Source organism: Pseudomonas sp. S35, assembly GCF_009866765.1.
Lineage (GTDB): Bacteria > Pseudomonadota > Gammaproteobacteria > Pseudomonadales > Pseudomonadaceae > Aquipseudomonas.
This window is the reverse complement of the sequence record NZ_CP019431.1, coordinates 2,290,957-2,348,627: the sequence shown is the minus strand read 5'-3', so window position 1 is coordinate 2,348,627 and position 57,671 is coordinate 2,290,957. Positions and strand designations below refer to the sequence as shown.

General features: G+C 60.5%; 43 protein-coding genes, 2 tRNA genes, 3 rRNA genes and 1 pseudogene (2 of these 49 only partly in view). 26 read left to right on the top strand and 23 right to left on the bottom strand.

What is annotated here, in order from left to right:
• From PspS35_RS10715 to PspS35_RS30265, 10 genes are all read right to left on the bottom strand, one after another.
• Positions 1 to 841: the 5' portion of a FecR family protein gene (locus tag PspS35_RS10715; protein ID WP_159934235.1), read on the bottom strand. The gene continues 113 nt to the left of window position 1, outside the view; only the first 841 of its 954 coding nucleotides appear in the window; it begins with the start codon at positions 839 to 841; the stop codon falls past the left edge of the window.
• Between the two features lie 29 nt (positions 842 to 870).
• Entirely contained in the window at positions 871 to 1,371 is a 501-nt protein-coding gene (locus PspS35_RS10710; protein WP_159934233.1) for a sigma-70 family RNA polymerase sigma factor, read from the bottom strand.
• 92 nt (positions 1,372 to 1,463) lie between these two features.
• The gene (locus PspS35_RS10705) at positions 1,464 to 2,099 is read right to left on the bottom strand and encodes a CGNR zinc finger domain-containing protein (RefSeq protein WP_159934231.1); all 636 of its coding nucleotides are present in this window, start codon (positions 2,097 to 2,099) and stop codon (positions 1,464 to 1,466) included.
• A 97-nt stretch (positions 2,100 to 2,196) separates the two neighbouring features.
• Positions 2,197 to 2,811 (bottom strand): adenylyl-sulfate kinase, encoded by a 615-nt coding sequence (gene cysC, locus PspS35_RS10700; protein ID WP_159934229.1) that lies wholly within the window; start codon positions 2,809 to 2,811, stop codon positions 2,197 to 2,199.
• Positions 2,808 to 4,037, bottom strand: coding sequence for an MFS transporter (locus tag PspS35_RS10695; RefSeq protein WP_159934227.1), 1,230 nt, complete (start codon positions 4,035 to 4,037; stop codon positions 2,808 to 2,810). Before PspS35_RS10695 ends, cysC begins: the two co-directional genes overlap by 4 nt.
• On the bottom strand, positions 4,034 to 4,819 hold the full coding sequence (locus PspS35_RS10690; protein ID WP_159934225.1) for a class I SAM-dependent methyltransferase: 786 nt from the start codon (positions 4,817 to 4,819) through the stop codon (positions 4,034 to 4,036). Before PspS35_RS10690 ends, PspS35_RS10695 begins: the two co-directional genes overlap by 4 nt.
• A gap of 7 nt (positions 4,820 to 4,826) precedes the next feature.
• Positions 4,827 to 5,963: a hypothetical protein gene (locus tag PspS35_RS10685; RefSeq protein ID WP_159934223.1), complete on the bottom strand. Its 1,137-nt coding sequence runs from the start codon at positions 5,961 to 5,963 to the stop codon at positions 4,827 to 4,829.
• A complete protein-coding gene (locus PspS35_RS10680) occupies positions 5,960 to 6,685 on the bottom strand; it encodes an SDR family oxidoreductase (protein WP_159934221.1) in 726 nt (241 codons plus the stop codon). The genes PspS35_RS10685 and PspS35_RS10680 overlap by 4 nt, the downstream gene beginning before the upstream one ends.
• A 10-nt stretch (positions 6,686 to 6,695) precedes the next feature.
• A complete protein-coding gene (locus tag PspS35_RS10675; protein ID WP_159934219.1) occupies positions 6,696 to 7,418 on the bottom strand; it encodes a sulfotransferase family protein in 723 nt (240 codons plus the stop codon).
• Positions 7,415 to 9,448, bottom strand: a complete 2,034-nt coding sequence (locus PspS35_RS30265; RefSeq protein WP_238786030.1) for an HAD-IA family hydrolase — start codon at positions 9,446 to 9,448, stop codon at positions 7,415 to 7,417. The genes PspS35_RS10675 and PspS35_RS30265 overlap by 4 nt, the downstream gene beginning before the upstream one ends.
• Before the next feature lie 159 nt (positions 9,449 to 9,607).
• Between PspS35_RS30265 and PspS35_RS10660 the strand changes: the two genes are divergently transcribed.
• From PspS35_RS10660 to PspS35_RS10650, 3 genes are all read left to right on the top strand, one after another.
• The gene (locus PspS35_RS10660) at positions 9,608 to 10,408 is read left to right on the top strand and encodes a glucose 1-dehydrogenase (RefSeq protein WP_159934217.1); all 801 of its coding nucleotides are present in this window, start codon (positions 9,608 to 9,610) and stop codon (positions 10,406 to 10,408) included.
• Positions 10,401 to 12,227 carry a glycoside hydrolase family 15 protein gene (locus PspS35_RS10655; protein ID WP_159934215.1) on the top strand — a complete coding sequence of 609 codons (1,827 nt, stop codon included), beginning with the start codon at positions 10,401 to 10,403 and terminating at the stop codon, positions 12,225 to 12,227. Before PspS35_RS10660 ends, PspS35_RS10655 begins: the two co-directional genes overlap by 8 nt.
• Before the next feature lie 115 nt (positions 12,228 to 12,342).
• Complete coding sequence (locus tag PspS35_RS10650) at positions 12,343 to 13,248, top strand: alpha/beta hydrolase (protein WP_159934213.1); 906 nt, start codon at positions 12,343 to 12,345, stop codon at positions 13,246 to 13,248.
• A 167-nt stretch (positions 13,249 to 13,415) separates the two neighbouring features.
• On the opposite strand, the gene PspS35_RS10645 is transcribed toward PspS35_RS10650, so the two are convergent.
• Positions 13,416 to 14,384, bottom strand: coding sequence for a GlxA family transcriptional regulator (locus PspS35_RS10645; protein WP_159934211.1), 969 nt, complete (start codon positions 14,382 to 14,384; stop codon positions 13,416 to 13,418).
• A 90-nt stretch (positions 14,385 to 14,474) separates the two neighbouring features.
• Between PspS35_RS10645 and inhA the strand changes: the two genes are divergently transcribed.
• From inhA to PspS35_RS10565, 16 genes are all read left to right on the top strand, one after another.
• Positions 14,475 to 15,155, top strand: coding sequence for an isonitrile hydratase (gene inhA / locus PspS35_RS10640; RefSeq protein WP_159934209.1), 681 nt, complete (start codon positions 14,475 to 14,477; stop codon positions 15,153 to 15,155).
• Positions 15,156 to 15,367: 212 nt separating this feature from the next.
• Complete coding sequence (locus tag PspS35_RS10635; RefSeq protein ID WP_159934207.1) at positions 15,368 to 15,883, top strand: sigma-70 family RNA polymerase sigma factor; 516 nt, start codon at positions 15,368 to 15,370, stop codon at positions 15,881 to 15,883.
• Positions 15,870 to 16,820 (top strand): FecR domain-containing protein, encoded by a 951-nt coding sequence (locus PspS35_RS10630; protein WP_159934205.1) that lies wholly within the window; start codon positions 15,870 to 15,872, stop codon positions 16,818 to 16,820. Before PspS35_RS10635 ends, PspS35_RS10630 begins: the two co-directional genes overlap by 14 nt.
• Before the next feature lie 105 nt (positions 16,821 to 16,925).
• Positions 16,926 to 19,412, top strand: a complete 2,487-nt coding sequence (locus PspS35_RS10625; protein WP_159934203.1) for a TonB-dependent siderophore receptor — start codon at positions 16,926 to 16,928, stop codon at positions 19,410 to 19,412.
• A 430-nt stretch (positions 19,413 to 19,842) separates the two neighbouring features.
• Positions 19,843 to 21,282 (top strand): undecaprenyl-phosphate glucose phosphotransferase, encoded by a 1,440-nt coding sequence (locus PspS35_RS10620; protein WP_159934201.1) that lies wholly within the window; start codon positions 19,843 to 19,845, stop codon positions 21,280 to 21,282.
• Positions 21,282 to 22,742, top strand: a complete 1,461-nt coding sequence (locus tag PspS35_RS10615) for a mannose-1-phosphate guanylyltransferase/mannose-6-phosphate isomerase (RefSeq protein WP_159934199.1) — start codon at positions 21,282 to 21,284, stop codon at positions 22,740 to 22,742. The genes PspS35_RS10620 and PspS35_RS10615 overlap by 1 nt, the downstream gene beginning before the upstream one ends.
• 1 nt (position 22,743) lies before the next feature.
• A complete protein-coding gene (locus tag PspS35_RS10610; protein ID WP_159934197.1) occupies positions 22,744 to 23,655 on the top strand; it encodes a glycosyltransferase family 2 protein in 912 nt (303 codons plus the stop codon).
• A 29-nt stretch (positions 23,656 to 23,684) separates the two neighbouring features.
• Entirely contained in the window at positions 23,685 to 24,461 is a 777-nt protein-coding gene (locus PspS35_RS10605) for a polysaccharide biosynthesis/export family protein (RefSeq protein WP_159934195.1), read from the top strand.
• A gap of 14 nt (positions 24,462 to 24,475) precedes the next feature.
• Positions 24,476 to 26,467 carry an exopolysaccharide transport family protein gene (locus tag PspS35_RS10600; protein WP_159934193.1) on the top strand — a complete coding sequence of 664 codons (1,992 nt, stop codon included), beginning with the start codon at positions 24,476 to 24,478 and terminating at the stop codon, positions 26,465 to 26,467.
• Positions 26,467 to 27,657, top strand: coding sequence for a glycosyltransferase (locus tag PspS35_RS10595; protein WP_159934191.1), 1,191 nt, complete (start codon positions 26,467 to 26,469; stop codon positions 27,655 to 27,657). The genes PspS35_RS10600 and PspS35_RS10595 overlap by 1 nt, the downstream gene beginning before the upstream one ends.
• Positions 27,647 to 28,975: a beta-galactosidase gene (locus tag PspS35_RS10590; protein ID WP_159934189.1), complete on the top strand. Its 1,329-nt coding sequence runs from the start codon at positions 27,647 to 27,649 to the stop codon at positions 28,973 to 28,975. The genes PspS35_RS10595 and PspS35_RS10590 overlap by 11 nt, the downstream gene beginning before the upstream one ends.
• 8 nt (positions 28,976 to 28,983) lie before the next feature.
• Positions 28,984 to 30,201, top strand: a complete 1,218-nt coding sequence (locus PspS35_RS10585; RefSeq protein WP_159934187.1) for a glycosyltransferase family 4 protein — start codon at positions 28,984 to 28,986, stop codon at positions 30,199 to 30,201.
• Entirely contained in the window at positions 30,192 to 31,295 is a 1,104-nt protein-coding gene (locus tag PspS35_RS10580; protein ID WP_159934185.1) for a glycosyltransferase family 1 protein, read from the top strand. Before PspS35_RS10585 ends, PspS35_RS10580 begins: the two co-directional genes overlap by 10 nt.
• 2 nt (positions 31,296 to 31,297) lie before the next feature.
• Complete coding sequence (locus tag PspS35_RS10575; RefSeq protein WP_159938021.1) at positions 31,298 to 32,725, top strand: O-antigen ligase family protein; 1,428 nt, start codon at positions 31,298 to 31,300, stop codon at positions 32,723 to 32,725.
• The gene (gene murJ / locus PspS35_RS10570) at positions 32,725 to 34,134 is read left to right on the top strand and encodes a murein biosynthesis integral membrane protein MurJ (protein WP_159934183.1); all 1,410 of its coding nucleotides are present in this window, start codon (positions 32,725 to 32,727) and stop codon (positions 34,132 to 34,134) included. The genes PspS35_RS10575 and murJ overlap by 1 nt, the downstream gene beginning before the upstream one ends.
• 22 nt (positions 34,135 to 34,156) lie before the next feature.
• Positions 34,157 to 35,200 (top strand): acyltransferase family protein, encoded by a 1,044-nt coding sequence (locus PspS35_RS10565; protein WP_159934181.1) that lies wholly within the window; start codon positions 34,157 to 34,159, stop codon positions 35,198 to 35,200.
• 40 nt (positions 35,201 to 35,240) lie between these two features.
• Here PspS35_RS10565 and PspS35_RS10560 read toward each other — a convergent pair whose 3' ends face one another.
• The 3 genes from PspS35_RS10560 to PspS35_RS10550 all read right to left on the bottom strand — a co-directional run bounded on the left by PspS35_RS10560 (position 35,241) and on the right by PspS35_RS10550 (position 39,027).
• The gene (locus tag PspS35_RS10560) at positions 35,241 to 35,813 is read right to left on the bottom strand and encodes a DUF4174 domain-containing protein (protein WP_159934179.1); all 573 of its coding nucleotides are present in this window, start codon (positions 35,811 to 35,813) and stop codon (positions 35,241 to 35,243) included.
• A gap of 164 nt (positions 35,814 to 35,977) precedes the next feature.
• Positions 35,978 to 36,610, bottom strand: a complete 633-nt coding sequence (locus PspS35_RS10555) for a glutathione S-transferase (protein WP_159934177.1) — start codon at positions 36,608 to 36,610, stop codon at positions 35,978 to 35,980.
• Positions 36,611 to 36,669: 59 nt separating this feature from the next.
• Positions 36,670 to 39,027 carry a DNA polymerase II gene (locus PspS35_RS10550; RefSeq protein WP_159934175.1) on the bottom strand — a complete coding sequence of 786 codons (2,358 nt, stop codon included), beginning with the start codon at positions 39,025 to 39,027 and terminating at the stop codon, positions 36,670 to 36,672.
• A 218-nt stretch (positions 39,028 to 39,245) separates the two neighbouring features.
• On the opposite strand from PspS35_RS10550, the pseudogene PspS35_RS10545 reads away from it, so the two are divergent.
• A pseudogene (locus tag PspS35_RS10545) lies at positions 39,246 to 41,470 on the top strand (TonB-dependent siderophore receptor).
• Positions 41,471 to 41,677: 207 nt separating this feature from the next.
• The gene (locus PspS35_RS10540; RefSeq protein ID WP_159934173.1) at positions 41,678 to 42,079 is read left to right on the top strand and encodes a GFA family protein; all 402 of its coding nucleotides are present in this window, start codon (positions 41,678 to 41,680) and stop codon (positions 42,077 to 42,079) included.
• A 1-nt stretch (position 42,080) separates the two neighbouring features.
• Here the strand turns inward: PspS35_RS10540 and mrdA are convergent, their stop codons facing one another.
• From mrdA to PspS35_RS10510, 6 genes are all read right to left on the bottom strand, one after another.
• The gene (gene mrdA, locus PspS35_RS10535) at positions 42,081 to 43,973 is read right to left on the bottom strand and encodes a penicillin-binding protein 2 (RefSeq protein WP_159934171.1); all 1,893 of its coding nucleotides are present in this window, start codon (positions 43,971 to 43,973) and stop codon (positions 42,081 to 42,083) included.
• Positions 43,974 to 44,206: 233 nt separating this feature from the next.
• Positions 44,207 to 44,322 (bottom strand): 5S ribosomal RNA (gene rrf, locus PspS35_RS10530).
• Between the two features lie 157 nt (positions 44,323 to 44,479).
• Positions 44,480 to 47,371 (bottom strand): 23S ribosomal RNA (locus PspS35_RS10525).
• 249 nt (positions 47,372 to 47,620) lie between these two features.
• Positions 47,621 to 47,696: transfer RNA gene (locus PspS35_RS10520), tRNA-Ala, on the bottom strand.
• A 30-nt stretch (positions 47,697 to 47,726) separates the two neighbouring features.
• Positions 47,727 to 47,803: transfer RNA gene (locus tag PspS35_RS10515), tRNA-Ile, on the bottom strand.
• A gap of 83 nt (positions 47,804 to 47,886) precedes the next feature.
• A 16S ribosomal RNA gene (locus PspS35_RS10510) occupies positions 47,887 to 49,423 on the bottom strand.
• Together the 16S, 23S and 5S rRNA genes with 2 tRNA genes alongside form the textbook arrangement of a ribosomal RNA operon.
• 638 nt (positions 49,424 to 50,061) lie before the next feature.
• On the opposite strand from PspS35_RS10510, the gene rhtA reads away from it, so the two are divergent.
• Both rhtA and PspS35_RS10495 read left to right on the top strand, forming a co-directional pair.
• Complete coding sequence (gene rhtA, locus PspS35_RS10500) at positions 50,062 to 50,949, top strand: threonine/homoserine exporter RhtA (RefSeq protein WP_159934169.1); 888 nt, start codon at positions 50,062 to 50,064, stop codon at positions 50,947 to 50,949.
• A 164-nt stretch (positions 50,950 to 51,113) separates the two neighbouring features.
• Positions 51,114 to 51,395: a hypothetical protein gene (locus PspS35_RS10495; protein WP_159934166.1), complete on the top strand. Its 282-nt coding sequence runs from the start codon at positions 51,114 to 51,116 to the stop codon at positions 51,393 to 51,395.
• A 169-nt stretch (positions 51,396 to 51,564) separates the two neighbouring features.
• Here the strand turns inward: PspS35_RS10495 and PspS35_RS10490 are convergent, their stop codons facing one another.
• The 3 genes from PspS35_RS10490 to PspS35_RS10480 all read right to left on the bottom strand — a co-directional run bounded on the left by PspS35_RS10490 (position 51,565) and on the right by PspS35_RS10480 (position 55,074).
• Complete coding sequence (locus tag PspS35_RS10490; RefSeq protein ID WP_159934164.1) at positions 51,565 to 53,373, bottom strand: aminopeptidase P family protein; 1,809 nt, start codon at positions 53,371 to 53,373, stop codon at positions 51,565 to 51,567.
• 38 nt (positions 53,374 to 53,411) lie between these two features.
• Positions 53,412 to 54,572 (bottom strand): aminotransferase class V-fold PLP-dependent enzyme, encoded by a 1,161-nt coding sequence (locus tag PspS35_RS10485; protein ID WP_159934162.1) that lies wholly within the window; start codon positions 54,570 to 54,572, stop codon positions 53,412 to 53,414.
• Positions 54,573 to 54,804: 232 nt separating this feature from the next.
• Positions 54,805 to 55,074 carry a hypothetical protein gene (locus PspS35_RS10480; protein ID WP_159934160.1) on the bottom strand — a complete coding sequence of 90 codons (270 nt, stop codon included), beginning with the start codon at positions 55,072 to 55,074 and terminating at the stop codon, positions 54,805 to 54,807.
• 399 nt (positions 55,075 to 55,473) lie between these two features.
• Between PspS35_RS10480 and msuE the strand changes: the two genes are divergently transcribed.
• The 3 genes in view from msuE to PspS35_RS10465 are tightly spaced (at most 55 nt apart) and all read left to right on the top strand, a layout consistent with a single transcriptional unit that may run on beyond the window.
• Positions 55,474 to 56,037 (top strand): FMN reductase, encoded by a 564-nt coding sequence (gene msuE, locus PspS35_RS10475; RefSeq protein WP_099603159.1) that lies wholly within the window; start codon positions 55,474 to 55,476, stop codon positions 56,035 to 56,037.
• 9 nt (positions 56,038 to 56,046) lie between these two features.
• Complete coding sequence (gene ssuD / locus PspS35_RS10470; protein ID WP_159934158.1) at positions 56,047 to 57,186, top strand: FMNH2-dependent alkanesulfonate monooxygenase; 1,140 nt, start codon at positions 56,047 to 56,049, stop codon at positions 57,184 to 57,186.
• Between the two features lie 55 nt (positions 57,187 to 57,241).
• Positions 57,242 to 57,671, top strand: the start of a protein-coding gene (locus tag PspS35_RS10465) for an acyl-CoA dehydrogenase family protein (protein WP_159934156.1). 758 nt of this gene lie beyond the right edge of the window; 430 of the gene's 1,188 nt are visible here — the first part of the coding sequence; the start codon lies at positions 57,242 to 57,244; its stop codon lies beyond the right edge, outside the window.

Here is a 57,671-nt window from a genome sequence, read left to right as displayed (position 1 = left end):
TCAGCCGCAGGTTGCCGACCGCAGGCGTACTGACCCGCAGCGGTTGCTCGCGATAACGCGAGACTTCCCGCGCCACTTCACCCAGCGTCGCGTTGTTGAACACGAGCTTGCCTGTACGCCAGGCCGTCAGCGCATCGGCATTCACCGCGTAGGACGCCGCCACCAGCCCCTGGCTGTCCACATGGGTGCCCAGCCCCGCCGTCAGCGTCACCACGTCACCCGGCGAACGGCCCTGCACCTGGACCGTACCGGCCTCGACCGCCACGCGGGTCTGATCGTCGTCCCGGCGCACATCAAAGCGCGTGCCAGTGACCGTCACCTGGCCTGCACCTGCCGCGACCACAAAGGGCCGACGGGTGTCATGTTCGACGCTGAACATGGCCTCGCCCTGCTTGAGTTCGACGCTGCGCCGGTGGTTTTCGTAATGCACCGCGACCACGCTGCGGCTGTTCAAATCCATCACCGAGCCGTCGGGCAATGCCACCTGACGATGCTCGCCCAGCCGCGTGCTGAACTCGGCGCTGTAGGGTTTGGGATGATCCAGACCGCTGAACAGCCCCACCCCCAAGGCGACCGCAACCACACTGGCCGCTACGGCATAACGCAACACAGCGCTACGTTTTGGGCGCTCGGCTGGCGCCGTGCACAACGCCTGCAAGCGAGCCTTGGGCACCAGGTCGGCGGCGCTCCACATGCCCTGCAACACATCGAATTCATATTGGTGTTCGGGCTTTTCTGCACGCCACGCATCGAAACACTGGCGGTCGTGGGCGTCCAACTCAGCGTCTTGCAGGCGTACAAACCATTGCGCGGCTTCGTCGCGGGCACGGCTATCCATCATGGAAGGTCCTGTTTCAGAGCGAGCTTGGGTCATGGGGCCATTGCGTCCAGGCGGTCACGCAGATGCCGCAGGGTGCGGATCATATACTTTTCCACCATGTTCTTGGACAAGCCCAGGCGTTCGGCAATTTCCTGCTGGGTGAGGCCCTCGATTTTCTGCCAGATAAAAATCTTGCGGCAGTTGAGCGGCAACTCGGCCAACGCCCGCTCGATGGAGTCCGCCAACTGGACGGCGTGCATGAAATGCTCCGGGTCGCCACTGTGGGGCGAACGCTGATCATAGGCTTGCTGCGCCATCGCTTCGCGGCGGTCTTCACGCCGGTAGGCGTCCACGGCGATATTTCGTGCGGTTTGATGCAGGTAGGCGCGCGGTTGCTCCACCTGAGTCGATGTGGACTCAAGCACCCGCACAAACGTGTCATGGGCCAGGTCTTCGGCCTGTTGACGGTTTCTCAGGCGGCGCGTCCAGGTTCCGATCAACTCTTCGTAGTGCTCGAAAAAGCCTGTTCTGCGGGGCGGCTGAGGGATCATCGCGGGGGCACGGGGGAGGCGGGGCGTGAATAGTAATGCTTCCTATTAAGTCGAGCAATTGCTACCCGTCGACTGCCCACCGCAGGCTGGAACTAAAGCGCCAGTTTGAGGCGACTCAATTTCTCGCGGCTGCCGCACACGCTCATCTGGCACCATTTGCGCAGTTTGTTCTTGGAGCTATCCAGGAATACCCAATCGCAGTCAGTCGCCGTGCAGCTCTTCAATTCGCGAAGCTCACCCGATACCAGCAACTGCGTGGCCCCGATCGCCAGGCGCCCGATGAGCATCTCAGTCAACCCCTGGACGCAGGTGCAGGTTCTCCACTCCCACGCCGGCACCCCATCGACTGAACGCAGCACCCGCCACGCGGCGCCTTGTTGGAAGCGCAGGTTGATCTGCTGCAATGCTTCATCGGCCGCGTGCTGGCGCAACGACAACGGATAAAACACCGTATACAGGCACTCCCTGAACGCAATAATGGCGTCCAGGTTCGGTTGATACGAAATAGGCGACTCCAACACCATAGGCCTGTAGGTCTCGAACTCTTGGGCAGAGATCAACCCGGCATGCCTTGCCCACTCAAAGAAAAACTGAAAACTGGTGAGCCGCTCTTCCATCACCTTGAGTGGCGACCCAGGGCGACGGCCATTGGTGGTATTGATAAAGTCCAATGCCTGGGCCCCGCCAATCAGGCGAATCGACTTTGCAGTGCCCGTAAAATGCGTCATGCCTGCTCCCGAGAAAACGCGATACTACTGCGATGGCGCAGATTACCTTGTTTTCTGGAACGGCCGACACCACCCCCCTCCGCGCAAAGACCAGCGGCTAAGTGCGCGCGTGGTTGCGTGCCACCCAATCCAGAATCGTCTGGACAGACTGTTCGACAGACAGCGCCTGGGTATCCACGCGCACCTCAGGAAAGACCGGCACGTCGTAGTTCGAGTCAATACCGGTGAAATGCTTGATCAACCCCAGGCGGGCTTTTTTATACAGGCCTTTGGGGTCACGTAGTTCCGCCGTTTCCAGCGGGGCATCGACATGCACTTCAACAAAATACTCATTGCCGATGATCGAGCGCGCGTAGTGCCGACTGGCCGACGACGGTGAGATCAGCGCCACGATCACGCTCAACCCCGCTTCCAGCATCAAGCGCGCCACTTCCGCGACCCGCCGAATGTTTTCGTCACGGTCGCTGTCGGTGAACCCAAGGTCCCGGCACAGCCCGCCGCGCACCGAGTCGCCATCAAGGATGCAGGTCAATCGACCCTGCGCCTGCAAGGCCACGTCCAGCGCATCGGCGATGGTCGACTTGCCGGATGCAGATATACCGGTCATCCAGACCACCATCGGCTGGTACGGTAGGCGCGAGTGGCCAGCGTGCGGCTGAGTGAACGCGAACGCGTGCAGGTTCTGGTTTGGACGCTGCGCGAAATAATTCATGGCTCAACCCCTTCGGCCGCCGAGACCGGCTGTTTACCCAACATGAACACCATCGCGCATTGCAGGAACAGCAACAGCGCAACCACCCAATAGATGGTCGAGAACGAACCGGTCAGGTCTTTGGAAAAGCCCCCCAGGAAGTTGCCGCACACCCCGCCCAAGCCAATCAACACATTGGCAATGCCAAATGCCTGGGTCAGGCGGCTGACCGGCACGATTTGCCCGATGTAACTGGGGACCAGTCCGAAGATCGGATAAAACGCCAGCGCGAACAGAAACGCCGCCAGGTAAAACAACGGAAGACTGTTAAAACCGAACACCAGAACGGCCGCCAGGCCCGCGCTTGAAAAGCACATCGCCAGCGACGCCCTTACCCCAATCTTGTCGGCAATCCACCCCACCAGAAAGCCCGAGGCCATGCCCACCGCGCCAATGGTCGTCCAGATAAACCCGGCATCGCGCACCGTCACACCCAACTCATCGCGCAGATAGGGCGCCAGGTACGTCTGAAACGGCAACAACGCCATGCCATTGAGAAACGCGACAGCCCAGATCAGGTAAAGCGAGTGGCTCAACCAAGGCCTGGCGCTGTCAAAAGACGCCGAATCGCGCCGTGAAATACCACCCTCCTCGGCCGCCCCCATGTTGCGCAACAGAAACCAGGCCATGCCGCACAAGACCAGCGATATCACCCCCGCCGTCAGCCAGATCGAGCGCCAACCGCCCTGCAAGGTCAGAAACGACACCAGCAAGCCGTTGATAAACACGCCGTAGCTGGTGCCACTGGAAATCAGCCCCATGACCCGCGAGCGATTACCGGGGCTGAAGCCCTTGGTGACAATCTCTGCCAGCGGGATATACACCGAAGCGGAACAGCCTCCGAGCAAGATCAACAACGCCCCGGACAACCAGATACTGTCACTGATGCTCAGGCCCAACAGCGCCAGCGACGTGATCAGCGTCGACACCAGACTGATTTTCCAACCCTCGAAATAGCGGCTGATCACACTGGTGACCGACGAGAACAGCAGGAAGCCAATCTGGGCGCCGCCGGTGATCAAGCCCACCGTGGTGTAGTCGAAGCCAATGTCGCGGCGCATGTCCACCACCAGGTTGGCGAACAGATAAACCCCAAACCCGTAGGTGCTGGCCACGAACCCCGTCAACACCACGGCCAGCACCACACTGTCCAATGGCCGGGCGCTACGCTGTACCAGTGTGGTCATCGAGGCTTCCTCGTACTGGCAAGCGCGGTGTGGATGACAAAGTCGCAGTCCATCATGTCGTAGTCACGCTGGAAATCCCCGTAACTCTCATGGGCTGAAAACCCGGACTCCAGCACCTGCGTGGTCAACTCTCCCGGCAGTAACGGGTAGACCTGCAGCCGGTACTGTTCTTCGTTGTCAAAGGAGTAGATAAACTCGCACAGGTCTTGATCGACCCGCCCCAAACTCACCGATGCGTGCTTGCCGCAGTAGTAGTAATTGCCGCTGGACTTGAAGTTGCCTGCCCGTATGGCGAAGAAATTCCGTTGATCCACAACCAACAAGCCGCCCGGCTTGAGCAAGGCGCGGAATTTTTCCAGCACGGTGAGCCGCGCCTTGGCCTCAAACACATGGCACAGCGAACTGCCCAGGCACACCACGGCATCGAAGTGCCCCAGCACCGTCGGGTCGAGGGACTGCCAATCCATGTAGTGCGATTCGATCTGCAGCCCGCGCTGGCGGAAATTCTCCCGCGCCTTGGTCAACATCGTGCTGCTGCCGTCGGTGGCGACCACATCGAAGCCCGCCTCCTTGAGCTGTACCGCATGAAAACCACTGCCCGTCGAGACGTCGATCACTGACCTCACGCCGTGCTGCTTCAGCAGCTTTTCGAAGAAGCCGTTCTCTCCCGCCTTTCGTTTGTCCCAATCGATCAAGTCATCCCAGCGTTCGACGAAACTTTTCGAATATTGCGCCGCGTAACTGGCGACCTCGTTGCGCTTGTGCCCAAACATCTGATTCATCACACACCTACCAGGTTGAATGTTTGAAAGACAGGTACTTGCTCGCCAATTCCTGGGCAAACTCGGCGGACTGCTCGATGGACATGGTTGTCTTGCAATACCCCAGCATTGCCTGCATCACAGCCATGCACTGCGGGTTGTAGGTGACCGATCCATCGCAATGGATTTCGTCGATGCCATCCTGGCTCTGGCAAATGCTATTGATGCGCACCGCTTCATCCTGTGGGCAGCCGTCAGAGAACTGCACCTGGATCCGCCCATCGTGCAACCACACCGGGTAGCCGCCCGGAAGCCCCAACGGGCCAGGCGCGTGCACCAGCACCGGCGTGGGAGAAAACAGCCCTTCGATCACAGTGACTGCCGAGCACGCCGTCAGGAACTGACCCTGCGTGCCGCCCAGGCGGCGGAACTCGGTTTTAACCGTGGAAAAAATCGCCTCGGCCGGCAACCGTGGCACCACCGGGCGGTCGCGAACCTCATACAGCAGGCGGTAGCTGGCATGCGCAGGCACACCGCCGCGCGGCACGTAGTGGCTGAAGTAGTGCTGGGCATACAGCTGCACCTGCACATCGGCGGGCGCGCACTCCAGCAGGCGGGCGAGGGAAAAACGCACGGCCGGGATCAGGTTGGCCACATTGCCCACACCGATATCCGGCGCCAGGCCGACCCTGGCCAGGATCGGGTTGACCGCATCGGGAAAGGCCGCATTGACCGTCTTGGTCACGATGCCGGAGGCTTTCACCGCCTGCATCAAGCAATGCATCAGCGTCAGGTGCATGGGCAACCAGGGGCCGAACTGCGCTTGGTCCAGTTGTTCGAACGAAAGCCTGGGCAACCCGGTGATAACCCGCCATGACTGCAACGACGCGCAATTGACCAGCACATCGGGCGCCTCTTCACGCAACAGCCGCGCCACCTTGTCGATATCGGTCAGGTCCGCGATCACCGGTTTGATCGCAATGTATTGACCCAACTGCGCGCACGACAGGGCCACCAGGTTGCACAGGCGCAGGGTCGCGTCTTCATTGCGGCCCAACACCACGAACTCGAATGCGTTTTTCGGTCCGAGGATCTTCAGGATTTGCAGGCACAGGTCGCCCGCGCCCACCAGCAAGAGCTTTTTCTTGGGGGCTGACGGGCTCATCGTGGGTAGGCTCCATTGTCCACTGGAATGACCCGACCGCTGATGTGGCGCATGGCATCGCCGACCAGCAATAAAATGACGTCGGCGACATCGCTGGGCAAAATCGGGTCTTTGAGGATTTCCTGGCGGGCATATTCGGCGCGGCGGTATTCGGGGATGGTGTCGTAGATAGCGGTGTCGTGGATCAGCGCCGGCGACACCGCGTTCACCCGTACGAACGGCGCGAAATTCCAGGCATTGGCTTTGGTCAGGCCGATCACCGCCGCCTTGGTGGCGCCATACAGGGCATCGCAACTGCCCACTTCACCGGCCACTGAGGCAATGTTGACGATACTGCGCGGGGCTTCGTGGGGCATTTCCCGTTCGGCAAAGTCCTTGGAGAGATAGACCAATGCCTTGAGGTTTACAGTGAGGATTTCGTCGATTTCATCATCGCTATAGCTGTAGACACTTTTGCCATGGTAAATACCCGCGTTATTGATTAACCCATCAACCGTAGCGTGGCGTTCGTACAGCGCGGGTATAAATCCCTTGATCACCGCCTTATCCGAAAAGTCCGCAACCTGTATCTCTAATACGTCAGGCCCATATATACGCTGCAAGGCATTCAAACCGTCGGCATCCTTGTCGGCACCAATAACGAAGTAGCCTTGTTGAATGGCTTTTTCCACCGTGGCCCGGCCAATCCCATTGGCCGCTCCGGTAATAATCAACTTTTTCATACAACAGTCCTTATTGGCAAAATTCGTTCATGCGCTCGTAAAAAGGCCGATGGTATTCGTACAGGGCTTTTAGTGTTGGCGAGAGATCAAGTTCATGACGCTGCGGTGTATCCGACAGGACGATGCGCTCACTCTTTTCTGCGGCCACATGCCAACTTCTCCAGGTTTTCCACTGCGGCGGGCATTCACGCTTCCAGGTCATGGCCTGTGGCAAAAATTCAATCTGCAAGTAATCACACAACTTGCGAATTACCCGCTCCGGTTCGGCGGCGAGATCATCGGCATTGATCACATAAGGCATGCGCCCCGAGAGTTTGGTCACCACACAAAAAATCTCATACAAGGCTTTATGCCCGATGGCCTGCAAGGGCATACCAGGATGTACCCGATGATGGGAAACAATGCTGCTGGCCGGCTCGCGAATAATAAATATATTGTGTTGTCGCGCGAGAAAATCGCTGTCAACTTTCAAGTCATCAAGGCAGTGGTAACACATGTCTTTGTGAAAGACATTGGCACGTTCCTGGGCCTTGAGAAGGTGTTGCCTTATCCCCTGATACGTTGTGGGAAAACTGTGGTCCCACTCGTCCGAAGGGATCGCCGAGTCCTCGGAAAACGCCATATGCGCAAAGGGCTCATGGAAAACCTCAAAATCTCCCCGCTCGATAAACACACGCTCCAACACCGTGGAACGGGAACGCGGATGGGCCCACAACCCGACCATCCGGTTCATGCCAACACCCCGTATTCAGCCGCCAGGATGGCGTTGAGCGACCGGCTGAACGGCTTTGCCACGGGGCACAGGCGCACGCAGTAATCGGTCAGGCGCCGGTACGCGCTGTTGGCTTCATTGCAGGCGTTTATAAACGCCTCGTGATGGCCAAAGTCGTAGGGCTCGATGCTGTCGATGAAATACGCTTCGCAAAAATACGGAATGCACATGAGCCGGGCGAACGTCTCAGGCGGCGCCTGCTGGCGTTCGCTGGCGGGCAGTACCGGTTTGCCGTGGCTTTCACGCTCGATCAGAAACTCAACCACGTCCGGGGTCAGTGTGTAGCAGGTCGCTGTGAGCCCGGTCTTTTCCAGGTGCCAGCAATGCTTGTGGCCGCGCTCGTCAACGTCGACCTTGATGCTGGAGAGCAGAAGCCTGACCGGCACGTCAGAGCCCGCGACCAGCGCCTGGATCTGCTGGTAAATCATCAGCTCCGCCCAGCGCAGCTCCTGCGGGCTCAGCGCCAGGCCACGTTCTGCGGCCTGCAATGCGAATTCGGGCTGGCAGGAAAAACGCCCAATCATGAAGGTGATCACGTACTTGCAGCGGGACGTGTCGATGCCTTTGCTGCGTGCAGTCGCGATACCCCGCTCGATGGCCTGCAGACCGGCCTGGAACTGCGAGACGGTAAAGCAAAATGTGATGTTGATCGAAACGCCTTCAGCCACCAACTGCTCGACCGTCGCGATCCCCTCCAGACTGCCCGGTACTTTCACCATCACGTTCGCGGCCAGCCGATGCAGCTCCAGCCCACGGGCCGTCATGCGGGCGGTGCAGCGCACATCCAAGGGGTCGACCTGGGCGCTGATCCAGCCCTCGCGCTGAGAGGAATGAACCCAGCGCGGCTTGAGTGCCAAGGCCCCTTCGGCGATGACTTCGTTGTAGAGCTTGTTGCGCAACTGCTCAGGCGACAGGCTGGCCAGGTTAAAGCGTGAGGACCAATACTCGCGCTTTTCAAGAATCGTCGCTGTCACCAGCCGGGGGTTGGTGGTCACGCTGCTCAAGCCCCGGAAGGGTGAAAAATCATCCGGCATCAATTGCTCGATATGCGCAACCGCCGCCGGGTATTTATCCAGCAAGTGTTTTTTATAAGGTGCATACACCACGGGCGATGAATCCCACCACACCTCTGAAGATTGATCATTGCGTTTAAGCCGCTCTATATAACCCTGTGTGCCCACAACGCCTGCTCCTTGAGTGGCCTGGTCAATAATGGTCAGTAATTCACGCATATCGGCAAACGGTAATGCCCCTGCTTCGGCCAACTGTTGATGCCGATGCGGCGGGCCAAACCCCAGCACTTTTATAGTGGCCGCGACGGCGGCTTGAATACCGGTAACACTGTCTTCAATCACCAGCGCTTCACGGGCAGCAACGTTGTAATGGGCGCAGGCAGTTAAAAACACCAACGGGTCTGGCTTCCATCGCCCCAACTCATAACAACTGAATATTCGGCCTTCAAAGTAAGGCAGCAACCCGGTCAGGCGTAAACAATGCTCTATCTTGTTACGCGGCGCACTGGAGGCAACACAATAAGGAACTGTCAGCCTGCCCAATACTTCAAGGATTCCATCGGTGGCTTTCAACTCACGCGTTAATGCTTGCAGTGCCCGCGCTCGAAACTCATCTTCGAACTGACGACCCAAGTGAATCGTTAATAATTGCTCAGCTTCACGTAAACAATCGGCAATCTTTCGCCCACGAAAGTGCTCAATATAATGTGCACGTTCAAGCGTATGACTGCCCTGTACGCGAGCGTTAAGCATGGAGATCAAAACAGACAGGGTAATCTCTTCGCTTTGCACAAGCACACCATCGCAATCGAAGATCACTAACTTAGGCAACTGCATTGCCCCCTGTTCTGGTAGTTCCCCTATAACTGCCGATGGAAACATAGGCATCTCTTTATAGGTGACTCCGCGTGACTTGCGAACTACCAGCGGAGCGAGTTGAGGTGTGCCTATAAGACACGGCAGCAAAAATCCTGTCAAACGCTTTTAAGCGGTTTTTTAGTATCTTATGGTTATTTTTTATAGTTCTTTTATTCCATTTATCACCATGGTTGTAGTCATCAAAAACACACGGCTGAACTTCCGTCGCGCGCCATCAGTCAGCTGACGTGAACTCACGAATTTAAGGTCGGGTGGGCAATGCAGATCTCGTTGGAGCAACAAGTGGCACTGGTGACGGGCGCCAGTTCCGGCATCGGCGCTGGCGCGGCGAAGGCCCTGGCGCAGGCCGGGGCCGCCGTGGTGTTGAACTACAATCGCCAGGCTGCCCCAGCCCAAGCCCTGGCGGCGCAGATCAATGCCAACGGTGGCCGGGCAGTCGCCATTGGCGCCGACGTGTCCCAAGAAGCCGATGTAGAGCGGCTGTTTGCCCAGACACTGGATGCCTTCGGGCATCTGGACATTCTGGTAGCCAACTCTGGCCTGCAAAAAGATGCCGCCGTGGTCGACATGACCCTGGACGACTGGAACCGCGTAATCGGCGTCAACCTCACCGGCCAGTTCCTCTGCGCCCGTGCTGCCGTGCGCATTTTCAAGCGCCAGGGCATTCGGCAAGGCGTGTCACGGGCCGCCGGCAAAATCATCCACATGAGCTCGGTGCATCAATTGATCCCGTGGGCCGGGCATGTGAACTACGCCGCGTCCAAGGGCGGTGTGGAGATGCTGATGCGCAGCCTCGCCCAGGAAGTCAGCGAGCAGCGCATCCGCATCAATGGGGTTGCGCCAGGGGCGATTCGCACCGCGATCAATCGCGCCGCCACCGAAGGCAGCGCGCAAAAGGAGCTGCTCAAGTTGATCCCGTATGGCCGGGTCGGTGAGGTGGAAGACGTGGCCAACGCCGTCGTCTGGCTGGCCAGCGATGCGTCCGATTATGTGGTGGGCAGCACCTTGTTCATTGATGGCGGTATGAGCCTTTACCCGGAGTTTCGTGACAATGGTTGATTTGAACAACGAACCCCAGAGTGCCATCGATGCCCACGGCATCATCGGCGATATGCGCAGCGCGGCCTTGGTGAACAACAAAGGCAGTATCGATTTTTTCTGCTGGCCGGAATTCGACAGCCCGTCGATCTTTTGCTCGCTGCTCGACACCCCCGACGCCGGCACCTTCCAACTCACCCCGGACCTGCCCAACGCCCGTCGTGAACAGATCTACCTGCCGGACACCAACGTGCTGCAAACCCGCTGGCTGAGCGATGAAGCCGTGGTGGAGATCACTGACCTGTTGTCCATCAGCGAAGACATCGACGACCTGCCGCTGTTGATTCGCCGGGTGCGCGTGGTCAGCGGTACGGCCAACCTTCAACTGCGCTGCGTGGTGCGCCATGACTATGCGCGCGCCGCCACCCACGCCACCGTCGATAACGGCACGGTGTGCTTCAACGCCGATGGCCAACCGGGGCTGCGCCTGTCCAGTAGCCGCCCGCTACAACTCGACGGCAACGCTGCCGTGGCGAGCTTTACCCTGACTCAGGACGAAGGCGCCGAATTTGTCCTCGGCGGCCAGGACGATGAACGTGTCGACAGCCGCTGTACCGACCTGGCGCTGGCCCACACCTTGAAGTTCTGGCGCGGTTGGATCGCGCAATCGAACTACCGGGGACGCTGGCGCGAAATGGTCAACCGCTCGGCCCTGGCGCTGAAGCTGTTGACCTCCCGCAAACACGGCGCAATCATCGCCGCCGCCACCTTCGGCCTGCCGGAATCGCCTGGCGGCGAGCGCAACTGGGACTACCGCTACACCTGGATCCGCGACGCCTCGTTTACCGTCTACGCCTTTATGCGCCTGGGTTTTGTCGAGGAAGCCAATGCCTATATGCGCTGGCTCAAGGGCCGGGTCAGCGACTGCTGCGGCCAGCCGACCAAAATCAACATCCTCTACGGCATCGACGGCCGCCAGAAGCTGCCCGAAACCGAACTGGACCACCTCAGCGGCCACGGTGGCGCCAGACCGGTGCGCATCGGCAATGAAGCGGTCGACCAGATCCAGCTGGATATTTACGGCGAGTTGATGGACGCGGTGTACCTGGTCAACAAGTACGGTGAAGCCATCTCCCATGAGGGCTGGAAGCACACGGTGGAAGTGGTCGATCAGGTCTGCGAAATCTGGAACCAGAAAGACGTGGGTATCTGGGAAATGCGCGGCGAACAACACCACTTCCTGCATTCGCGGCTGATGTGCTGGGTGGCCCTGGACCGCGCGATCCGCCTGGCCTCCAAGCGCTCGCTGCCGGCGCCCTTTGCGCGCTGGGACCAGACGCGCCAGGCGATCTACGCCGATATCTGGAGCAACTTCTGGAACGAAGAACGCGGGCACTTTGTGCAGCACATCGCCAGCACGGCACTGGACGGCTCGATGCTGCTGATGCCATTGGTGCGCTTCGTCGCCGCCACCGACCCGCGTTGGTTGAGCACCCTGCAAGCGATCCAGAAAAGCCTGGTGCGCGACGGGATGGTCTACCGTTACCGCAACGACGACAGCCAGATCGATGGCCTGCAAGGCACCGAAGGCGCGTTTGCCGCCTGCTCGTTCTGGTACGTCGAATGCCTGGCCCGCGCCGGGCAAGTGGAAAAAGCCCACCTGGAATTCGAACAATTGCTGCGCTACGCCAACCCACTGGGCTTGTACGCCGAGGAGTTCGACAGCCAGGCACGGCATCTGGGCAACACGCCCCAGGCGCTGAGCCATTTGGCGCTGATCAGCGCCGCGACGTTTCTGGACCGCAAGTTGAGTGGGGAAAAAACGGTGTGGCAACCATAAGAGGTGGCCGGTAAGGCGCTGTGCTCTGCACACACTTAAAGGCTGACGCATCGCTCACCACAAGGAACTTGCTGTGCTTCAAATGTGCTAACGCTGGCCAACCACCGAGTTCACCATGACCCTGACCGCCCCCTTGCTTCACGTTCAAACCTGCGTGCTCGACATCGCCTACGAAGCCCACGGCCCCGCCGGCGGCGAGCCGGTGATCCTGCTGCATGGCTTCCCTTACGACCCGCGTGCTTATGACGCGATTGCGCCCGTGCTCGCCGAGCGCGGCTACCGGGTATTGGTGCCGTACCTGCGTGGGTACGGCACGACGCGATTCATCAACGCGCAGGTCATGCGTTCCGGGCAGCAGGCGGCGCTGGCCAAGGACCTGCTGGAGTTCATGGATGCGTTGGGTATCGCGCAGGCCACGCTGGCCGGTTATGACTGGGGCGGGCGCGCCGCGTGTATCGTTGCCGCACTATGGCCGCAGCGGGTGCGCGGGTTGGTGACGGGGGATGGCTACAACATCCAGGACATTGCCAAGTCCCTCACGCCTCGGGCGCCGGTGACGGAGCACAGGTTGTGGTACCAGTATTACTTTCACACCCAGCGCGGTGTCGATGGCCTGACCGCCAACCGCCGCGAACTCTGCGCGCTGCTGTGGTCGTTGTGGTCGCCGTCCTGGGCCGAGGGGCCGGGGCTGTATGGGCAGACGGCGCCGTCGTTCGATAACCCGGATTTTGTCGAGGTGGTGATTCACTCGTATCGCCACCGCTTTATGTACGCGCCTGGGGATCCGGCGCTGGAAGCCATCGAGCAGGCGCTGGCGCTGCAGCCGGCGATCTCGGTGCCGAGCATTTCGTTGTGCGGCGTCGATGACGGCGTAGGCCCGCCGCCCGCAGAAGACGACGATGTGGAACACTTCAGCGGTTTCTACCGACGCCAGGTGTTGCCCGGCGTGGGCCACAATATTCCCCAGGAAGCACCGCAGGCGACCGTGGCCGCGATCATCGAGCTACTCGACAGGGCTTAGGACGCCGCCGCAATCGTCCCGCAGAGGGACGGCGCTGGTCGCAGGTAATGGGTTCATGAGCAACATCACGCCGGGGGGCGGAGGGAGTAGCGGTGCAGGCGAAAGAACTCACCGCGCAAGGTAGTGAGGCCAACATAGCACCTTGGTTCAACTGTGTACGTTTTCGTTCAGGCCAGCGGGCAAAAGCGTTCGCGGTAGGCCTGGGGCGTCACCGACAACGCCCGCAGGAAGCTGCGGCGCAGGGTTTCTTCACAGCCAAAACCGCATTGCACGGCAACGCGTTTGATCGAGGCATTGCTCTCTGCCAACTGCCGGCGGGCGGTTTCGACGCGAATCAACTCGACGGCACGCGCGGGAGTCTCCCCGGTTTCGGCGCGGTAGTGGCGCACGAAGCTGCGCTCGCTCATACCGACCTGGGCGGCCAGGGTCGGGATGTTCAACTCCAGGGTGAGGTTTTCGGCCATCCAGGCATGCAGCTCAGCGAAACGGTTGTCACCTTTTTGCAGGGACAGCGTAACGCTGAACTGCGACTGGCCGCCGGGGCGCTTGAGGAATACCACCAGGTGCCGCGCCACTTCCAGCGCGACCGCGCCGCCCAGATCTTCTTCGACCAAGGCCAGGCACAGGTCGATGCCAGCGGTGACACCCGCCGACGTCCACAGGGCGCCTTGCTGGATAAAGATCGGATTGGACTCCACCGTCAGCGCCGGAAACTTGCGCGCCAGTTCTTCGCAGCGCGTCCAGTGCGTGGCCACGCGGCAGCCGTCAAGCATGCCGCTGGCGGCCAGCAAAAAGGCGCCGGTACACACCGAGGTCATGCGTCGGGTGTGCCGGGCCTTTTCCCGCACCCAGTCCACCAGTGTCAGGTCTTCGGCAGCGCCATACACCCCCCAGCCACCGGCGATCACCAGGGTGTCGCACGGCGCATCGGCGGCGGGCAACGGCTCGGCCACCAGGGCCAGGCCCGCAGACGTCATCACCGGCTCGCATTGGGCGGCGATCACCGACACGGCGTATGGCAACGGCAGGCCACGCTGGCGGGCCAAGTCGTTGGCCGAGGCGAACACTTGCAGCGGCCCGGTCACGTCGAGCACCTGGGCGTTATCAAAAGCGAGGACGTGGACGATTCTAGGCATGATTGGCGTGATATGTGGGTTCAATGGCGTATTCGCCAAAGCCTAGGCCCCTAAAGTGAAGCCGTCCACCCCTTTATCGGAGCATCCTTGATGACCTTGCAGATCGGCTTTGTGTTGTTTCCCGGCATCCAGCAACTGGACCTGACCGGCCCCTATGACGTGCTGGGCTCACTGCCGGACGTGAAGTTGCACCTGGTGTGGAAAGACCTCGCGCCAGTCACTTCCAGCACCGGCCTGGTGTTCACCCCGACCACGACCTACGCCGACTGCCCCACCCTGGATGTGCTGTGCGTGCCGGGCGGCTCCGGGGTTGGCGCACTGATGGAAGACCCGGCAACGCTGGACTTCCTCAAGGCCCAGGCCCAGACCGCGCGCTACGTGACCTCGGTGTGCACCGGCTCGCTGGTCCTCGGCGCGGCGGGCTTGCTGCGCGGTCGCAAGGCCACCACCCACTGGGCCTACCACGACATGCTCGCCCCGCTCGGCGCCATCCCGGTGCAGGAGCGTGTGGTGCGTGACGGCAACTTGTTCACCGGTGGCGGTATCACCGCAGGCATCGATTTCGCGCTGGTCCTGGCGGCAGAGCTGTACAGCGAAGCCGCGGCGCAACTGGTGCAATTGCAGATCGAATACGCGCCGGCGCCGCCGTTCGAGTCCGGCAGCCCGCAGACGGCACCTGCACATGTGCTCGAAGAAGCGAAAAAACGCACCGTGGAATCGCGCCGGGTGCGCGGTGAGATCACCGTACGGGCGGCTGCGCGGTTGGGCTGAGACCCTGTGCAAAGGGGCTTGCTCGCGATGGCCTGGCATTCAGCCTTTGCGTTGACTGACACCGCGTATTCACGAGCAAGCCCGCCCCCATCTTTAACCGCGTCGCCCGGCGAAGGCGTCTCCCACTTCACGACAACGATGATTGCTCATTGCCTCGGCCAGCGTCTAGAATGCGAAACATTATCAATTAAGACTGCTGCGCCAGGATGCCCATGTCGAGCGATCACCCACTGGACCATGCCGCCATCGGCCAGCTGTACCACGCCCACCATTCCTGGCTGCGCGGCTGGTTGAGCCGGCGCACCGGTTGCCGTGAACATGCCGCCGACCTGGCTCAGGAAACCTTCGTGCGCCTGCTCAATGCGCGCAAGCAGCAAGCCTTGCAGCAGCCGCGCGCTTACCTGAGCAGCATTGCGCGCAGCCTGATGATCGACCACTACCGGCGCCGTGAACTGGAGCGCGCCTACCTCGAAAGCATGGCGCATTTCCCCCAGGCCGACGTGCCTTCGGAAGAAACCCGACGGCTGATTCTCGACAGCCTGGAACGTATCGACCGTCTGCTCGACCAGCTCAAGCCACGCGTGCGTGAAGCCTTCCTGCTGGCCCAACTGGATGGCTTGACCTGCGCGCAAATCGCCCAGCGCCTGGGCGTGTCCAAGGCTACCGTGGAGCGTGACCTGTCCAAGGCGCTGCACGCCTGTTATCGGTTGCGCTATGCCGAGGCATGACCCGCACCTGGTCGACCAGGCTATCCAGTGGATGATCACGTTGCGCTTCAACACCGCCGACGACGCCAGCACCGCGGCGTTCGAGCGCTGGCTGCACACCAGTGCCGAGCACCAGCAGGTGTGGCAACGGGTGGCGACGATGAATGATGACTTCACGCAACTGCCCCCACAGGTCGGGCGCCACGCCCTGCACGGAGCACGCCAGCGCATCAGCCGCCGTGAAGGCCTGAAACTGCTGGGCCTGGTGGCCGGTGCAGCCGGCCTGACCTGGCTCGGCCGCGACTACACCCCGCTGCCGGCCCTGGTGGCCGACTACCACACCGCAACCGGCGAACGGCGCTGGGTGGCCCTGAACGACGGCAGCCAGGTGCAACTCAACAGCGCCAGTGCCTTCGATACGGCGTTCAATCAGGAGCGGCGCCTGGTGCACCTGCGCCGGGGTGAAATACTGGTAAATACCGGCGCCGACAGCCGACCTTTCTGGGTGCAGACCCGCGACGGCTACCTGCGCGCCCTCGGTACTCGTTTCCTGGTGCGTGAGGCCCCCCAAGGCACCTTGCTCGCCGTGCAACAGGGCACTGTGGCGCTGTTTGCCGACCGCCATGACGCCAGCGCACGGCAATTGATCAAGCCAGGCGAACAGGTGCTGTTCGACCGCAGCGGCATCCGCCCTCCCCGCGCCAACGGCCTGGACCCGTGGGCCTGGAGCGACGGCGTGATCAGCGCCCACAACATGCGCCTGGATGACTTCCTTGCCGAGTTGGGCCGCTATCGAAACGGCTTGCTACGTTGCAGCGAAGCGGTGGCCAGCTTGCGCGTGTCGGGCACCTATCAGTTAAGCGACACCGATCAAGTGCTGACCTTGGTCGCGCAATCCCTGAAGGTCGATGTGACCTACCGCAGCCGTTATTGGGTGACCGTGTCATCGCGTGCATAAACTTTCAAAAATAAATGAGGTGAATTCGCATTGCCGCTCGACCTGTAAGGAAAGGCCGATCAACAGGCCGGTTCTGTTCACTTCCCTCAGGAGCATCCCGCGGTCATGCAAGCGTTCCCCTCCCAACGTTCTCCCCTAAAGCGCGCGGTGCAGGCCGTCCTGTTCGGCGCCTGCCTGAGCGGCGCGGCCGTGCCATTGGCGGTGATGGCTCAAACCCCAGCCAGTGACACCCAGGCCCGCGATTGGAACATTGCCGCCGGTTCCCTGGCCACTGCGCTGGACCAGTTCGCCCGCCAGGCCGGCATCAGCCTGTCCTACGACGCCACCAGCCTCACCGGCAAGACCAGCCCAGGCCTGAGCGGCCGCTTCGACCCTGAGCAGGCCCTCGGCCAGTTGCTGCGCGGCCAAGGCCTGCAAGCTCAGCGCCAGGGCGACAGTACCTGGCTGCTGCTGCCGCAAGTGGCCGATACCGGCGCGCTCAATCTGGGCGCCACGATGGTCACCGGCGAACGCTTGGGTGCCCTCACCGACGGCACCGGTTCCTACACCACCGGCGCTGTCACCATCGGCAAAGGCGAGCACAGCCTGCGGGAAACACCGCAGTCGGTCAGCGTGCTGACCCGCCAACTGATGGATGACCAGAACCTCACCACCATCGATGACGTGATGGAACGTACGCCGGGGATCACCACCTACGAATCGCCCATGGGCGGCAAGTATTTCTATTCCCGTGGCTTCAAGATGCTCGGCCAGTACCAGTACGACGGCGTGCCGCTGGACATGGGCAAGGACTACGTCCAAGCCGACAGTTTCAGCGCCAACATGGCGATCTACGACCGGGTGGAAGTGCTCAAGGGCGCTGCCGGGATGCTCAAGGGCGCCGGTACCGCCAGCGGCGCGGTGAACTTCGTGCGCAAACGACCCCAGGCCAAGCCCACCACCAGCCTGTCGCTGTCCGCCGGCACCTGGGACAACTACCGTGCCGAGGTCGACACCGGCGGCCCGTTGAATGACAGCGGCACTGTGCGCGGCCGTGCGGCGATCAGCCAGCAGGATCGCGGCTCGTACATGGACATTCAAAAGCGCCAGGACCAAGCGTTCTACGGCGCGCTGGATATTGACCTCAACGCCGACACCACCGTCGGCGTGGGCGCCAGCTACGAGGATGTCGATGCCACCCCGTGCTGGGGCGGCCTGCCGCGCTATGCCGATGGCAAAAACGCCAACCTCAGCCGTTCCACATGCCTGGGCCAGTCCTGGAACGACTGGCAAAGCCGACGCACCACGCTCTTCGCCGACCTGACCCATCAATTCAACGATGACTGGAAACTCAAGGTATCGGCCGTACACAGCCGCAACCTGCAGGACACCAAGTATGCCGCCAGTGAAGGCACCATTGCCTATGGCGACCCGGCACCCACAGCCGGCTCCTACGCCGCGTTGATGAATTACGATCACAAGGATTTTGGCCTCGACGCCTACGTCGACGGCAAGTTCGAAGCGTTCGGCCTTGAGCACGAACTGATACTGGGCGCCAACGGCAGCCGTGGCACCCAGGATGACGTGTACGCGATCCAAAGTCTGTCGATGCGCCAGAGCACCTACGCCCCCAACCGCCACTTCCCGGAACCGGCCAACAGCAGTTTCTGGCCGAACATGTACCGCGGCGGCACGGTCAAGGAGACCGCCACCCAATACGGCACCTACGCCACCTTGCGCCTGCGCCTGGCCGAACCATTGATGCTGATCGTGGGCAGCCGCGTGAGCTGGTACGAGAACCGTCGCCAGTCCAATAACCTGGCCTGGGGCGAATGGGCGGTGCAGGATGCGCGCACCACGGAAACCGGTGAGGTCACGCCGTTTGCGGCGCTGATCTACGACCTCAACGAGCACCTGTCGGTGTACGCCAGCTACGCGGATATCTTCCAGCCACAAAGTTCCTACGCCACCGTCGACGGTGCCGCGCTCAAACCGAAGGTCGGTGACAACTACGAGCTGGGCATCAAGGGCGAATGGTTCGACGGGCGCCTCAACAGTTCCCTGGCGCTGTTTCGCGCCATTGAAAAAAACGCGGCTCAATCCGACTACCTCACCCAATGCGCGACCTCCGTCGATGGCTATTGCTACACCGACAAAGGCAAGGTACGCGCCCAAGGCGTGGAGGCCGAAATCAGCGGTGAAGCCCTTGAGCGCCTGCAACTGTTCGGCGGCTACACCTATACCCAGACCAAGGCGCTCAATGACATCGACGTCGCAAAGGACGGCGGCGTTTCCAATACCTATGTGCCCCGCCACATGCTGCGCCTATGGGGCGATTACCAGCTCGACGGTGCACTCTCGAAATGGAGCGTCGGCACCGGGGTCAACGCCCAGAGCAGCAACTATCGCGTGCAGACCATCAAGCTGGAACAGGCCGGTTACGCGACATGGAACGCTCGCCTGGCGTACCGCGTGGACGACACATGGACCGTGGCGCTCAACGGCAATAACCTGTTTGATAAAAACTATTACAGCACCGTCGGTACCGCCTCCTGGGGCAACTTTTATGGCGAACCGCGTAATTTTACGGTGAGTTTGAAAGGCAACTTCTAATCCCGCCAACCCCCTTGTGGCAGGGCACTTAGTGCACCTGCCACCGCCTCTTTTGTCCCCCTTTCTTACCGCCTTCAGAAAAGGTTTTTCCGTTAAACAGGAAAAATCCCACATTTGTTCCTACACTCAAAAACACACCCCCACGCCGAGTGTCTGGACAAGGAATGTCAATAAAATGCCGAAAGAAAAACTAATTAACCCGCCTAGAATGCACAATCCGCACCATCGTCAATTAATTGACAAGCCTGGAAAGGGAACACTCCTTTAGTCGCTACCCCCGCAAAATCCCTTCAAATGGATAGCCCCCTTTGAATCGATAGTTGCGTATTACCCAGCGTAGCCGTAGTTCGACATGTGCTCTTAGGCAGCCAACTGCTTTATTGAACACGTCTGTGGACAACAGCCTCTGGAGTGCAATGAGGGATGTTTTATGCGAGAGAAGTCGTCCGTCGACAGCCTGTTTTTAACGCGTGCCGGGTTTGTTGAGTTTTTTGTTGTTTTCGTCAAGTTCATACATGGCCTGAGTGCCATTTTGCCCGCGCTGGTCCTGGTGATTTTCATCGACCCGATGGCCCCTGATCTGCGCGCCCACTTCTTGGGGCTGCTGGTGTTTTTCGCGGTCCTGACGATCATCCTGTTCCAGGCCCTGGGCATCTATTCCGAAGAACTGTTTAGCAACCGGCTACGCCTGAAAACCAAGGTCAAGGCCTGGTCGGCGGCGTTTTGCATCCTGTTGTTCATGTACCAGATCCTGCAGTTTTTCCCCCAGTTGACCCCGCGCAACCTGGTGGCATGGTACTTCGCCAGCCTGGGGCTGTTCTGCCTTGAGCGCCTGCTGATGCTGCGCCTGTATCGCAACCTGATGCGCAAGGGCAAATACCTGCAACGCACGGTGATCCTGGGCTTTACCGACACTGCCGTGCATGTGGCCGACCACCTGCAACGCAATGGTGATATCCGTTCCGGCCTGATCGGTTTTGTCGACGACCGCACCGAGCGCATCCCCAAGGAGCTGAGCAACCTGCCCTTGCTGGGCAACACGCGCGACCTGGAACAACTGATCCGTGCCGAGCAGGTCAACCAAGTCATGATCTGCCTGCCCTGGGCCGCCGAGCAGCGCATCCACGGGTTGGTCAATCGCCTGCGGCAGATGTCGGTAAATGTGATGCTGGTGCCGGACATGGCTGCGCTGCGCTACGGCCACAGCAAGATCACGGATGTGGGCGGCATCTTGATGTTCAACACCTCGCAACTGCCGTTGCGCGGCTGGTCGCCGGTGATCAAGCGCCTGGAGGATTGCTTCCTCGCCAGCCTGGCACTGGTGTGCCTGTCGCCGGTAATGGTGGCCACGGCGATTGCGATCAAGCTCGATTCCAAGGGCCCGGTGCTGTTCCGCCAGAACCGCTACGGCTACAACGACAACGAAATCCGCGTGTTCAAGTTCCGCTCGATGTACACCGACCAGAGCGACTTCACCGCCGAACGCCAGACCACCCGCCAAGACCCGCGCATTACGCGGGTGGGCCGCATCATCCGCAAAACCAGCATCGACGAACTGCCACAACTGTTCAACGTGCTGCTGGGCAACATGTCCATGGTCGGCCCGCGCCCCCACGCGACGGCGACCAAGGCGGCGGGCATCCCGTTCGAGGTGGCGGTGAGCGAATACAGCTCGCGGCACCGCGTGAAACCGGGCATCACCGGCTGGGCACAGATCAATGGGTATCGCGGGGAAACCGACACCCTGTTCAAGATCCAGAAACGCGTCGAATACGACCTGGAGTACATCGCCAAGTGGTCGGTGTGGTTTGACTTGTACATCGTCTTCATGACGGTCCCAGCCGTCCTTTCCACCAAGGAAGTCTATTGATGAATACCCTCAACGGATTAATTCCCTGCATCATTTCCGGTGGGTCGGGCACGCGGTTGTGGCCGGTGTCGCGACAGAACATGCCCAAGCCCTTCATGCGCATGCGTGACGGCCAGAGCCTGCTGCAAAAAACCTTCCAGCGCGCAGCCAAATTGCCTGGAGTGGAAAGCGTGCTGACGGTGACCAACCGCGACCTGCTGTTTCGCACCCTGGATGACTATCGGCCGGTCAACAGCGCCCACCTGCCCCTGGACCTGCTGCTGGAACCGTTCGGCCGCAACACGGCGGCGGCCATCGCCGTGGCGGCGTTGCATGTGCAGGAACATTTCGGCGGCGACGCGCAGCTACTGGTGCTGCCCGCCGATCATTTGATCCTCAATGAAGCCGCGTTCGCCGAGGCAGTGACCCAAGCCCGCGACCTGGCCGAAGCCGGCTACCTGGTGACCTTCGGTATCCAGCCCGACCACCCCGAAACCGGCTTTGGCTACATCGAACAAGGTGAGCCACTGGGCCCTGGCAACCGGGTCAAACGCTTTGTCGAAAAACCCGACCTGGCCACCGCCCAAGGCTACCTCGACGGCGGCAAGCACCTGTGGAACGCCGGCATGTTCTGCTTCAAGGCCAGTACCCTGGTGGACGAACTGGCCGCCCATGCCCCGCACGTGCTGGAAGCCGCACGCGCCGCGCTGGCGCACAGCCAGAGCCTGCAAAACAACACCTCGCGCCAGCGTGAGCTGGACGCGGATGCCTTCGCCAGCGCGCCGGACATTTCCATCGACGTGGCATTGATGGAGAAGTCCCGGCAGGTGGCGGTGGTGCCGTGCAACATCGGCTGGAGCGACATCGGCTCGTGGGAGGCCCTGCGCCAGCTCACCCCCAGCGACGCCCATGGCAACCAGGTCAATGGCGAAGCGATTTTGCATGACGTGCACAATTGCTACATCGACTCGCCCAAGCGCGTATTGGGCGCGGTGGGCGTGCGCGACCTGATCATCGTCGACACCCCAGACGCCTTGCTGATCGCCGACGCGCAGCGCAGCCAGGACGTGCGCCACATCGTTGCCGAGCTCAAGCGTCAGAACCATCCGGCGTACAGCCTGCACCGCACCGTCACCCGGCCGTGGGGCACCTACACCGTGCTGGAGGAAAGCAGCCGCTTCAAAATCAAGCGCATCGTGGTCAAGCCCCAGGCGTCCCTGTCCTTGCAGATGCACCACCACCGCAGCGAGCACTGGGTGGTGGTCAGCGGTGCGGCGCAGATCACCAATGGCGAACGTGAGTTTCTGATCAACGCCAACGAGTCCACCTACATTCCGGCTGGCCACAAACACCGGCTGACCAACCCCGGCATCATCGACCTGGTGATGATCGAGGTGCAGAGCGGCGAATACCTGGGCGAAGACGACATCGTGCGCTTCGACGACATCTACGGCCGCGCCCCTGCCGAAGTGAAAAAGTGATATGCGCACCTCACTGATCATCCCGACCCGTAACGCCTCCAGCCATCTGGCGCGCCTGCTGCCAGCGCTGAAAATGCAAACCCTGCAACCGGACGAGATGCTGGTGGTGGACAGCGCCTCCAGCGATGACACCGTGGCGCGCTTTCGCGCATTCGGCGCGCGGGTCGAAGTGATCGACGCCCGTGACTTCAACCACGGCGGCACCCGGCGCTGGGCCAGCGAGCAGGTGAGCGGCGACGCGTTGATCGTGATGACCCAGGACGCCATTCCCGCCACGCCCGAAACCTTCGCCAACCTGCTCGCCGAGTTGCAGCAGGACCCACTCAACGGCGTCGCCTACGGGCGCCAATTGCCCCATCCCGACGCCGGCGTGCTGGGTGCGCAATCGCGGCATTTCAACTACCCGGAGCACAGCCGCAGCAAGAGCCTGGCCGACGCGCCCACATTGGGCATCAAGACCTGCTTTAGCTCCGACTCGTTTTCCGTGTACCGGCGCAGCGTGCTGCAAGCGGTGGGGGGGTTCCCCGCCGACGTGATCGGCAGCGAAGACGCCTACGTCGCCGCACGCATGCTGCTCGAAGGCTACAAGGTGCGCTACGCCGCCACGGCGCGGGTGCATCACTCCCACGATTACAAACTCATGGACGAGTTTCACCGCTACTTCGATATCGGCGTGTTCTACGGCCGCGAGCCGTGGATCAAGCAGGCCTTCGGTGACGCGGGTGGCGAAGGCAAACGCTACGTATTGGCCGAACTTGCGGCCTTGCGCAAGGCCGGCGCCTTGCACCGTGTGCCCGAGGTTCTGGTGCGCAGCGCGTTCAAATTGCTTGGCTACCGCCTGGGCCATCTTGAGCGCCGCCTGCCCCTGGCCCTAAAGCGGCGCATCAGCATGTTTCCCGGTTATTGGAGGTGAGCATCATGACCCACAGGAAGTCCCCCTTGATGAAACGAACCGTTCTCGTGGTTGCTATGATCGCCCTGGCCGCCTGCAATACCCCGGCGCGCATCGTGCCGCCCGACAGCCAGACCGTCGAGGACGGCAAGCGCGCCCTCGACCAACTGGCCCAGTTGCCACCGGCGGTGGAACGCATCCGTATCGGCGACCAGTTGCGCATCGTGCGTGATGCCGGCGAGATGCCGACGCTGTCGGCGTTCAACGTCAGTACCATCTACGAGTTGACGCTGTACACCGTGCAGACCGACGGCAAGATCAACTACCCGTTCCTGGGGCCGATCCAGGTGGCGGGGCGCCAGCCATCGGAACTGGCCAACGAACTGACCCACAAACTCACGCCCACCTACCGCGAGCCGCGGGTGACGGTGAACATCAACCAGGCACCTGGCAACTCGGTGATCGTCGGCGGCGCGGTGAACAACCCGACAGCGGTGCAGATCGCCACGGCCAACACGTTGGAACAGGCGATTATCGGCGCCGGCGGGGTGAGCCCGGCGGGCAATGCCAGCATGGTCGCGCTGCTGCGCGAGGATGCCCAGGGCGCCTATCGCGCCTACTTCCTGGACTTCAGCCAGTTGCTCAAGACCGGCCCCAACGGGCGCAAACCGGTGCATCTGCAACGCGGTGATGTGGTGTTCGTGCCCAAGTCCAACGTGGGTGAGCGCATCCAGGGAGTGGATACCTACATGAACCAACTGATCCCGTTCACCAAGTCGATTGGCGTTGGCTACAACTACACACGCACCAGCGGCGGCAATAACTAAAGGAGCGACATCCCATGATCGAGATCCGTTCTTTTCGTGATCTGCTACGCCTGTTCTTCATCTTCCGGCACGAGTTCAAGCTGGCCGCCCTTGCCGCGTTGGTGATCATACTGCTGGGAGCTTTCTTGCTGCCGGCCAAGTACGAATCCACCGCGCGCCTGCTGGTCAAGCCGGGGCGCGATTCGACCCTGCCCATCGAAATCAGCAACCGCCAGGCGCTGGTAATGCCCAGCACCCAGCGCGACCCGATTGTCGATGAAGAGCGCCTGCTGACCGGGCGCCCTATCGTGCGGACCGTGGCCGAGCACTACCTGGAAGCGATTGCCAATCAGCCGCCGCCCGAGGGCTTTTTGAAGCGCACCAAGTATTACGTCAAAAGTGCAGTCGGCGGCGTTTTCGACGGCCTGCGCGTGGTCCTGGAAACGGTGGGCATCGTTGAAAAAACCACGCCGGTCGAACGCTTGGCCGCCAGCCTGGAGAAGAACTTCGAAGTTAGCCACGCGGCCGGGTCAACGGTGATGGACATCAGCTTCACTTGGGGCGACCCGGAAATCGCCCAGGCGGTGGTCAAGAGTTGGGTCGAAACCTACATCAACGAACGCACCCAGGCCTTGGGGCGCAAGAGCCTGTATGTGTTCTATGAAGGCCAGGTGTCCACCAGCGCCACCGAGATCAAGGGCTTCAAGGAACAGATCCTCACACACCTCAATGAGATCGGCGCGGCCAGCATCACTGATCGCCTGGAAGACTTGTCCGAGCGCATCAACGTCTTGCGCGGCGAGACGTTCAACACCACGCGCCTGATCGCCTCTTCCGACAGCGCCATTGCGAGCACCCGCACCCAGCTCAAGACCCAGCCCAAGGAAGTGACCACGGTGCGCCAGATCGCACTGAACCCGCAGCAGCAGGACCTGCGTCGCCTGCTCAACCAGAAGCTGCTGGAAAAGGCCGACATGTTGCGTACTTACACCGACACTGCGCCGCCGGTCAAAGCGCTGGACGCGTCGATCCGCGCCATGCAGGCCCATGTCGCCAGTGAAAGCAACACGGTGCAGAGTTCGGAAAACCGTGCGCCCAACACCTTGGAAATCCACTTGCAGCGAGTGCTGCTGGATGAAACGAGTAACAACCTGGCGTTGCGCACGCAACTGGTCCAGCAGCAAAAGCAACTGGCCAACCTTGAAGCCCAGCGCAAGCAAGCCCTGGAGATCGAACCGGAGTTGACCCGCCTGGGCCGCGAGCTGAGCACCGCCGAACGCAACTACGCGCTGTACGTGGACAACCTGGAAAAATCGCGCATCGACCGTGAGCTGGATAACAGCCAGATCAGCAACATCGCGGTGATCGAAGAGGCCACCCTGAACCCCGGCCGCATCTTCCCGAAAACCCTGGTGATGCTGCTGTTGGCGATCCCGTTTGCCATCGTCGTCGGCCTGCTGGTGATCTACCTGTGCTACCTGCTCGACCAGCGTATTCACGACGGTGGTTTGGTGGAACGCAAGTTCGGCCTGCCGCTGTGGACCACCCTGCCAGAGTTGGACACCAGCACCGCCCAAGGCACCAACGCGTTCAATGCGAGCATCTACCGCCTGTACGGTCTGCTGCAGTTGGACCGGATTGCCGAGCACGGCATGACCCTGGGGCTGACCTCGGCGCGTCATGGCGAAGGGGTGACGTTTGTGGTCGAACACCTGCGCCAGTTGCTTGAGGAAAACGACATCAGCGTGCGTATCGGCGGGGCCGAACCTGCCAAGCCGAGCGAAGTGGTGCTGCTGGACGCGTCGGCGTTGCTGGATAACCGCGATGCGTTTATCAACCTGCGCCGCGCCGACCTGATCGCCTTGGTGGTGGAAGCAAATAAGAGCACGGTGCCTGTGGTCGAGCACGCGCTGTCGATCCTCAACACAGCGTTCGGCAAGGTGGACGGCATCATCATCAACCGGCGTAAGTTCGAAGTGCCGGCCAAGGTGCTCAAGACTATTGCCAAGTACCAGAGGGCGTTCTGATGCGCATCGCCCTGCTCGCCCCGTTGCCGCCGGAAAAAAACGGGATCGCCGACTACGCGAACCATTTCCGCACGGCCCTTGAACACCTCGGCGTAACGGTCCTGACACCGTTGACCGGTGTAGCGGGCAATAGCGAGGCGATCAAGCAGGCTATCGGTGGGTTTGATTGGCAAAGTGTGGACTTGGTCCACGCCGAGCTGGGCGGCGGCCGGCTGGGCGAGTTTCTGGCCCTGCGTGAGCTGCGCAAGGCCTACCCGGCATTGCCCTTGACCGCCACCGTGCATGACCCGGAACGGATTGTGTGGCGGCGCGAGCAACTGCCGTTCCCGTTGAACCTGCTGCAACGCCTGCCCAGCCCGCTGCCCCAGGCGGCGGTCGTGCTGGCCGACCCGCTGACCCTGCGTGAAGAGCGCCAGGTCGCTAAAGGCCTGACGCGGCTGATCACCCTCACCCGCCTCGGCGCCGAGTGCCTGGGCCAGCGCATGCAACTGCCGGCGGGCAAAGTTGCGGTGATCAACCATGCCAACCTGGCCATCCCACCCGTACCGCTGCCGCCGCTGGACACCCTGCACCTGCTGTACTTCGGGTTTATCTACCGGGGCAAAGGCATCGAGGACCTGCTGCAGGCCCTCGCCGCCGTGTTCAAGCAAGCGCCCCAATTGCGTGACCGCGTGCGCCTGACCCTGGCCGGTGGTACCGCCGCCGAAATGGCGTTTGGTGCGGGCGGCGATTACCTGGAGCAGTTAAATAGCCAGATCGCCGAACTCGGCCTGGCGGACGCCATCGACTGGCGGCTGAACCTGCCGGCCGACGAGATCGCCCAGACCATCCAGGCGCACCATGTGATGGTGCTGCCCTATCGCGAATCGAAAAAACTTGGCCTGCTCGGGCGTCAGCGTGGCACCAGTGGCGCGCTGTCCTGGGCCGCAGCCTGTGGGCGCGGAGCGATTACCTCCGATGCGCGCGCCTTCGCCGAGGAGGTCGCCAGCGGCAACGGCGCAATCTACCCCGAAGGCGATGTGGCCGCGCTCAGCGAGCAACTGCTGCGCCTGGCACGCACGCCGATGTTGGCCCGGGACTGGGCCGAACGCGCCGGTGAAATCGGCCGTGAGCGCTTGTGGCCGTTGACCGCGCAGAAGTTCGCCGAACTGTTTGGCGATGCCATTAGAGGAACCCGCTATGGCGCGTAAACGCACCTACTTCGCTACGCTGGCCGTGGTCGCCGCCCTAGGCCTGACTGCGTTTTTGTGGGGGCGCCCGGCGGATGCCGAAAGCCATGTGCTCAAGGGCACCAAAGAGGTGGTGTGGAAGGATTTCCTGGGGGTGAACGCACAGTTCCTGTGGTTCAGCCCCGAGCGTTACCAGAAGCAGATCGACCGTCTCAAGGCGCTGGGCTTGGAGTGGGTACGCCTGGACCTGCACTGGGACCAGTTGGAACCGGTGGAGGGCCAGTACCAGGTCGCGACCCTGGATCAACTGGTGGGCAAGCTGCAGGACAATCAACTCAAATCGGTGTTCTACCTGGTCGGTTCAGCGCCGTTTGCCACTACGGCGCCGGTGGGTGCGCCCTATCAGGACCAGTACCCGCCGAAAGACCCGAACGTGTTCGCCAACCGCATGGCGCTGCTCGCCCAGCGCTACCCCAGCGTCGACGCCTGGCAGGTGTGGAATGAACCGAACCTGCTGGGTTTCTGGCGCCCGGTGGCGGACCCGGCTGGCTACGCCACGCTGCTGACTACCACCGCCGCCGCGCTGCGGGCGGTGAGCCCGGGCAAACCGGTGGTCGCTGCCGGTATGGCATTTTTCAGCGAAATGCCCAACGGCCAGACCATGTTCGACGCCCTTGGCGCCCTCGGCGTGGCCAGCCTGAACACCATCATCGCCTACCATCCCTACACCCAATTGCCCGAAGGCAACGACCCGGCCAACCTCGACTTTATCGCCAAGACCACCGCGCTCAACCAGGCCCTGCGCAACGGCGGCGTGCAAACCCTGTGGAGCACCGAATGGGGCTGGTCGACCTACACCGGCCCCAAAGACGCCCAGGACATCATCACCCCACAAGCCCAGGCCGATTACGTGGTGCGCCGCCTGGCGCTGATGAGCGCGCTCGATTACGACAAGATCTTCCTGTTTACCTTGAGCGATCTGGACCAACGCGCCAGCGTGCGTGACCAGTCCTACGGTTTGCTGGACATCGACACCAACCCCAAGCCGGTCTACACCGCGCTGAAAAATTTCCTTGACGTCAGCGGGCCCAAGCTCACCCCCGGTGATCCGCCGACGGCCGACCAGTTGCCCGACGGCTTGTTCAGCATCGGTTGGACCCGCACCGACGGGCGCAAGCTGTGGTTTTTCTGGTCGGCCCAAGGCGGCGACGCGCACTTGCCAGGCTTGGCCAGCGCAACCCTGTACGACCCGCTGCGCGGCACGCAAACCCCGGTGAGCGGCACCAACGGGTTGACCGTCGCGGTCAAGCCGAACCTGCAAATTCTGTTATGGGAGTGAGTCCCGCCATGCGCATTTTATGGATCCTGCCCTACTCGCCGTGGCCCGCCACCAGCGGCGGCAAGACGCGCCAGTTCCACCTGCTGCGTAGCCTGGCGGCGCGCGGGCATCGGATTACCTTGTTACTGCATGACAAGCACCCGGTCTCGGTCACCGACCGCCAGGTGCTGGAAGCGTTTGTCGAACAGTTGATCATCTTGCCGCGCCGACCGCTGCGCAGCTTCAAGACCCTGGTGGCCGGGCTTTTTGCGCCCTACCCACTGCTGGCCAGCGTAAATGGGTTATCGGGCGAACTGCAGGACACCTTCAATTGGCTGCTCGGCGAGCATTGGGACGTGGTGCAAATCGAACACAGCTACAGTTTCCAACCTTACGAAGATGCGCTGGCGCGTAACTCGCAACCGTTTGTGCTGACCGAACACAACGTCGAATCAGCCCTTGGCGCCGCCACCTACGACCGTTTGCCAGGTTGGGCACTGCCGTTTACCCGCTACGATCAATGGCGCTATGCACGCTGGGAACGCCGGGTGATGCGCCAGGCCGCCCAGGTGGTGGCGGTCACTGACAACGATGCGCAGACCCTGGAAAAAATCGCCGGCAAACCGGTGCCGGTGGTGGTCAACGGCGTGGACTGCGATCACTTCGCCGCCGCCCATCCCGACCCGTCGGCCCGCCGCGTGCTGTTCCTGGGCAACTATGAATACGCGCCGAACGTGGACGCCATCGAATGGGCCTTGGATGAAATCCTGCCCAAGGTGTGGGAACGCTGCCCAGATGCGCGCATGAGCGTGTGCGGCTTCGGCATGCCAGGCAGTTGGCGCGAGCGCTGGAAAGATCCGCGTATCGAGTGGCAAGGCTTCGTGCCCAACCTGCTGAACCTGCAATCGAGTTGTTCGGTGTTCCTGGCGCCGTTGCGCCACGGCGGCGGCTCGAAACTCAAGGTGCTTGAAGCCCTGGCCGCTGGCCTGCCGCTGGCCAGCACCGAGCAAGGCGTATCCGGGCTGGACCTGGTGGAAGGCCTGGACTACCTGGGCGGACAAAGCGCTACCGAGCTGGCCGATGCGGTGGTGCGCCTGCTGCAATTTCCCGACGCGGCGGCGCCCATGGGTGAAGCCGGCCGCGACTATGTGCGTCGCGCCCATGACTGGAGCGTCGCCGCCAGCCAGTTGGAGCAGGTGTATGCCAGCCTCGTGCCACACACTCAAAAGGAGCCGGCATGCGTGTAGGCCTGGATTACCGCACCGTCGGCACCTCGCCGCAATCGGGCATCAGCCGCCAGGTGTATGCGCTGGAGAGTGCGCTGCACACGCTGCCGGGCATTGAGCTCGAGCGCTTTACGGTGGCGCCCCTGGGCGATGAAACCCGCTTATGGGCCCATTGCCCGGCCTGGGGCTGCGCCAAGACCGCCATGCACCAGCCGCAGAATCGCCTGCGTTTCGAAGCCGGTTTCTTGCCGCGGGCGTTGCGCGAGCAACATATCGATCTGTACATCAGCACCTTCAATATGGGCCTGCCGCTGCCACCCAAGCCGAAAGGCCTGCGCAGCGTCGTGCTGCTGCATGACCTGTTCCAGATCACCCTGGACAACTACCACGCCAACCGCTTGAAGGCGTTGATCTACAAGACCTGCGATCGCCTGTCGATCGCCTACGCGGTGCACAGCGCCGACCGCGTGTGGACGCCGTCGCAGTACAGCGCCGATGAAACCGCGCGGCTGTTTCCCAAGGCGGCGGGCAAGATTCGCGTTTTGCCCAATCAGGTCGACGGGTTCTGCGAACTGGCCGCCGACCTCAGTGCGCGCCAGTTGCCTGAGCGTTACTGGCTGCTGGTGGGCACCCGCGAGTTGCGCAAGAACGTGCCGTTTCTGGTGCAGGCCTGGCAGCAGGCGCGGCGCCAATCCCCCGCCGTGCCGGAACTGGTGCTGGTCGGCAGCCTCGATCATTTGCCCGAAGCCCAGCGCACACTGCCGGGCATTCGTGCCTTGAGCGGTGTGTCGGATGCCGAGTTGCACGCGTTGTACCGCCAGGCCTCGCGCCTGTGGCAACCGTCGTATGCCGAAGGGTTTGGTCTGCCAGTGATCGAGGCGTTAAGCGTCGGTACCCCGGTGGCGGTGGCCAGCGGCACCTCGTTGGACGAAATCACCCCGCCGTCGGCACCGCGCTTTTCACCTACCGATGGCCCGGCGCTGGTGCAATTGATGATCGGCCTGGGTGAGCGGCCCGATGAAGAATCCCCCGAGCAACGGCGCCAATGGGCACAGCGCTTCAACCACCACGCCTATCGCACGCGCCTGGCCGAACTGATCGAGGAATTGACGTGAGAGTGAACCTGGCAAGCCTCGTCGCGATCCTTTTCGGCCTGCTGTTCGGCGCCCTGGCCCTGCTGCTGTCGCCAGCCAAGGCATTTCTGGCCGTGATCGGCCTGGCGGGCGCCGTGACCATCCTGCGCTTTCCGTTCTGGGGCCTGTTGCTGTTCGCCGGCGTGGCGACGTTCATGCCGTACTCGACCGTCAACCTGGGCATTCGCACCACGGTGAGCGAGGCGATTCTGGCCCTGACCTGGGCCGCGCTCCTGTGGCACAGCTTTCTGTCGCGCTTGCCCCAGGCACCCAGCCTGACCCGACGCCCCACCGATCAAATGCTGGTGTGGCTGATGCTGTTCAGCGTGTTCCCGTTCATGGTCGGCCAGGTCATCACCCATGCCGACAGCAGCGGCCTGGCCAACTGGCTGCGCTGGTTGCTGAACCTGTCGGGGGTGTTCCTCGCTGCCAAGTTGCTGGTGGACCAAAAGCACCGCGAATCCCTGGTCATCGCGCTGTTGCTCGGCACCCTGGCGATGCTGGTGTTGTCCATCGCGGTGTTTGTGCGTACGCGCTCAGGCGCCGGGATTGCACCGATCCTGGGGCTGTTCAACTACGCCAACTTCGACATGCTCAAGTTCGGCCTAGAGGCCATGTCCTCGCGCATGGGTTCGCCGTGGACCCACCCCAATGCCATCGGCGGGATCATGGCGCTGCTGCTGCCGTTGGCCTTCTGCTTCGGCATGACCGAGCAAGGCTGGAAACGCGCACTGGGCCTGGGCGTGGCGTGCCTGGGGGCGGCGGCATTGCTGCTGGCCAGCAGCCGTGGCGCGATGGTCAGCCTGGCGCTGGTGCTGATGTGGATGGCCACGCGGCGCGTGCCGTACACCGGCCGCTTGTTGATGATCGGCGCGGCGCTGACGGTGGCGCTGGTGATGGCGTATCCGCCGTTGCAGGATCGCCTGGCGACGATTTTTTCCTCGGACAACGCCAGTACCGAAGTGCGTTTCGACGAGTACCGCATGTTCCCGCAGGCCGTGGCGGCCTACCCGCTGGGCATCGGCTTCAAGGTCGACCCGCCGGTGCCGGGCACCCATCTGCTGGGCATCTCCAACCTGTGGCTGAACTACGTCTACAAGATCGGCATCGTCGGCATGCTGCTGTTTGTGGCGGTGACCGTGCGCTGGTGGCGTGAAGCCCGCCCGGAGAAAGGCCCGATCCGCCTGACCAAGGACAATGCGCTGTGGCTGGGCACCACGGCGGGGATTTTGTCGGCGCTGGTCAGCGGCGTGTTTGACCACTATTTCAGCTTTGCAGTGGTGATGGTGGCGCTGTTCTGGCTGATGGTGGGCATCAACGTGCTGGAAGCCCGGCGCCTGTTCCCGGCGCGCCTGCCGCAGGTCAAGACGGTGGTCCACCGCAAACCGCTGCTCAGTGGCGCGCAGCCCTGATGCTCGGCTCCGCCGCGTGGCTGACCCTGGCGACCCTGCTGGGCCTGTGCCTGGGGTTTGCGCGTGAATGGTTGCTGGTGGCGGCCTGGGGCGCGGGAGAGCGCAGCGATGCGTTCCTGATCGCGCTGTTCTTGCCCGAGGCGCTGCGCATGTCATTGGCCGGCGGCGTGCTGAGTGCGGCGGCGTTGCCGTTGTACCTGGCGCGCAAGGACGGCGAACGGCTGGACTGGCTGGCGGTGCTGTTCCCGGCGCTGATGTTGATTGCCTTGGTCACCAGCCTGCTGCTGGCACTGTTGGCGCCGTGGCTGGTGCAAGTGCTCGGCCCAGGGCTGGCCGACACCGCGACGGCCTTGGCCAGCAGCAACCTGCAGATCGTCGCCTGGTGTGTGCCGGGGCTGATGCTGCATGCATTGTTCAGCATTCCCTTGCAGGCCAGCGAGCGGTTTGTGCTGGCCGGGTTGGGCTCGTTGTTGTTCAACCTGCCACCGGTGACCTACCTCGCCCTCGCCGGCACCGCGACCCAACCTCACTCACTGGCCCTGGCGTGCCTCGCCGGCAGCCTGCTGATGCCCCTGGCGCTACTGCCGTCGATGTGGCGCCAGGGCTGGCGGCCGTGGCGCTGGCAACTGACCTTCGCGCCACTGCGGGAACTGGGCGCACGCATCGGCCCCTTATTGATCAGCAACGGCGCCAGCCAGGGCCTGGCGCTGATCGAACGGCTCGTGGCATCGCTGCTCGGCGAAGGCGCGGTGACCTGGGTCAACCTGGCCCGCAAGCTGATGAACCTGCCGCTGATTGCGCTGATGAGCCTCAACCAGGTGCTGCTGGGCATGATGAGCCGGCGCCAGGGCGATGCGCGCCTGGCCCTGCTCAAGCGCGGCCTGGAGACCGCCAGCGTGCTGACCCTGCCTGCCGGCGTCGGGCTGGTGGCTGCCGCGCCGAGCCTGGTGGCGCTGCTGCTGCCCAAGCAATCGGCAGACTCGCCGTTGCCGCTGCTACTGGCGTGGTTTGCCGTGCCGTTGGTGTTCGGCGCCTGGAACGCTTTGCTCGCACGGTACGCCTACGCCGCCGGCGATACGCGCCAGCCGCTGCGCTGCGAACTGCTCGGCAGCCTGGTCAACGTGCTGCTGCTTGGCGCCTTGCCGTTTGTGTTCGGCCTGGCCGGGATTCCACTCGCCGCCCTGGCGGGCGTGATCTGTACCGCGTTGCTGCTGATGCAGCGCCAGGCCTTGCTCGGCGCCCTGCCCTGGGCCCGGCACTGGCTGCTCAGTGCGCTGGTGCTGGGCATCGCGGCGCTGGGGCTGTTTCGTACTGAAGGCGTGTGGCTGCAACTGGGGCTGAGCACCCTGGCCGGCGCCGTGGTGTTGCTCGGGATGGGGCTGTGGCTCAAGCCGTGGCGCAAGGCATGAAGGATCGACTGGGGAGACGTACATGAAACATCGCTGGATCCAGATGGATATCGCCAAGGGCATCGGCATCCTGGTGATCGTGTATGCCCACAGCTGGTTTGTCGCCACGTCCCCGGACCTGATGTACCCGATCCTGGCGTCGTTCGTGCTGCCGTTGTTCTTCTTTTTGTCGGGCGTGTTTTTCAAGCCTGAACAACCCTTTGTAGAGATGGCGATTCGCAAAGCCGATGGCCTGCTCAAGCCATTTTTCTTCACCATGCTGCTGTATGTGATCGTGCGCGATGTGCTGCGCGGCCAGCCGTTACTGCCGGACATCGGCGGCGTGTTCTACGCCTCGGTGGACACCATCCCGTGGCAGGCACTGTGGTTTCTGCCGCACTTCTGGGTGGCGATTCTGTTCAGTTGGGTGTTGTTGCGCCTGATCCAGCGCCTGCCGCTCGCGGTGAGTTGCCTGGTGATGCTGGTGCCGTTGCTGATAGGCATCTGGATGCTGCCGTGGTTTTGGCAATTACCGGTAACCCTCAACGGCCACACCTGGGTGTTGCCAGGGTTGCCGTTCAGCCTGGATATCACCCTGATCAGCAGCGCGTGTTTCATCTACGGCTACTTGCTGCGCGATTGGCTGCGCACGCATGAGGGTTCCTTGCTGACCCTGCTGGTTTCCATCGTGCTGTTCGCGGCGGTGTTCCTCTATCGAGGCGACACTATGGACCTGGCGCAACGACGCTACGACCATTGGCTGTGGACCAGCCTGCTGGCGGTGATTGGCGTGTACCTGTGCTGGGCGTTGGCGCGGGTGCTGATGGTATCGGCACTGATCACCCGGGGTATGACCTACATCGGCCAGTCGACCCTGATCCTGTTGATCTTCCATGGTGAGATCCAACACAAGACTTTCGACCTGATGGAGCGCCTCGGGCTGCCTGCATTCATCGCGGCCTGCATCGGTTTTGTCGTGGCCGTGGTGGTGCCGTTGTTGATCGGGGAAGTGATCAAGCGGGTGGCGTTCTTGCGGTTTTTCTACTTTGCGTTTCCGGTGCGCAAGGCGCCTGAACAGCGCCGTTGAACCTATGTGGGAGCGGGCAGCGCCCACATAGGCCTGTGTTTCAGTCGTCCAGTTGTTGCGGGGCGGGCTTGCTACCCGGCTTGGCGGGTTTGGCGCCCTTGGCTGGCGGGGGTGGCGCAGGTTCGGGTTGCGCGGCGGCAGCGGCTTCTTTCTCCGCCATAGGCATCTGGTCGATGGTGCTGAAGAACTCCTTCAGGTCGAGCGTATCCGGAGGCACGGTCTTCTCGAGTTTCTTCTCGCCATCCTTGCCGATCAGGATCACCTTGGTGCCGCTGCCGGCGCCCAGTTTGAGCGCACGGATCAGCGCGTTGGTTTCCGGCGGGGTGAGTTTTTTGCTGTCTTTGGGGTCTTTGGCGAACTTCTCACCTTCGGCGCCGATGCTGCCGAACTTCACCGTGTAGAACACCATGCTGCGCTCTTCGAAGGACTGCTTGGTTGCAGGTTCGTCCAGCTGTTTCTTGAGCGTTGCCAACGTGGGGTTGCCGGCATCGAGCTCTACCACCACCAGCGGACGGGCCTTGCCCAAGTCCTGCTTGAGCGGATTATCATCAGCAGCCAACAGCGGCCCCGTAAAAGCCATCAAGGTAGCCAGGGTCAGCGACCGGATGAGCATGCGCACCTCCTTTGAATTCCATGCAGGGTTCTTGAGTTTCATGTCTGCGACAGTCAAATTCAAGGATGATTCCTACACCGCCTTCAGAAAGCGTAGGCCACGACGCCCGCTACGCAAGGGCTTGAAGCGCACATGCGACATTGTTTCCTTTGATTGCACAAACATTACGAGACCTTCCAGTCCGGCCAATGCCGCGCAAACACGGGGGCCACGATAGGGTCGGCATCTACCTGCGCCAGCGTCTGGGCAAAGCCTGGCGCCAGGGCATTCAATGCCTCACGCGCGTCGTCCCAGCGCGACACCGCTGCTGCCATGATGCCCAGTGCATTGGGCGCACCCTGCGGGGCAGACAGCTGTTGTTCGAACTGGTCGGCGAACACCACCCAGGCCTGATGCAAATAGCGACGAGTGCCCGTAGCCAGTTGCACCTGGGCCGCTTCATTGGCGTTGCCCAACCAGCGTTGCGGGTAGTCGATGATGCCAATCGCCGAATAGCAATTGGCGGCGATGTACACCAGGCCTCTGATGATCTGCGCACGGTCGCCGCTCAGCAGGTGTGAATTGGGGAACTCAAGGCCCAGGTGGATCAGGATCGCCGCGCTTTCGGTCAGCACCTGGCCATCGGGCGTGACCAAGGTGGGGATCTGCTTGAGCGGGTTGATGCGTGCCAGGGCATCGCTGCCCTCGCTGTCCTGCCAAGAGCTGGCGTCTACCCGGTGCCACGGCACCGCGCAACGTTGCAGGGCAATTTCGATCATGCAGGAGCCGGATTCGTCAGTGCCGTAGAGCGTGTACATGGGCGTTTTCTCCTATCGCTGGGGACGTAAGCTCCCACATGCTTGACCAAGGTTGTACGTTAGAACAGCCCCATTTGTCCGCCGACCAAGGTGGCGAAGTCATCGTGCACAAACGGCAGAATCGCATCGGCCACCGGCTGTAATTGCCGCGTGACGTAGTGATCGTAGTCGATGGGCGCCTGGCGCACTTCCAGCGGTTCAGGGCCGTTGACGCTGATCACGTAACTGATCCAACCACCGCGCTGGTACTGGCGCGGACGCCCGAGACGGTCGTTGTACTCATCGGCCAGGCGCGCGGCGCGCACGTGGGGCGGCACGTTGCGTTCGTAGTCGTCCAAGCGGCGGCGCAGGCGCTTGCGGTAGATCAGCAGCTCATCGAACTCGCCGCTCAGGGTCCGACGCACGTAGTCGCGAATGTAGTCCTGATGGGGCTGGCGGTGGAAGATGCGCTGGTAGAGCTCCTGCTGGAACTGCCGGGCCAGGGGCGACCAGTCGCTGCGCACAGTTTCCAGGCCTTTGTAGACCATGTCTTCAGTGCCATCGCTGCGGGTGACCAAGCCGGCATAGCGCTTTTTGCTGCCCTCCTCTGCCCCGCGAATGGTGGGCATGAGAAAGCGCGTGAAGTGGGTTTCGTACTGCAACTCCAGGGCGCTTTGCAGGCCAAACGCGCTGTGCAGATGCTCACGCCACCACGCATTCACATGCTGTACCAGCGCCTGGCCGATACGGCTGGCGTCCTCCTGGGAATGGGCGCTGCCGAGCCAGACGAAGGTGGAGTCGGTGTCGCCGTAGATCACTTCGTAGCCTTGGGCTTCAACCAGTTCGCGGGTCTGGCGCATGATCTGGTGGCCACGCAGGGTGATCGATGACGCCAGGCGCGTATCGAAGAAGCGGCAACCGCTGGAACCGAGTACGCCGTAGAACGCGTTCATGATGATTTTCAGCGCTTGGGACAGCGGTGCGTTGTGTTCGCGCTTGGCCACTTCGCGGCCTTCGGACACGCGGGCGACGATGGACGGCAGGCAGTGCCGCGTGCGGGAAAAACGTGCGCCGCGAAAGCCTTCCACCGATTCACTGTCATCGGGATACTTGAGGCCTTCGATCAGGCCCACCGGGTCGATGAGGAAACTGCGGATGATCGACGGGTAGAGGCTTTTGTAGTCGAGCACCAGCACCGATTCGTAGAGGCCGGGACGCGAGTCCATGACGAACCCGCCGGGGCTGGCCTGGGGTGGTTTGTCGCCGAGGTTGGGCGCGACAAAGCCCTGGCGGTGCATCAGCGGCATGTACAGGTGAGTGAACGCGGCGACGGAGCCACCGTTGCGGTCGGCCGGCAGCCCAGTGACGCTGGCCCGTTCGAGCAGGAACTTGAGCAGTTCGGTCTTCTCGAAAATCCGCGTGACCAGCTCGCAGTCCTTGAGGTTGTAGCGCGCCAGGGCGGGTTTGTCTTCAGCGAACATCCGATTGATTTCGTCCATGCGCTGGTACGGTGTGGAGATGTCCTTGCCCTCGCCCAGCAGGGTTTGCGCGACGTTTTCCAGGCTGAAGGATTCGAAGCTCCAGGTAGCCGAACGCAAGGCTTCGATACCGTCGATGATCAAGCGCCCCGCCGCGGCGGCGAAGTAATGGTTGCGGCTGCCGTGTTCGCGCCAGGCCATGGGCTCTTCACCACGCCCGAGCATGAGCGGCACCTTGAGACGCTGGGCGTGTTCGTGGAGCACGCGCAGGTCGAACTGCACCACATTCCAGCCGATGATCGCGTCGGGATCAAAGGTGGCGAGCCATTGGTTGAGGCGTTCGAGCAACTGGGCACGGGTGTCGCAGTAGTCGAGCTTGAAGTCCACCGCGTCGGTTTTGTTCGGTGGGCCGAGCATGTACACCTGGCGCTCACCACAGCCTTCGAGGGCGATGGAGTACAGGTCGCCCTGGGCGGTGGTCTCGATGTCCAGGGACACCAGCTTGAGCGGGGGCCGGTAGTCGGGCGCGGGTTTCATCTGCGCATCGCACAGCACACCCGCGGCGTCCGGTGTGCCACCGAACCACACCGGGGCGGTGATGAAACGCTCCATCATGTAGCGCTCAGGCGGGCGTACGTCGGCTTCGTAGACGTCGACGCCAGCAGCGCGCAGGCGTTTTTCCACGTCCATCAACTGCCGGTGCTGGCGGGTGTAAAGGCCCAGGACCGGGCGGTGATGAAAATCGCACAATTGCAGGGGGCGCAATTGGATATCGCGCTCACCCTTGAGCAGCCAATCGAGTGGCTTGCGGTGGGCTTCGGGGATGAACATCACCGAGGTCTGCGCAGGTAGGCGAATAAACCGTGGCCCCTGGTCGGTGGCCAGCCAGAAACTGACCTCCGTGCCCGCCGGGGTATCGCGCCAATGCCGGGTCAGGACAAAACCCTGCTGTAAATCCACCGTACCGCACCTCAGGAATCGCATTCAGGCGTTGATTCTACGCGGCATCGGCACACACGCGGCAGGTAAACGCGCATGTGGACCGCAATCACATAAATCTGTTGCACGACGCCAATAACAATCACTATCATTCGCACCGGAGTCGTATCCGCGCAGCGAGGAAGCGCAACGTTTGTTGCCCATTTCCTCACAATGACGGTTCGCCGTCAGGATCGACCATGCCCACCTGTGCCCGAGTGACTGTACCGTTTCGCCTAACCCTGCTCGCCCTTTGCTGCTCTCTGAGCCTCGCCGCTCACGCTGCAACTCCAGCCACCCCGCAGGATGCGAACAACAGTCAGGACGGCAATACACTGGAATTGGGGGCTACCAACATCAACGCCGAAGCGCCCTGCCCCCGGTATATGCCGGTGGCCAGGTAGCCCGCGGCGGCCAACTAGGCGTACTGGGTAACCAGGACATCATGGACGTGCCCTTCAGCATGGCCTCCTACACCGAAAAACTGATCCGCGACCAGCAGGCCGAGACCGTCGGCGATGTGCTGCTCAACGATTCGTCGGTGCGCCAGGCGTCGGGGTATGCGAACCAGGCACAGACCTTCATGATCCGAGGCCTGCCGCTGACGAGCGATGACATTTCCTTTAACGGTCTGTACGGCATCCTGCCGCGTCAGATTATGTCCACCGATGCGCTGGAACGGGTTGAAGTGTTCAAGGGGCCCAACGCCTTCATCAATGGCGTAACACCGGGCGGCTCCGGGATTGGCGGCGGTGTGAACCTGCAACCCAAGCGCGCCGATGATATGCCGCTGCGCCGTTTCAGCACCGACATCAGCAACGATGGCCGGGTGGGCGAGCACTTGGATATCGGCCAGCGCTTTGGCGATGACAATCGTTTTGGCGCCCGGGTAAACCTGTCGCAACGCGAAGGCGATACCGGCATTGATGATGAGAACCAGCGCTCCAAACTGTTTGCCGTCGGCCTGGACTATCGCGGCGAGGCATTGCGCCTGTCCAGCGACTTCATCTACCAGAAGCAGCGTATCAACGGCGGACGCAACTCGGTATTCCTCGGCACGGCCACGCAGGTGCCGGACGCGCCGTCCGCAGACACCAACTACGCGCCTAGCTGGAGCAATACCAACCTTGAAGACACCTTGGGGATGCTGCGTGCCGAGTATGACCTGAACGAAAACTGGACCGCTTATGCGGCAGCCGGTGCCAAACACAGCCGTGAAATGGGCCAGTATTCGTCGATAACCCTGACCGATAACCTCGGCAATGCCACCTCCAGCCGCTCGACCATCGCCCACGAGGAAGACAACTCCAGCTTGATGAGCGGCCTGAACGGAAAATTCCAGACCGGGGCCGTCAGCCACCGACTCAACTTCGGCCTCGCCGGCATTTGGACCCAGGCGCGCAACGCCTATGTGTTCAACGGCTCACCGAGCGCGACGAATATCTACAACCCTGTGACCGGGGCACCACCGACCCTCAACAGCCCGCGCAATACCCCAGGTACCGACTTCAGCGACCCAACGATTACCGCCAAGACATTCGTGCGCAGCGCAGCCATCTCCGACACCTTGGGCTTCTTCGATGACCGCCTATTATTGACCCTGGGCGCTCGTCGCCAGCAGATCGTGGTCCAGGGCTACAACTACATGAGCGGTACCCGCACTGCCAACTATGACGAATCGATCACCACGCCGGTCTACGGCATTGTGTTCAAGCCATGGGAGCATGTGTCGGTATACGCCAACCGTATCGAGGGCTTGGCCCAAGGCCCGGTTTCTCCGCTCAAGGCCGGCACCCGGACAGTCATCGGCGGCGGGCAGCCCTATGCACCGGCGCGCTCCAAGCAAATCGAAGCGGGCGTGAAGGTGGACATGGGGACCTACGGGGCCACCTTGGGTGTTTACCGTATCGAGCAGCCTGGGGCCGGTTATTCGCAAGTGGTCGATGACACCACTGCACGCTACGTTCGTGAAGGTCAGCAGATCAACAAAGGTGTTGAACTGAACGTCTTCGGCGAGCCGATCAGTGGCCTGCGCCTGCTGGGCGGCGCGACGGTGATGAAGACCGAGCTCAAAGACACGCAAAACGGCGCAAACGACGGTAACCGCGCCATTGGTGTGCCTTCATTCCAACTCAACGCTGGCGTGGACTGGGATGTACCCGGCCTGCAAGGCGTGACGCTCAACGGTCGTATGCTGCGCACCGGTGGCCAGTACGCCGATGCGGCCAACAACCTGAGCCTGCCGGCCTGGAACCGCTTCGATGTCGGCGCGCGCTACAGCTTCAAGTTGGATCAGCGTGATGTGACGCTGGGCGCCACGGTGGAAAACGTCGCCAACGAGAAATACTGGGAGTCGGCTCAGGGCGGGTTCCTGAGCCAGGGCGATCCGCGTGTGGCCAAATTGTCGGCCTCTGTGGACTTCTAAAAACGTACGACTGGGTGGGAGTCAGACGATTTGCGCATCGCTGGCTCACCACTAGATTCAGGGCTTCTCCCACATCGAAGTCCTGCCAATTAACCTGAATGCAGTGGTGCCAGCAATGCAGGAATAAGGGCACTAAAGTAAGTCAGGGTGATGCGAAGTGTGGCCGCGAAAGGTAGATTGTCTGCCTCCCTCCTGAAGCGAAGCACTATGACCCGACAACTCCATGGCAGTTGCCTCTGCAAGGCCGTGCAGTACCAACTGGACAGCCTGGACATGCCCATCAGCCACTGCCACTGCATCAGTTGCCGCAAAGCGCATGGGGCGGCGTTTGTCACCACCGCCGGGGTTATGCGCGAGCACTTTCGCTGGACACAGGGTGAGGCGTTACTGTCGTCCTTTGAATCTTCACCAGGCAAGCTCAGGCGTTTCTGCTCGCGCTGCGGCTCGCATCTCATCGCAGAGCGTGGGCATCAGCCCCATGTGATTGTGCGGGTGGCGACGCTGGATGATGATCCAGGCGTCAGGCCCACCTCGCATATCTGGACGGCCCATGATGTGCCCTGGCTTGCCCATGAAGACGTTGAGCGCTGGGACGAATGGCAGGTATAACTCAGACGCGCGGATCACCCGGTGCCTTAGCCGGCGTCGCGTACTGTGGCTTGAGGTGGCCCTCCTGGTCGAGCAACCACGCATCCATGATCTGGCGCACCACAGGCCCGGCGACACGACCTCCAGCCTCGCCGTTTTCGATCATCACCGAAATCACGATCTTCGGGTGTTCGGCCGGGGCAAAACCGACGAACAAGGCGTTATCACGGTGGCGCTCAAGGGTCTTCTCACGGTTGTAGCGCTCGCCCTGTTTGATCGCAACCACTTGTGCGGTACCGCTTTTGCCGGCGATGCGGTATTGCGCGCCTTGCGCTGCCGCCCGAGCGATACCGCGCGGGTCATGCATCACCAATTGCATGCCGTGATTGACTTGTTCCCAGTCACGCGGGTCCTTGAGGACAACGTTCGGCATGGGGTTTTCGTCCACCGGTGGCTGGCCGTTGATGGTCTTGGCCAGGTGCGGTCGGTTCCAGACGCCTTTGTTGGCGATCAGTGCCGTGGCCTGGGCTAGCTGCAGCGGGGTGACTTGCATATAGCCCTGGCCAATGCCGAGGATCACCGTTTCGCCGGGGAACCAGGGTTGGCGACGCGTAGCGCGCTTCCAGGCTTGGGAGGGCATCAGACCGGCGGATTCCTCGAACATGTCCAGGGAGACTTTCTGGCCAAGGCCGAACTCGGCCAGGTAGTCGTGCAGGCGGTCGATGCCGAGTTTGTGGGCCAGGTCGTAGAAGTAGGTGTCGTTGGACCGCATGATGGCGGCGTCCATATCCACCCAGCCATCGCCGCTGTGGTTCCAGTTGCGGTATTTGTGGTCAAAGTCCGGCAGTTGGTAGTAACCGGGGTCAAACACACGGGTTTGGGCAGTGACTACACCGCTGTCCAGACCGGCGATGGCCACCTCTGGCTTGATGGTCGAGCCCGGTGCGTACAGCCCTCTAAGCACTCGGTTGAACAGCGGCCGGTCGATCGAGTCATGCAGCGCGGCATATTCCTTGAAACTGATGCCGGTAACGAAGAGGTTCGGGTCGAAACTCGGCTTGCTGACCATGGCCAGCACTTCACCGGTTTGCGGGTCGAGGGCCACTACCGAACCGCGACGATCACCCAAGGCCTCCTCAGCCGCTTGCTGAAGCTTGACGTCGAGGCTCAGGACGATGTTCTTGCCGGGGATCGGGTCAGTGTGCTTGAGCACCCGCAGTACGCGGCCCTGGGCATTGGTCTCGACTTCCTCATAGCCCACATGGCCGTGTAGTTCGGATTCGTAGAAACGTTCGATACCGGTCTTGCCGATGGACTGCGTCCCCCGGTATTCCACCGAGTCGAGCGCCTTGGACTCTTTCTCGTTGATGCGTCCCACGTAGCCGATGGAGTGAGCAAAGTGGGCACCTAACGGGTAGTGACGGACGAATTGCGGTTCTACATCTACCCCAGGTAACCGGAATTCGTTCACGGCGAGTAATGCGATCTGTTCTTCGGTCAACTCGTAAAACAATGTCACGGGGACAAAGGGGTGACGTGCCTGTTTCAAGGCTTTGTCGAATACGGCGCGGTCTTCGGCAGGCAGGTGCAGCAGATTGACGATGGCGTCCAGCTCACCCTTGAGGTCGGTGGTGCGCTCGCGGGTGATGGTCAGGTTGTAACTGGGGCGGTTGTCGGCCAGCACTACGCCGTTACGGTCATAGATCAGCCCACGCGTCGGCGTGATGGGCAGTACATGGACCCGGTTGTTTTCAGAGATCGTGGAGTGATAGTCGTACTGGACCACTTGCAGGAAGTACATACGCCCGACCAGGGCACATGTGATGCCAATGACCAACAGCGCGCAAGCGAGCAGGCGCTTGTTGACCAAGCGGTTTTCTTTTTCGTGATCTTTGATGGGTATCGGTTCAGGCATTTCTACAGCATCTCGTTGAATAAGGTCGACGCCGCGTCCTGCGGTTAAAAATCAGTCCTTGTGAAAATGTGCTGCACCATACCAAAAATGCAGAAACACTTTGCATCGATTTCCCCAACGGCATGTTGAAAAGCCGTTTTTGGATGAGTGGAGCCACGCTGAAACGCCGGCAACTTTCCGAACGCCCAAAACAAAACCCCATCTGCTTTCGCAAATGGGGTTTCGGAATTTAATCTTGACGATGACCTACTCTCACATGGGGAAACCCCACACTACCATCGGCGATGCATCGTTTCACTACTGAGTTCGGGATGGGATCAGGTGGTTCCAATGCTCTATGGTCGTCAAGAAATTCGGGTACTGAGTCGCGACCAGTTGGCCTCGCTTCAGCAAATTGGGTATGTGACAGCTTTCGGTGTTTTGTGAGCATCGAACTTTCGGTTCATTGCGTCTTCACACACCGCAATCTGATGCTCTTTCGAGTAGTCAAATTGCTTGGGTGTTATATGGTCAAGCCTCACGGGCAATTAGTATTGGTTAGCTCAACGCCTCACAGCGCTTACACACCCAACCTATCAACGTCGTAGTCTTCGACGGCCCTTCAGGGGACTCAAGGTCCCAGTGAGATCTCATCTTGAGGCTAGTTTCCCGCTTAGATGCTTTCAGCGGTTATCTATTCCGAACATAGCTACCCGGCAATGCCACTGGCGTGACAACCGGAACACCAGAGGTTCGTCCACTCCGGTCCTCTCGTACTAGGAGCAGCCCCTCTCAAATCTCAAACGTCCACGGCAGATAGGGACCGAACTGTCTCACGACGTTCTAAACCCAGCTCGCGTACCACTTTAAATGGCGAACAGCCATACCCTTGGGACCGGCTTCAGCCCCAGGATGTGATGAGCCGACATCGAGGTGCCAAACACCGCCGTCGATATGAACTCTTGGGCGGTATCAGCCTGTTATCCCCGGAGTACCTTTTATCCGTTGAGCGATGGCCCTTCCATACAGAACCACCGGATCACTAAGACCTACTTTCGTACCTGCTCGACGTGTCTGTCTCGCAGTCAAGCGCGCTTTTGCCTTTATACTCTACGACCGATTTCCGACCGGTCTGAGCGCACCTTCGTACTCCTCCGTTACTCTTTAGGAGGAGACCGCCCCAGTCAAACTACCCACCATACACTGTCCTCGATCCGGATAACGGACCTGAGTTAGAACCTCAAAGTTGCCAGGGTGGTATTTCAAGGTTGGCTCCACGCAGACTGGCGTCCACGCTTCAAAGCCTCCCACCTATCCTACACAAGCAAATTCAAAGTCCAGTGCAAAGCTATAGTAAAGGTTCACGGGGTCTTTCCGTCTAGCCGCGGATACACTGCATCTTCACAGCGATTTCAATTTCACTGAGTCTCGGGTGGAGACAGCGCCGCCATCGTTACGCCATTCGTGCAGGTCGGAACTTACCCGACAAGGAATTTCGCTACCTTAGGACCGTTATAGTTACGGCCGCCGTTTACCGGGGCTTCGATCAAGAGCTTCGCGTTAGCTAACCCCATCAATTAACCTTCCGGCACCGGGCAGGCGTCACACCCTATACGTCCACTTTCGTGTTTGCAGAGTGCTGTGTTTTTAATAAACAGTCGCAGCGGCCTGGTATCTTCGACCGGCATGAGCTTACGGAGCAAGTCCTTCACCCTCACCGGCGCACCTTCTCCCGAAGTTACGGTGCCATTTTGCCTAGTTCCTTCACCCGAGTTCTCTCAAGCGCCTTGGTATTCTCTACCCAACCACCTGTGTCGGTTTGGGGTACGGTTCCTGGTTACCTGAAGCTTAGAAGCTTTTCTTGGAAGCATGGCATCAACCACTTCGTTAACTAAAAGTTAACTCGTCATCAGCTCTCGGCCTTAGAATCCCGGATTTACCTAAGATTCCAGCCTACCACCTTAAACTTGGACAACCAACGCCAAGCTGGCCTAGCCTTCTCCGTCCCTCCATCGCAATAACCAGAAGTACAGGAATATTAACCTGTTTTCCATCGACTACGCTTTTCAGCCTCGCCTTAGGGACCGACTAACCCTGCGTCGATTAACGTTGCGCAGGAAACCTTGGTCTTTCGGCGTGGGTGTTTTTCACACCCATTGTCGTTACTCATGTCAGCATTCGCACTTCTGATACCTCCAGCAAGCTTCTCAACTCACCTTCACAGGCTTACAGAACGCTCCTCTACCGCATCACTTACGTGATACCCGTAGCTTCGGTGTATGGTTTGAGCCCCGTTACATCTTCCGCGCAGGCCGACTCGACTAGTGAGCTATTACGCTTTCTTTAAAGGGTGGCTGCTTCTAAGCCAACCTCCTAGCTGTCTAAGCCTTCCCACATCGTTTCCCACTTAACCATAACTTTGGGACCTTAGCTGACGGTCTGGGTTGTTTCCCTTTTCACGACGGACGTTAGCACCCGCCGTGTGTCTCCCATGCTCGGCACTTGTAGGTATTCGGAGTTTGCATCGGTTTGGTAAGTCGGGATGACCCCCTAGCCGAAACAGTGCTCTACCCCCTACAGTGATACATGAGGCGCTACCTAAATAGCTTTCGAGGAGAACCAGCTATCTCCGAGCTTGATTAGCCTTTCACTCCGATCCACAGGTCATCCGCTAACTTTTCAACGGTAGTCGGTTCGGTCCTCCAGTTAGTGTTACCCAACCTTCAACCTGCCCATGGATAGATCGCCCGGTTTCGGGTCTATTCCCAGCGACTAGACGCCCTATTAAGACTCGCTTTCGCTACGCCTCCCCTATTCGGTTAAGCTCGCCACTGAAAATAAGTCGCTGACCCATTATACAAAAGGTACGCAGTCACCCAACAAAGTGGGCTCCCACTGCTTGTACGCATACGGTTTCAGGATCTATTTCACTCCCCTCTCCGGGGTTCTTTTCGCCTTTCCCTCACGGTACTAGTTCACTATCGGTCAGTCAGTAGTATTTAGCCTTGGAGGATGGTCCCCCCATATTCAGACAAAGTTTCTCGTGCTCCGTCCTACTCGATTTCATGACTAAGAGATTTTCGCGTACAGGGCTATCACCCACTATGGCCGCACTTTCCAGAGCGTTCCGCTAATCTCAAAGCCACTTAAGGGCTAGTCCCCGTTCGCTCGCCACTACTAAGGGAATCTCGGTTGATTTCTTTTCCTCAGGGTACTTAGATGTTTCAGTTCCCCTGGTTCGCCTCTTACGCCTATGTATTCAGCGTAAGATAACCATCTTATGATGGCTGGGTTCCCCCATTCAGACATCTCCGGATCAAAGTCTGTTTGCCGACTCCCCGAAGCTTTTCGCAGGCTACCACGTCTTTCATCGCCTCTGACTGCCAAGGCATCCACCGTATGCGCTTCTTCACTTGACCATATAACCCCAAGCAATCTGGTTATACTGTGAAGACAACATTCGCCGAAAATTCGATAATACTCAAAACTGAGTAACTCACAAATTTTACCTTAGCCTGATCCGTTACCAGTGAAAGTAACGTTCAGTCTATCTTTCTATCACATACCCAAATTTTTAAAGAACGATCTAATCAAAGACTAGAAATCAACATTCACCATCATCACAATGGAATGCTCATTTCTAAGCTTTCAACAAACAGAAGCAGTAGTGGTGGAGCCAAACGGGATCGAACCGTTGACCTCCTGCGTGCAAGGCAGGCGCTCTCCCAGCTGAGCTATGGCCCCGTATTTCTACAGGCGTTTCCCACACAAAATTGGTGGGTCTGGGCAGATTCGAACTGCCGACCTCACCCTTATCAGGGGTGCGCTCTAACCAACTGAGCTACAGACCCAATTTCGGGCTGCTTCTTTATCGTCTTCTTCAATGAATCAAGCAATTCGTGTGGGAACTTATGGAGCAGCTGATGTCGTCGATTAAGGAGGTGATCCAGCCGCAGGTTCCCCTACGGCTACCTTGTTACGACTTCACCCCAGTCATGAATCACACCGTGGTAACCGTCCTCCCGAGGGTTAGACTAGCTACTTCTGGTGCAACCCACTCCCATGGTGTGACGGGCGGTGTGTACAAGGCCCGGGAACGTATTCACCGCGACATTCTGATTCGCGATTACTAGCGATTCCGACTTCACGCAGTCGAGTTGCAGACTGCGATCCGGACTACGATCGGTTTTATGGGATTAGCTCCACCTCGCGGCTTGGCAACCCTCTGTACCGACCATTGTAGCACGTGTGTAGCCCAGGCCGTAAGGGCCATGATGACTTGACGTCATCCCCACCTTCCTCCGGTTTGTCACCGGCAGTCTCCTTAGAGTGCCCACCATAACGTGCTGGTAACTAAGGACAAGGGTTGCGCTCGTTACGGGACTTAACCCAACATCTCACGACACGAGCTGACGACAGCCATGCAGCACCTGTCTCAATGTTCCCGAAGGCACCAATCTATCTCTAGAAAGTTCATTGGATGTCAAGGCCTGGTAAGGTTCTTCGCGTTGCTTCGAATTAAACCACATGCTCCACCGCTTGTGCGGGCCCCCGTCAATTCATTTGAGTTTTAACCTTGCGGCCGTACTCCCCAGGCGGTCAACTTAATGCGTTAGCTGCGCCACTAAGAGCTCAAGGCTCCCAACGGCTAGTTGACATCGTTTACGGCGTGGACTACCAGGGTATCTAATCCTGTTTGCTCCCCACGCTTTCGCACCTCAGTGTCAGTATTAGTCCAGGTGGTCGCCTTCGCCACTGGTGTTCCTTCCTATATCTACGCATTTCACCGCTACACAGGAAATTCCACCACCCTCTACCATACTCTAGTCAGTCAGTTTTGAATGCAGCTCCCAGGTTGAGCCCGGGGATTTCACATCCAACTTAACAAACCACCTACGCGCGCTTTACGCCCAGTAATTCCGATTAACGCTTGCACCCTCTGTATTACCGCGGCTGCTGGCACAGAGTTAGCCGGTGCTTATTCTGTCGGTAACGTCAAAACAATCACGTATTAGGTAACTGCCCTTCCTCCCAACTTAAAGTGCTTTACAATCCGAAGACCTTCTTCACACACGCGGCATGGCTGGATCAGGCTTTCGCCCATTGTCCAATATTCCCCACTGCTGCCTCCCGTAGGAGTCTGGACCGTGTCTCAGTTCCAGTGTGACTGATCATCCTCTCAGACCAGTTACGGATCGTCGCCTTGGTGAGCCATTACCCCACCAACTAGCTAATCCGACCTAGGCTCATCTGATAGCGCAAGGCCCGAAGGTCCCCTGCTTTCTCCCGTAGGACGTATGCGGTATTAGCGTCCGTTTCCGAACGTTATCCCCCACTACCAGGCAGATTCCTAGGCATTACTCACCCGTCCGCCGCTCTCAAGAGAAGCAAGCTTCTCTCTACCGCTCGACTTGCATGTGTTAGGCCTGCCGCCAGCGTTCAATCTGAGCCATGATCAAACTCTTCAGTTCAAACATCTTTGGGTTTTTAAGAAACCCTAAACTTGGCTCAGCAATCGTTGGTTACATCTTTGATTTCTCGCGGAGTAACTTGTGATGCTGATAATCTTGTTGACTATCAGTCTGACCCCACAAGCACCCACACGAATTGCTTGATTCAGTTGTTAAAGAGCGGTTGGTTAAGATCTTTCGTCTCAACCGAGGCGCGCATTCTACAGCAGCCTCATTTGCTGTCAAGTGATTATTTTAAGAAGTTTTCAAGGAATCCTTAACAACTTCAACCACTTGCGCTTCAGATCTCTCATCAGCGGGAGGCGAATTCTACAGCGTTACACGCTGCTGTCAACACCTCTTTTTCAACTTCCTTTTGGCTTCGATGAACTGAAGCACCTGCTGCCGAAAACTGCGTAACTCATTGTTTACCAAGGAGTTTTCCGTTTCGACTGCGCCGGAAGTGGGGCGAATTATAGGCTTCCAGAATCTGGCGTCAACCCTTAATTACGCTTTTCTATCATCCAGCCTGAAAACCCTCAAACTCTTCTATATAGACAGCCAAACAAAGAGAGTTGAGCAATATATTGCCCAACCCCAAACAGTTGAGCATCATAGCGGCCTCTGCTTTTCACTTATGACATCGGACGTACCCCCCAATGACCACCTCTACCCGCAGCCTGGCCTCGGCATTGTTCCCTGTCGGCCTGCTGCTGATCGCCATGGCTTCCATCCAGTCCGGCGCCTCACTGGCCAAGAGCATGTTCCCGATTGTCGGCGCACAGGGCACAACCACCCTGCGCCTGATTTTCGCCAGCGTGATCATGCTGCTGATCCTGCGTCCATGGCGCGCCACCTTGACCGCTAAATCCCTGCGTACCGTGATCATCTACGGAATGGCCCTGGGCGGCATGAACTTCCTCTTCTATATGTCGTTGCGCAGCGTCCCACTGGGTATCGCCGTAGCCCTCGAATTCACTGGCCCACTCGCCGTAGCGATCTACGCGTCACGCCGAGCGGTAGACTTCTTGTGGATTGGCCTCGCGATCGTCGGATTGCTCCTGTTGATACCCATCGGGGAAACCAGCAGCGGCATCGACTTGGTTGGAGCCGCCTATGCACTAGGGGCTGGCGTGTGCTGGGCACTCTATATTCTGTTCGGACAGAAAGCCGGCAACGACAACGGCGTCCAAACCGCCGCCCTCGGCGTAATGATCGCCGCCCTGTTTGTCGCACCTATCGGCATTGTCCATGCGGGCAGTGCATTGCTGACTCCCGCGCTGATTCCAGTCGCCATAGGCGTCGCTATCCTGTCCACTGCCCTCCCCTACACCCTCGAAATGGTGGCTTTGACCCGCCTTCCCGCACGCACATTCGGTACGCTTATGAGCATCGAGCCAGCATTCGGTGCTCTTTCTGGTCTGTTCTTCCTGCACGAACACCTGAGCTTGCCCCAATGGCTGGCCATTACCTGCATCATTCTGGCCTCCGTAGGGGCGACGATGACAATGCGCAATGACGCCAAACCACTGGTTCCATCAGATTGAGTGATCTTTGAATGTAGCTCTGGTATTTGTCGCTCATTTAGGCCATGTTTAGGCTGTAAACGAATGTCATTCATGGAGATTTTCGACAAGGACAGCGCGAACGCTACACTCGAGAGCGAGTAGAGCCGGCTTCAAGTATTGCGAAGCGGCTATTAAGGATAGGAATGAAGCGAATTTTGATACTGTTAATGATCGTGGCCATTGCTGGCTGTGCCGCGACCACCAAGACAGCAGTAAAACGAGGCAAAAAAGGGCTGCATATCAATTGTTCCGGCCTGTCTTCTTCCTGGGACCAGTGCTACACCAGTGCAACCAACTCTTGCGGTACCAAGGGCTACCGCGTTATCGCCAAGTCCGGTGACAATTCCGAGGAACCAGGGGACTACCCCTTCGGCCTCAACCCTGCCGGCTATACCAGCCGCAGTATGATCGTCATCTGTAAGTAATCCCGAGCAGTCACCCGCGACTGCTCATATTAAATTCCCGATACAGATTCGGCCTTTGCAGCGCCGCAGCTAAACCCCTGCCGGACAACCGTCAGCACTCGCCCCGGGGCAAAGCGTGCGTCGACTACCTGGCCGACGCCCTCACCCAAGCCCCCCAAACTGCAACCGATCAGATGGCCTCGGTACGCACTTGCAACCACGCAAGCGCTACGCCACTGAGCAATGGACTCAGACGCTCACGCACTTGAGCATGGTAAGCGTTGAACCACTCGCGCTCATCCTGGGAGAGCAGCGAAGTCTCCAGGCAACGCGTGTCGATCGGGCACAAGGTCAGGGTCTCAAACTTCAGGAACTCACCAAACTCGGTCTTGCCCGCTTCGCGGTTCAACACCAGGTTCTCGATGCGCACACCCCAACGCCCCGGTCGATACGTGCCAGGCTCAATCGACGTAATCATGCCCGCTTGCATCGCGGTTTGCGGCGCAGTGGCGGCCTGGTAGGCAATCACTTGCGGGCCTTCGTGCACGTTGAGGAAATACCCGACGCCATGCCCGGTACCGTGGCCGTAGTCCACTCCTTCAGCCCAGATCGGCGCGCGGGCGATGGCGTCCAGCAGCGGCGACAAGATCCCTTTGGGGAAATGCGCACGGGACAGTGCAATCACGCCCTTCAACACACGGGTGCAATCATGTTTCTGTGCTTCACTCGGCGTACCGATGGGCACCATGCGCGTGATGTCGGTGGTGCCGCCCAGGTACTGGCCGCCGGAATCGATCAGCAGCAGGCCGTCGCCTTCGATCACCGCATGCTCTTCTTCGGTGGCGTGGTAGTGCGGCATCGCGCCATTGGCGTTGAACGCTGCGATGGTATTGAAACTCAACGACACATAGTCAGGGCGACGGGTGCGCGCGGCGGTCAGGTGCTCGTCGATGGTCAACTCGGTGATGCGTTCACGACCAAGCGCACTGTCCAGCCAGGCAAAGAATTCGCACAGGGCCGCGCCGTCCTGCTCCATAGCCCGGCGGATGTGTTCTGCATCAGCCAGGCTCTTGCGGGATTTGGCCAGGGTGGTCGGGTTCAACCCTTCGATCAGCTTGACGCCGGCATCCAGGTTTTCCAGCAAGCCGGCAGTTACGCGGGCGGGATCCACCTGCAAGCTGGCACTCGGTGGCACGGCACCCAGGGCATCCGCCACTTCGCTGTAGTCACGCAATGTCACGCCATCCTGTGCGAGCACAGCCCGCAGCTCTGCATCAACCTTGCCCAATGCCACAAACAACGTGGCCTGCTGTTGATTGATCAGCGCAAACGATACGAACACCGGGTTAAACGACACATCGCCACCACGCAGATTGAACAGCCAGGCGATGTCATCCAAGGTGGCGATGAAATGCCAATCGGCGCCCTTCTCTTTCAAGCTGGCACGCAGTACGGCGAGCTTTTCACCTCGGCTGACGGTCGCCTGCGGCGGCAAGTGTTGATAGATCGGCTGGTTCGGTAGCGCCGGGCGGTCTTGCCAGACCTCGGCGAGCAGGTCGATATCGGTCCGCAGCTGCGCACCGCGTTCCGCCAGCTTGCCGCTCAAGGTACGTGCCGAGGCCACTGCCATCACCGCGCCATCTACCGCGACTACGCCGCCTTCTGGCGTCTGTTCGGCCAGCCAGTCCAGCGGCCCGGGCTGGCCCGGTTGCAGCTTCACCAATTCGATGCCACTGCCCTTGAGTTCCTTGGCGGCCTGTTCCCAATAGCGACTATCAGCCCACACACCGGCAAAATCCGCGGTGACAATCAGCGTCCCCACCGAGCCATGGAAGCCCGATAACCATTGCCGGCCCTGCCAGTAACCCGGCAAGTATTCGGACAGATGCGGGTCAGCCGACGGCACCAGCAGGGCGTGAATGCCCTCGCGGCTCATCAGTTCGCGGGTGTGCGCCAGGCGCTGGGGCACCGTTCCATGGATCAAAGGCTGCATACTCATTGTGTCTCCTGCTAACCACTCGTAATTATTATGTGAAATCAGACGGCCCAGAATGCCGGTGCGCTGGCGAGTGCGGCCTTGATCAATTGCACGGCCTGGTCAATATCCTGCTCGGTGGTAAACCGGCCCAGGCTCAAGCGAATGGTACGCCCGGCGCTGCGTGCATCATGGCCCAAGGCAAGCAGCACGTGGGACGGTGCATTGCTCGCAGAGTTGCAGGCAGACGTCGCGGAATACGCCATGCCCGCGCTCAATGCCGCAGTATTGAATTCGCCTTCGCCGAACGTAAGGCTCAGGGTATGGGGGATACGCTGCGTGGCGCTGCCATTGAGGCGTACACCGGCAACCGACGCCAACTGATCCAGCAGGCGTTGACGTAGCGCAACAATCACCACTTTCTCTTCGGCAAATGACTGCGCCGCCAGGGCAAACGCCGTGCCCATACCCGCGATCTGGTGGGTTGCCAGGGTGCCGGAACGCAAGCCACCCTCATGACCGCCGCCGTGAATCTGCGCCAATACCTTCTGCTGCGCTCTAGGTCCGACATACAACGCGCCGATGCCCTTGGGGCCGTACAGCTTGTGCGCAGAAAACGACATCAGGTCCACCGGCCATTGCGCCAAGTCGATCGCCACCTTGCCCGCCCCTTGCGCCGCATCCACATGCAACAGCGCACCATGCTCACGTACGCGTGCGCCGATGGCGGGAATATCGTTCAGGGTGCCCAGTTCGTTATTCACCAGCATCAGCGAGACCAAGAAGGTATCTTCGCGCAACGCCTCGCTGACCGCCTCGGCACTGATCAAACCATCGGCGTCCGGCACCAGGTAGGTTACGGCGACGCCGGCTTCCTGCAACTGACGTGCGGTGTCCAGCGTAGCCTTGTGCTCGATCTGGCTGGTGATGATATGCCCACCCGCCACGCCACGCGCCTGAGCGACGCCCTTGATGGCGAGGTTGTTGGATTCTGTGGCGCCGGAAGTCCACACGATCTGTTCAGGCTGTGCACCCACCAACTCGGCCACCTGGCGCCGCGCCTGTTCAACCGTTTGCCGGGCCGCCTGGCCGAACGCATGGGAACTGGACGCGGGGTTACCGAAATTGGCGTTGAAGCCCAGACACTCGACCATTACCTGGATGACCCGCTCGTCCACCGGTGTAGTGGCGGCGTAGTCGAAATACAACGGACGTTTATTCATGACAGTTAAGACTCGCAGAGCAGGTTCCCGAGAGCAGCGTCTCAGGGGCATCGGCCGGAACAGAGGTCGTCAGGTTTACCGGATCGGATGCCATTAAAGAAGGACGACTTTAAGTAAATGTGCGTAGGAACGCTCCTGAAATTCAGCTTAACAGGCTGAAGTCGCACCATGGAAAACAAAAAGCCCGAGGTTCCTTAAGGAAGCCTCGGGCTTTTTGCTGCGCAAGATGAAATCAACTGGGACGACCATGCAACACCACGTTGCGCTCGGCATTCATTTCACCCTGGCGATCAAAGCCGAAGGGCTTCTGTGGCTGGCCGGTCAGTGCCGCACGCTGCTGTTGATATTCATCGAACGACAAACCGCGACGACTCAGCGCTTCCAAGGCCAGCTGCTTAGTCTCTTCGGCCGAGTAGGGGCGCAACTCTGGCGCTGGATGGGTCGCACAGCCGGCGAGTACGGAGCTGGCAATCAATAAGCAAACGGCAAGGAATCGGTTCATGGTGGCGGCTCTGCGAAGGAGGTTTCGAGTCAATGAACACAGGCTACTCCCCGCCCCGCTCAGCGAAAAATCACCGTCCGTGATAGTCGCTATCAACCGCTGAAGCACCCTCGATAGGTCTCTCCAATATGCATTTATGTTCTATAAATATAGAAATACGTTCATTTACGGAATAACCGTAACCCTCTATAAATAGCTCCAGCTCTGCCCGGCACTGTTCGCCACGCAACTGTTGCCCAGGCAACAGCCATTCAACAAATCAGCAGGCAGACAACAGCAGCATTTTTCAGCAGTGAGCCCGCAGCCCACGCCAATCAAGGCCTGCCCCCGTTGGTACAGCTCTTGCTCAACACCTTGCACCTCACCTGCTATGAACCACTGTTGAAAAAGGAACTGTTCATGACCCGTCCCCTGAATGTCGTTGCCCTCTCCGGCGGAACCTGGCGCCCGTCCCGTACCTTGGTACTGACCCAAGCGGTGCTGGCCGAACTGGCCACATTGCTGCCGATCCAGACCACCCTGATCGAACTCGGCGACATTGCCCGGCCCTTGGGCGGTGCACTGTCGCGCGATGAATTGCCCGCAGAGGTCGAAGCCCAACTGTTGGCCATCGAACAGGCCGACCTGCTGATCGTCGCCGCGCCGGTCTACCGCGGCTCCTATCCTGGCCTGCTCAAGCACCTGTTCGATCTGGTCGGCCTGAATGCCTTGATCAACACCCCGGTGCTGCTCGCCGCCACGGGTGGCAGTGAGCGCCACGCGCTGGTCCTCGACCACCAACTGCGCCCGCTGTTTGCCTTCTTCCAGGCCCTGACACTGCCGATCGGGGTGTACGCCACCGAAGCCGACTTCACCGACTACCAAATAACCAGTGAGCCCTTGAAGGGCCGGATACGCCTTGCGGCAGAACGCGCAGCACCCTTGTTTGCAGCGCACTCCCCTTCTCTGCTGAAAATCGCTTAAGGATTGCTCATGGATGTTTTCTGGTTTCTGCCGACACATGGCGACGGTCATTACCTGGGCACCACCCAAGGTGCACGGCCCGTCACCCTCAATTATCTGAAGCAAGTCGCACAGGCGGCTGACAGCCTGGGTTACCACGGTGTGTTGATTCCTACCGGACGCTCGTGCGAAGACTCCTGGGTTATCGCCTCGGCGCTGGTGCCGCTGACCGAGCGCTTGCGCTACCTGGTGGCGATTCGTCCGGGCATCATCTCGCCCACTGTCTCGGCACGCATGGCCGCCACTCTGGATCGCTTGTCCAACGGCCGCTTGCTGATCAACGTGGTGACGGGCGGCGACCCTGACGAAAACCGGGGTGACGGCAGCTTCCTCGACCACAGCGAACGCTACGAAGTCACCGACGAGTTCCTTAAGATCTGGCGCCGCGTGTTGCAGGGCGAATCGGTAGATTTCGAAGGCAAACACCTACGCGTGCAGAACGCCAAGGCGCTTTACCCACCCGTGCAGAAGCCTTATCCACCGCTGTACTTCGGCGGTTCCTCCGACGCGGCCCACGACCTCGCCGCCGAACAGGTGGATGTGTACCTGACCTGGGGCGAGCCGCCCGCCGCCGTCGCGGAAAAACTCGCAGATGTGCGCGAACGCGCCGCACGCCACGGGCGCACCGTGAAGTTCGGCATTCGCCTGCATGTGATCGTGCGCGAAACCGAAGAAGACGCCTGGAAAGCTGCCGACAAACTGATCGAGCACATCAGCGACGACACCATCGCCGCCGCGCAAAAGTCGTTCTCGCGCTTTGACTCCGAAGGCCAGCGCCGCATGGCCGCCCTGCACGACGGGCGCCGCGACAACCTGGAAATCGCCCCCAACCTGTGGGCCGGTGTCGGCCTGGTGCGCGGCGGTGCCGGGACCGCGCTGGTGGGCAACCCGCAACAAGTGGCTGAACGCATCAAGGAATACGCCGACCTGGGCATCGAGAGCTTCATCTTCTCCGGCTACCCGCATTTGGAAGAGGCCTATCGCTTCGCCGAACTGGTGTTCCCGCTGCTGCCGGAACCCTACGCCAGCCTCGCTGGACGCGGTATTACCAACCTCACCGGCCCGTTCGGCGAAATGATTGCCAACGATGTACTGCCGGCCAAGGCCTGATCGGCGCAGCGGCGGCAACGGCCCCGGCCGCTGCTGCCTATAGAGAGGAAACCCCGTGACAGCCAAACCCCACAGCGTCCTGCCCTCCCCCTTGCAGACCGCCAAACTGCTGGCCGCCGAATTCGCCCTCAGCGCCGTCGAACGTGACGAGCGCGGCGGCACCCCCAAAGCCGAACGCGACGCCCTGCGCCACAGCGGCCTGCTGGCCCTGAGCATTCCCACCCAATACGGCGGCCTCGGCGCGCGCTGGAGCGACACCCTGGGCATCGTGCGCGAGTTCGCCAAGGTGGACAGCTCCATCGCCCACGTCTTTGGCTTTCATCACCTGATGCTCGCCACCGTGCGCCTGTTTTCGCGCCCAGACCAATGGCAACCCTGGTTCGAACAGACCGCCCGCAAAAACTGGTTCTGGGGCAACGCCCTCAACCCGCTGGACACGCGCACCGTGGTCAAGGACTTCGGCGGTTGGCGCGAGTTCTCCGGCA

What these genes read in the sequence shown, in the direction of transcription:
- PspS35_RS10585 (WP_159934187.1), top strand. Translation starts at nt 28,984, where the DNA reads ATGCGCATTTTATGGATCCTGCCCTACTCGCCGTGGCCCGCCACCAGC.
- PspS35_RS10485 (WP_159934162.1), bottom strand. Translation starts at nt 54,572, where the DNA reads ATGAATAAACGTCCGTTGTATTTCGACTACGCCGCCACTACACCGGTG.
- PspS35_RS10630 (WP_159934205.1), top strand. Translation starts at nt 15,870, where the DNA reads ATGCCGAGGCATGACCCGCACCTGGTCGACCAGGCTATCCAGTGGATG.
- PspS35_RS10600 (WP_159934193.1), top strand. Translation starts at nt 24,476, where the DNA reads ATGATCGAGATCCGTTCTTTTCGTGATCTGCTACGCCTGTTCTTCATC.
- PspS35_RS10605 (WP_159934195.1), top strand. Translation starts at nt 23,685, where the DNA reads ATGAAACGAACCGTTCTCGTGGTTGCTATGATCGCCCTGGCCGCCTGC.
- PspS35_RS10615 (WP_159934199.1), top strand. Translation starts at nt 21,282, where the DNA reads ATGAATACCCTCAACGGATTAATTCCCTGCATCATTTCCGGTGGGTCG.
- PspS35_RS10565 (WP_159934181.1), top strand. Translation starts at nt 34,157, where the DNA reads ATGAAACATCGCTGGATCCAGATGGATATCGCCAAGGGCATCGGCATC.
- msuE (WP_099603159.1), top strand. Translation starts at nt 55,474, where the DNA reads ATGACCCGTCCCCTGAATGTCGTTGCCCTCTCCGGCGGAACCTGGCGC.
- PspS35_RS10660 (WP_159934217.1), top strand. Translation starts at nt 9,608, where the DNA reads ATGCAGATCTCGTTGGAGCAACAAGTGGCACTGGTGACGGGCGCCAGT.
- PspS35_RS10495 (WP_159934166.1), top strand. Translation starts at nt 51,114, where the DNA reads ATGAAGCGAATTTTGATACTGTTAATGATCGTGGCCATTGCTGGCTGT.
- PspS35_RS10480 (WP_159934160.1), bottom strand. Translation starts at nt 55,074, where the DNA reads ATGAACCGATTCCTTGCCGTTTGCTTATTGATTGCCAGCTCCGTACTC.
- PspS35_RS10595 (WP_159934191.1), top strand. Translation starts at nt 26,467, where the DNA reads ATGCGCATCGCCCTGCTCGCCCCGTTGCCGCCGGAAAAAAACGGGATC.
- PspS35_RS10680 (WP_159934221.1), bottom strand. Translation starts at nt 6,685, where the DNA reads ATGAAAAAGTTGATTATTACCGGAGCGGCCAATGGGATTGGCCGGGCC.
- PspS35_RS10625 (WP_159934203.1), top strand. Translation starts at nt 16,926, where the DNA reads ATGCAAGCGTTCCCCTCCCAACGTTCTCCCCTAAAGCGCGCGGTGCAG.
- PspS35_RS10620 (WP_159934201.1), top strand. Translation starts at nt 19,843, where the DNA reads ATGCGAGAGAAGTCGTCCGTCGACAGCCTGTTTTTAACGCGTGCCGGG.
- mrdA (WP_159934171.1), bottom strand. Translation starts at nt 43,973, where the DNA reads ATGCCTGAACCGATACCCATCAAAGATCACGAAAAAGAAAACCGCTTG.
- PspS35_RS10635 (WP_159934207.1), top strand. Translation starts at nt 15,368, where the DNA reads ATGTCGAGCGATCACCCACTGGACCATGCCGCCATCGGCCAGCTGTAC.
- cysC (WP_159934229.1), bottom strand. Translation starts at nt 2,811, where the DNA reads ATGAATTATTTCGCGCAGCGTCCAAACCAGAACCTGCACGCGTTCGCG.
- PspS35_RS10590 (WP_159934189.1), top strand. Translation starts at nt 27,647, where the DNA reads ATGGCGCGTAAACGCACCTACTTCGCTACGCTGGCCGTGGTCGCCGCC.
- rhtA (WP_159934169.1), top strand. Translation starts at nt 50,062, where the DNA reads ATGACCACCTCTACCCGCAGCCTGGCCTCGGCATTGTTCCCTGTCGGC.
- inhA (WP_159934209.1), top strand. Translation starts at nt 14,475, where the DNA reads ATGACCTTGCAGATCGGCTTTGTGTTGTTTCCCGGCATCCAGCAACTG.
- PspS35_RS10695 (WP_159934227.1), bottom strand. Translation starts at nt 4,037, where the DNA reads ATGACCACACTGGTACAGCGTAGCGCCCGGCCATTGGACAGTGTGGTG.
- PspS35_RS10580 (WP_159934185.1), top strand. Translation starts at nt 30,192, where the DNA reads ATGCGTGTAGGCCTGGATTACCGCACCGTCGGCACCTCGCCGCAATCG.
- PspS35_RS10610 (WP_159934197.1), top strand. Translation starts at nt 22,744, where the DNA reads ATGCGCACCTCACTGATCATCCCGACCCGTAACGCCTCCAGCCATCTG.
- PspS35_RS10685 (WP_159934223.1), bottom strand. Translation starts at nt 5,963, where the DNA reads ATGAGCCCGTCAGCCCCCAAGAAAAAGCTCTTGCTGGTGGGCGCGGGC.
- PspS35_RS10650 (WP_159934213.1), top strand. Translation starts at nt 12,343, where the DNA reads ATGACCCTGACCGCCCCCTTGCTTCACGTTCAAACCTGCGTGCTCGAC.
- PspS35_RS10490 (WP_159934164.1), bottom strand. Translation starts at nt 53,373, where the DNA reads ATGAGTATGCAGCCTTTGATCCATGGAACGGTGCCCCAGCGCCTGGCG.
- ssuD (WP_159934158.1), top strand. Translation starts at nt 56,047, where the DNA reads ATGGATGTTTTCTGGTTTCTGCCGACACATGGCGACGGTCATTACCTG.
- PspS35_RS10540 (WP_159934173.1), top strand. Translation starts at nt 41,678, where the DNA reads ATGACCCGACAACTCCATGGCAGTTGCCTCTGCAAGGCCGTGCAGTAC.
- PspS35_RS10655 (WP_159934215.1), top strand. Translation starts at nt 10,401, where the DNA reads ATGGTTGATTTGAACAACGAACCCCAGAGTGCCATCGATGCCCACGGC.
- PspS35_RS10645 (WP_159934211.1), bottom strand. Translation starts at nt 14,384, where the DNA reads ATGCCTAGAATCGTCCACGTCCTCGCTTTTGATAACGCCCAGGTGCTC.
- PspS35_RS10675 (WP_159934219.1), bottom strand. Translation starts at nt 7,418, where the DNA reads ATGAACCGGATGGTCGGGTTGTGGGCCCATCCGCGTTCCCGTTCCACG.
- PspS35_RS10560 (WP_159934179.1), bottom strand. Translation starts at nt 35,813, where the DNA reads ATGCTCATCCGGTCGCTGACCCTGGCTACCTTGATGGCTTTTACGGGG.
- PspS35_RS10705 (WP_159934231.1), bottom strand. Translation starts at nt 2,099, where the DNA reads ATGACGCATTTTACGGGCACTGCAAAGTCGATTCGCCTGATTGGCGGG.
- PspS35_RS10555 (WP_159934177.1), bottom strand. Translation starts at nt 36,610, where the DNA reads ATGTACACGCTCTACGGCACTGACGAATCCGGCTCCTGCATGATCGAA.
- PspS35_RS10690 (WP_159934225.1), bottom strand. Translation starts at nt 4,819, where the DNA reads ATGAATCAGATGTTTGGGCACAAGCGCAACGAGGTCGCCAGTTACGCG.
- murJ (WP_159934183.1), top strand. Translation starts at nt 32,725, where the DNA reads ATGCTCGGCTCCGCCGCGTGGCTGACCCTGGCGACCCTGCTGGGCCTG.
- PspS35_RS10710 (WP_159934233.1), bottom strand. Translation starts at nt 1,371, where the DNA reads ATGATCCCTCAGCCGCCCCGCAGAACAGGCTTTTTCGAGCACTACGAA.